This window comes from Pseudomonas sp. LARHCG127, from assembly GCF_052871455.1.
Map to the genome: position 1 here is coordinate 54598 of NZ_JBIXJT010000012.1, position 55321 is coordinate 109918.

The following is a 55321-nucleotide window of genomic DNA, read 5'->3' on the forward strand; positions in this document are numbered from 1 at the left end:
TGTACATCGTCGTCAACGGACTTGGACACCAATCGTCGCTGACAGGTACTCATGATTAGCCAGTTCCTCAAGTCATGCACCGCAGCGGACAATCACAGCTCACGGCCAATCAACAAGCACCGCTTTCGGATCCCCCTGGCGCATCTGGGCCAGTTCGGCATCCGCCTTGGATTGCGTCGCGTGGCAGAACTCGAAGGCGTTCTGGGTCTTGCCGGTCGGCCCCTTGGCTTCGGCCATGCACACCACGGCGCCCGGTGTGCAAACGGCGCTGTTGAGTTTGAAATCACCCCAAACGCCGGGCTGTTCCTGCTTCACCTTGGCGATGTAGCTTTTGAGCGAGGGTTGCATGTCGCTCGCGGCACCGGCGATCAATTTGACCGGGCTGACCGCAGCGCCGTACGTATGCTGAGTGGACAGTACGGCGGTGCAATACATGGCTGCAGCCGGGACCACAGCCGTGGCACCGTTGGCCATCACCGTAGGCGTCATCGCGACTTGCGTCCCACCAGGCCCCACCAGAACCGGAACGATGCTAAACGCGTTGTTTCGCCAGACCTTCAGGTTCACCCGCGAGCCGATTGGCGCTTTGGCAACGGCCACCCTGAAATCGATTGAATCGGCGATAAGCCCGTTATCCACGGCCACGATCACGTCTTGAGGCAAGATCCCGGCCTGTTGCGCACCGCTGCCCGGAACAGTCCCCTGCACCACAACCCCGGCGGGGGGCGCTGACAGCGCCATCGCCCGCTTCGGATCGATGGTCTCGATGCTGGCGCCGATCCTGCCGCGAGGTAAATTGGCCGGCTGGCAGCCTTTTTCAAGCCAGACCTGGCTGGCCGCTTCTTTTCGAGCCGTGGCGACCTGCTTCAGGATGGGCTCCACGCTCGCTTGGTACATCGGCACCTCGCTGAGGGACATTTCGATGTATTCACAGGATTTGGAGCGATACCCGTCAGGCGTTTCCCGGGTCACCAACTGCTGCAGGTCAATGGGTGGCAAGCCTAGGGGGGCGGCAACGGTGGAGGTTGCGGGGGAGACGCTGGCAGAGTCCGCACTGGCGACCGATGAGACCACGTAGGCGCCGGCCGCAAGGCCTGCTGCACTGGTCATCATGCTGGTGTCGACGCCTCCCATGGGCAGCAGCATCGCACCGACTACCGCCGCCTCACCGAGACCGCCATCAGAGGCACAGCCAGCCAAGGCAGTGAGCGAAAGTGCAACGGCAAGCCTGGTGCTTGATTGGAAGGCAGATGCGGACATTTCGCTTCTCAGTGATTGATTCCAGTGGATCGTGCCGCATCATGGCAAAGTGCCTTTCAGTTGTATATCGAATGCACATTTGGCCGGATGCCATCCGTCTCAATCACCACGACAGCGAAGTGCCTGGTTGAGGTTGGACAGGATGATGGCCAAATAGTACCTTGCCTGGACCTGCCTGAACGCCACGACCTCAGAGAAGCCCATGTCGACAAAATGCCTTGCCGCAATACTGGTGCTCTCCCCTCTCCTGGCGTCTTGCGTCAACCCGATGTACAGCTCTGCCGAGCGAGCCGAAACGGCGGAATACCTGCGCAAGGTCAAGGATCCGGCGACCTACTACGCCATGGATTGTGAAACGTTCCTGGCGACCAAGCGGGGCTGGGAAACGCATCCGAGCATGGCGGACGATCCCGTTAACCTGGTGATCCAACAAGTCGCCAGACAACGCGATTGTTCAGCCGGTAGCGCTCCAGCACCAGTTGCCGCTGCGGTGTCACCGACGCCCGGGATGTCCGCGGCAATGCCCGCATCGGAACCTAATCAGTCTGGGGGCTTGGGCCTGCACATCACCAGCGTTACACCGGCGGTGGCTCAGCAATTTGGCTTAGCCGCTACCAGCGGCGTATTGGTCGTGAGGCCAATGCCAGGAAGTGGCGCGGAAAAAGCGGGCATGTTGGCCGGCGATATCGTTTTGCAAATTGCCGGGACCCCGGTCAACAGCCCGGCCGAGCTGACCGCTGTCGCCAGTCGTATTCGACCTGGCTTCGCGGCGCCGTTGAAGGTGTGGCGCAACCGGGCCCCCATCGACGCGTTGGTGGAAATGGGCGACTCATCGGGCTTGGCACCCTTGGTAGCGCTTGCACCTGCGGCAGCCGCCGCGCCGACGCGCCCCCTGGCCGCTCCCGTGACATCGCCAGCAAGCAATAGCGCGGCCAATACTTCGTTCTGTTTTGCCCTGTTCGAGGCCAGGCAAGTCCAGGGGCTGAGCGACTATCCATCAAGGGGCCTCATCACCGCCGTCTGGCAAGGCCCGGCACTGAGCGGCACACCGGCTCGCCTCGCCATGCCGGAGTTCCAGGCATTCACTCGGTCCCAAGGCTACGACGTAAAAATGCAACCGATGTTCTGCCAGCCAATCGGTACCAGCGAACAGTGCCAGGCGCTGGGGTCGGAGAGTTTCATGCTGACCGAGCGCAGCTTTACCGCGATGGTCAATTGCACCGAAACCTTGCAGGGCGTGGAAACAACGCGGGGTCTACTGTTTAAACAGTGGCCTTATCTGCAGACCACCCCGTGGCGTCCGTTGGCGAGTCAGTAACTGTCTCGATGGGTGGCTCTGGCCGGCGTGGGAATCAGGTGCTCGATGTAGCTTTCGCTTTAAGCCACGCCTCACGCGTCATTTCCCAGACGTCTTTAAGCAACGGCCCACAGACAAATTCCCCCTGCTGCGTCCCGATCATGCGCATGCCTTCGCGCTCCGACACCCTGCGCGAAGCCAGGTTGCCCACGGCCTTGGGCACCTGCATGACGGGGCGTTCCAGGGTTTCAAACCAATAGGCATTGATCGCCTCGCACGCCTCGCGCATATAGCCTTTCCCCTGCCACTGCGGTGCCAGCCAGAAACCGCGGTTGTTGCCTGGCTGATCGTAGAGGCTGATGCTGCCGATGCTCTGTGCCGAGTCCTCGGCAATACCGATCATCCAGTGCCACTCGCGCCCGGCGGCGACAGCGGGGAGCGCATGGTCGCGCACGTAGGTCAGCGCGCCGTCATCCGGGTACGGCCAGGGCACGCGGCTGTCCAGGTAACGAACCACTTCCCAGTGTGGGAATAATCGTTGAATCGCCGGTGCATCCGCCAGTTCAAGGGGCGTGAGGATTAGGCGGCGGGTTTGGAAGGTGGGGATGGGGTCCATGATGAAGATTCCTTTTCAAACGTTATGGCGTCCTTGAAAAGTTTTCACGCTACAAGTTATCCGTGATCCTGCACAGCTTGCTGTCCTCCAAGGATAAAGGGGGAAGCTCGGCCGTTTTCACGGACAGTTGCTTGAGGGTGACCGTGCACTTGAAGCGCCCCGCGGCCTCCAGTTGGTAATCCGCCCCTGCTTTAGGGACAAAGCGGAACATGTTGTAGCATTGAGCACCGATGTAATGAAAAGCGATGGGCTGTCCGGCAGGCACCAGCAGCTCAGTCATTACCGTGGAAGATGAATGTTTGTCGTCGTCTGGCATGCCCAGTCGTTCGCCGTTGCGATTGGCGTAGCCATCCCGGAACGCCACCATGACGCCCGCGCCCGGCAGGCGGAAATCCACACAATCGGACTTGGGTACGGCCCTGACCATGCCATCGCTGATCACCCGCAAGCGTGCGGTCTCGCCACCGTCAGGCGTTGAATAAGGGGTGGAGAAAGAGCGGACATCCGACAGCGCTCCGCAGCCGGTGAGCAGCGTCAATAAGGTGAAGTTCAAGGCATGTCGCAGGACGCGGTAGGTAGTGCCCGGGCAAATATCAGTCTGGGAAATGAGGGGGTGTGGCGATTGGCTCACGATGATGCTCCATGCGGGTCAGATATCCAGGGCCAACGACGGTCAAGAGGAACGCGATGTCAGCGCGAGATTTTATAGAGGGTTCAGGGATTGGCTGCAATAGCCGACGTACCGGGGCGCACGCCTGATGATCCAGGCCCACTCAAGCCTCTTCATCGGATTGGCCCTCGCGGTGGTCGCGACGCTGAGCTGGGCGTTGAACTTCATTGCGCCCTACGTCACCGGCGCCTACACGATCTATGACTTGATGATCGTACGGTTCCTGATCGCCGGTGCCCTGGGCCTGGCTGTCGTGCTGCTCTATCGGGCCGAGCTTCGGCGGCTGCGTCGCAATCAGGTGCTGCTGGCCGCAGGCCTGGGCGTGATTGGCTACCTCGGCTATAGCGCCTGCATCGCCGCCGGCATCATCTTCGGCGGGCCGGTGCTGACACCGGCCTTTATTGGCATGGTGCCGGTCTTGCTGGCATTGCTGGGCAACGCCACGACCAAAATCCTCCAGTGACGCAAACTGACGATCCCACTGATGTTCTTGACGGTTGGGCTTCTGCTGTCGAATCTCGGCGCGGTCCATCAACCCGTTGCAAGCGACGGTTCCTGGCTGATGGGCTTGTTGTTTTCAATCGGTGCCGTGATCTTGTGGCTCGCATTCAGTTGGGTGAACCAGCGCGCCCTGCTAACACTGCCACCCCAGGCGTCCGGCGCCTGGACTGGCCTGATGATGACTGGCGCCGGCATCGGCACTTTGTGTTTGTTACCGGCAGTACAAGCACTCGACCTGCTCAAACTGCCGAGCCTGGGTTTTGCTGTTTCCGTCGCAGGGCCTTTATATCTCTGGGGGTTCGTGATTGCGCTGATGTCATCCGTTGTCGGGGCCTGGGCCTGGAACGCCGCGTCCCGGCGTTTGCCCATGGTGCTTTCCGGGCAGCTGATCGCCTTGGAGTCGCTGTTCGCAACGCTACTGGGCTTGTGGTTTCATCATCGGCTGCCGACACTCCTGGAGATGTCAGGTCTTGCGGCTGTGCTGGTTGGGGTGGTCATGGGGGTGCGGATCATCCTCAACTCGCGTGGATCGACAACCAACGCTGCCCCTTGATCAGCAGATGATTGCCCTACCCCTTGTCCAGCCCTTTGGCTGTCTTTCTGCGACCCTTCGAAGTCACCACTTTGTATTCACCGGCACCGGCCTCTTCCACTGAATATGCGGTCAGGGAGTCCTCGTGCAAAACGTAATGGGTGGAAGTTTTACTGACAGGAAGAGGGACAGTTTCGATATGAGCGGCCACCTTTGCAGAGGCCGCTGGCAAGAAAGCGCTCGGCTCCAGCGCAAACCGCTCTGCCAGCGCGTACGCCATCTTGTGACTGATAGGCCGATCTCCATTGAGCACCTTGGACACCGCCGTTTTATCACCGATTTCAGGGAGGTCTGAACCGGTGAGCCCGAGCGTCTCCATCAAGTCCTTGATCAACTGCACAGGTGTGCAGCTCGCCTCAAAGGCAGCATTCGATTCGCTAAACTGGTCGGAGTCGCGCTGATAGGCCAGGATTTCGTCCTCGAGTTCAACGAGAATCCTCTCCTCGGTCCTGCTCAGCTCGCGCCCGTCGGTAAGCGCATCGAGCAGGTCCGTCGCACGCGCATAGTCGGCAGGGGTCTTGATGCCATGCACAAACTCACCGCGCAGGCGATCCAGTACGGCGTGTAGCTCGCCAAGCGTCGCGATCACGGTTTGAAAGTCGTTCCGGGCTGCGCTCATCGTCTTACCCCTTTGTTTCTTGCATACCAGCTGTTGGCAACGTCGTAATCGGCATGCGTGTAGATGTGTTTGACGTAGAACTTCTGCCGGGCATAGTTGACGCCGCCTATCACCCTGAGATTATTGCCGCCTACGTCGATCACCACCCAATTCATCGCCGCTCTGGGCTTGAACAAGTCGACACCGTGCGTACCGAATAGCTTTTGCAGGTCGGCGAACGCCTTGGGACGCGCCATCCTCAGAATGCGCAGGCATCGATCAAGCCCGGCCTTGTCGTTGGGGTACAAAATCGCAGCGTCGTCAAAACGTGATGGCGTGAGTATATCCATGGGCTTCCTTGTCTTTGAGCCGATGGTACTCTGGTTGTGTTTTTTCACAACTCCATTTTATTGGCGATGGCGGGACTCATGCTGTGGCGAGCCGGCGACTTGGCCGGAAGCATTGGGCCAGATGAGCCAGGACATAAGCCGACGATCACGGAGACCGATCACCGTAAGATCAACACCGCCGCCACCGCAATCACGGCCACCACGCCAAAGACCATCCGCGCAACCCACGGCGCGGTGAGCCAGACGCCGGTCACCCCGGCAATCTGCCCCACGTTCTTCTCGGTCAGACGGAAACTCGGCTCCCGGAACGGATTGCCGCAATGTGGACAGGCGTAGGCCTTGTCGGAAATTCGGGATGCGCATTCAGGACAATCGATCAGACTCATTTGTGCGACCTCAGGATGAGTGGAATTTCGGCTCTTCAAAGACTGCTTATATGCAGTTTTTGTTCGGGATCAAGCTTAGCCCTTGATTAGCGCTATGCGAAAACGAACGGCTTCACAAAAAATCACAACCGTGGACACGCGGACACCAATCGAACCCCTCGCAATACCATGGGTCTGCTCCTGTATGACCTCTTCGGAATCTGCTCCTATGTCCCCACACCAAAGCCTCGTTTTACTGGCACGAGGCGGCTATGCCGCTCGGGGCGTTATTTATCTGATCATTGGCATCTTCGCTTTGCTGGCGGCTCAAGACTCAAGCAAATCGAAAGATAGCCACAGCAGCCTGGAAGCATTGTTAAGCCAGCCCTTCGGCCATGCTTTAGTCGGCCTGGTGGTGATGGGACTGCTCGCCTTCGCCGGATGGCGCGTGCTGCAAGCAACGCGCGATGTAGACCATCACGGTAAAGAGCTTAAAGGCTTGGTCATTCGGGCAGGTTTGCTGGCAGGCGGCTTGGTCAACGGCGCACTGGCGTTTTTTGCATTGGGCTTGCTACTCAGCAGTCTTAAAGGCTCAGGCGATTCCGGAGGGGAGCAGACTCAGGATTTACTTGCGCGCCTATTGTCCTGGGATCATTCAAATGTGTTGGTTTACGTCATCGCGCTGATACCGCTTGGCGTGGGCATCGCTCACATCATCAAGGGTTGGAAAGCCTCGTTCGAGAAATACTTTGAAGCTGACGAAGACGTCATGCAGTATGTGCGCCCGATGTCGCGGATCGGTCTGATCGCCAGAGGCATCGTCTTCATTGAAATAGCCCTGCTGCTGATCATCAGTGGCTCGACTTATAAAGCCATGGATCCACCCGGCATGAAAGACGCCCTCGATGCACTGCAAAACCTGCCGGCCGGTGGCGTGGTTTTAATGGTGATGGCGTTGGGGCTGATCGCGTTTTCGGCCTACAGCTTTTCCGAAGCGGCCTGGCGCAAGATCAACATGGATGTGCCTGGAATGTCGGATACATAGCGCTTACTGATTACTGCACAGGTTGTACGCGACGCATAAGATCGTTCAGCACGTAGGTGTCCAGAAAGGCTGTTACCTGAGTGATCTGGCCACTCTTGAAGGTCATGTGCCAGAGATAAGTATTTTTATAAGGCTTGCGATCAAGGGCGGTGGCTTCGCCATTCCACAGGACGACCACTACATCATTTTCGGCAACGATGCTTTGGACGGCGGGAATAATAGGTGTCGCCAGCCGGGAGCTGACCAGTCGTACGGCTTGCTCAAGAAAAGCCGCCTTGCTGTTGTACACCCCGGAAACAGGACTTGAACCGGCCACGGTCCATGTGGCGTCGGGTGCCAGCAAATCAAAAACGCCGCCTTTGCCTTGTTTCCAGTTTGCGAAGGCCTGACGGACCAGCTCCGTATTGGCGTGTTGGGTGTTTTCCGAAGCCCAGACGTTGTTCGTTGAAAACACTAGAAACAGCGCAAGCGCCTGGAGGCGCCAAGCAAAACTTATCCATGGGGTCATGATGTTTTCTCTCAGCAGTGCCGTCGATCAAAGGTTCTTTAAGGAGAACCTTAACGGCATGTGCCCGGAAGCTTTTGCCTGATACTGCTGCGAGGTTGCCCGATGCTGCTCAATATATCGGATGCATGTGGCGAGGCTTCAATACATCGAAAGCATTGAGTTCGAAAATTACTATGTTCGACAGTGCGTTTGTGTGACGTCCCCGGCCAACGCTAATTCTCTATTCCAAAAGGATCATTGAAATATAAATCCAAGGGATCAAAAAACCAGTTGGTGTTTTGTCCTGCTGTCATTTCAGTATTGTGATGCGCATTAATATCAGTCGCACTTACCCAAATCACTTCATCAAACGGCTCGTCCAACGGATTAGCCGGTCGTTTTATCGATCTCATAAGCCTCGCTCTCTGACCATAATTTGCATCTATGGCCGTGTGGTGCTGAGTAAGCATCAAAGTGAAGAAAGTCCGATTATGGAGGGGGTTATGCTGATCGTAATAGGATGCAAGCTGCACGGGTTGATTCACATGGGCTTTGGGAAGAGTTTTAATGGGATATCCGGTTTCTTCCGCGCATTCGCGCAAGGCAGCATCACGGGCATTCTCACCTACGTTGAGGGTTCCTCCAGGCAAGTGCCAACCTTGACGTTGGCCTCCATTGCACGCCCCTCCCCTTCCAATCATCACATTCTGGTTGCTATCCAAAACAATCAAATAAGCTTTCATGTCATCATAAACTCAAGGAAGATCAAGACAACCGCCTCCTGGGATAGAAGGACGCGAATGAGCGGAACATGGGGCAAGCTCAAGATTAAAATAAAAATGTAGTACATCCCAAGCAATATACAAATCCGGAACATCGCAGCCGCCAACCGAGTGCTAATTGCCCTTACGGCCCGCCCCTCAAATCTACCTTGCTGTTCTGACGCCAGAAACCGAACCCACTTCGACAGCGATCAATTACGATTCTCAGACGCCAGCAGATCAAGCATTGTGCCGTTGCCTTGTTACCCGTCCAACAGTGAATAGCTCGTCAAAAATACCGTTCATCAGAAAAAATAGAACAAAAATGAACTTTTTAAATCAGGCACTAAACTCCGCTTCAGGTAAATGGCATGAAGCGCTCAATAGAGGGAAACTTAATGAAAACTGCCTTTTTCATTTGTCTCTGTTTTTTCTTGGCTGGTTGTACCACCGCTCGCCTTTCAACCCGAAGCCTTGAAGCAGAAGAGCGCATCGTTACGGGCATAGAAAAAGAATTATTGCTCGATGGTCGCCTTCAGAAAGTACGCATCATCTGTCCTGAACCTAGTCCTGATGCATTAAAAACGATAGCGGCCTCGGGGAGCGCCTCGAAAGCGGATATCGCTAATATTTCTGCCGCCTATCAAGAGTCAGGGGCGAATATAGGATTGCGAACTCAATCCATTCAACTGCTGCGCGACCAGCTCTTTTCCATCTGTCAAGCTTATGCAAATGGGGCAATCTCGAACGAAATGTATCAAATGTATCTCACTCGAAACCAACGCAACACTGTCGCGATTCTAGCCATAGAACAGTTAACTGGCGCGGTGAGAGGTCCTAATGTGGTGCTGAACAGCAGCAGCTCGACCGCAGACAGCCATTACCTTATGGAACAAGCATCAATTATAAAGGAAGCTAAGACTAAGCTAGCCGCTATGAAAGCAGACAGCGACGAAGCCAAAACTATGCAAAGCAATATCAAAGCAATGGAAGAACAACTAAAGCAAACACAGGAAAAAATGGTTCAAACAACTAGCACAGGCTCTTCAAATACCATTATTCAGACACCTGACACGAAAAATAGCGTAATTGCGATAGCAGGGGCTGTTGAGCGGATAACTGAGATGACGACTTGGACAAATGATTTATTTTATATATGTCTGAATTCCTACGCTAACCTCCCCCCTAACCGACGTCCGCCCGAACTAAATAGTGCCTGCGGTGAGGTTTATAAAAACTTAGCCCAAGCCAGTCTTTATCAATTAAACAACATGATTAATGCCCCTGCCCAATCCGCCCCTAACAGTGCAGCCCCCACAGACCCGAGAGACAAGCCGAAAATTTCATTTCCACTTGGTTTCCCCCTCAACCATAAAAGTCGTATTCGCATGCAGGTAGATCCGGGCACATGAAGAGAGGGTAATCAGCCCGACAACATCGTTTGACGGAATGTATCCGAGCTGGTTGACGCAGATCCGCCGTCGGTCCCCGCTTCAACGACCCTCCCTTTGGAGAGCCCTCTGTCGCGCGGGTCCCTCCAGCACAAATCCCAAGCAACAAAAAAAACCCTGAGCCTCACGCCTCAGGGTTTTTTTGTATATCGAATTTGGCGGTGAAGGAGAGATTCGAACTCTCGATACAGTTTCCTGTATACACACTTTCCAGGCGTGCTCCTTAAGCCACTCGGACACTTCACCGTATCTCGCCAAACTGTTCAGTCTGTCGAGGCGCGCTAATGTAGTCGAAAGCTTTTCCGATGGCAAAGGTTTTTTTCAGAATTTTCATGCGGTTAAGCTTCGTCGGGCATTCAAACGCGCTTGGGCAGGGCAAACCGGCCAATCTTCGGGGTTGCGTGGGTACTGCTCTATAGATGAAGGCGTGGCGGGATGGGCGGGCCAGGCTGTTTGTCGAGCTTGGGGCTGACCGGTGAGTCAGTCACGGCGCTTTACCTGGCCTGCGGCGGTGGGTAACGTCTGCGACACTTCTCTTACAAGGAATAGCGTCATGAGCGACTTGATTGCCTACCATCTCGAAGACGGTATCGCGACCCTGACCTTGAACAACGGCAAGGTCAATGCCATCTCGCCGGATGTGATTGCCGCGTTCAACGCAGCGCTGGACCAGGCGACGGCGGATCGGGCGGTGGTGATCATTACCGGGCAGCCGGGGATTTTGTCGGGTGGTTACGATTTGAAGGTGATGACTGCCGGTCCCAAGGAAGCGGTAAGCCTGGTCACGGCTGGCTCGACACTGGCCCGTCGCCTGCTGTCGCACCCCTTCCCTGTCGTTGTCGCGTGCCCTGGGCATGCGGTAGCCAAGGGTGCGTTCCTGCTGTTGTCGGCGGATTACCGCATTGGTGTCGAAGGCCCGTTCAGCATTGGCCTGAACGAAGTGCAGATTGGCATGACCATGCACCATGCCGGTATTGAGCTGGCCCGTGATCGCCTGCGCAAGTCGGCGTTCCACCGTTCGGTGATCAATGCCGAGATGTTCAATCCCCAGGGCGCCGTGGATGCCGGTTTCCTCGACAAGGTGGTGTCGGCCGACGAACTGCAGGGCGCTGCCCTGGAAGCAGCGCGTCAGCTGAAAAAAATCAACATGTCGGCCCACAAGAACACCAAGCTGAAAGTTCGCAAGGCGCTGCTGGAAACGCTGGACAGTGCGATTCTGCTGGATCAGGAGCATATGGGCTGACGCTCACAAATCACCCAAACATCATTGTGGCGAGGGAGCTTGCTCCCGCTCGGCTGCGCAGCAGTCGTAAACACTGCCAGCCGTTTTTCTGATGCTCCGTGTTGAATGGTTTTGGGGCTGCTGCGCAGCCCAGCGGGAGCAAGCTCCCTCGCCACAGATGAGCCTTTCCTTGGTGCTGGGCTTTTTCCTACATGGGCCGTTTAAAAATCCGCAACCGCTCTAGGACGCTTCTGGCGCACTATTTAGAAACATGTGCTTAAACATCGTCCATTTTCTACCTCTATAGGGGCAATTGCTGAAAACAGTGCACGTCCGTACACTGCGCCACCTTTTGTCCCGACGGGGCCCTGTAGATGCTGTTTGTATTGCGTATGTTGTTGATGGGCCTGCACTTTGTCCTGGCGGGTGTGCTTGGGGTGATTCTGGGCCTGTGCCGCCCCTTCAATCCGGACAACAGTCGTTTGTGCGCCAGGCTCTACGCGTTGCCGGCCATGTGCATTTTGCGCCTGCGGGTCCGGACGCAGGTCGACACGCTGGTGAATAAGCCCAACGGCTGCGTGATCATCGCCAATCACCAATCCAACTATGACCTATTCATGTTCGGCAACGTGGTGCCGCGCCGTACCGTGTGCATTGGCAAGAAGAGCCTGAAATGGGTGCCGCTGTTCGGGCAGTTGTTCTGGCTGGCGGGCAATGTGTTGATCGACCGCGGCAACGCGATCAAGGCGCGACAATCGATGCTGACCACCACTCATACGTTGCAGCATGAGGACACCTCGATCTGGGTCTTCCCGGAAGGCACGCGCAACCTGGGCGAGGACCTGCTGCCCTTCAAGAAAGGCGCATTCCAGATGGCCATCGCCGCCGGGGTCCCGATTATTCCGGTGTGCGTCAGCAGCTACATCAAGCACATGCGCCTCAATCGCTGGCGCAGTGGCGACATTCTCATACGCTCGTTGCCGGCAATTCCTACGGCCGGACTGAGCATGGATGACATGCCCCGGCTCATCGCCGAATGCCGCGAGCAGATGCGCGAATGCATCGCGACCATGGACCGGCAGTTGCAAGCCGCGTGAATGGAAAACCCGCCCTACGGCGGGTTTTCTTTTACCGCCGAACTCCGCAGATTTCACTGACTCTCAAGCAACAGGGCGCGTTAAGCTGAACGCTGCCTGCCACTGCCATTTTCCAATAAGAAGTGAACCACCATTATGGGTAGAGTCGTTGCCGCTGCGGTTTACAGCGCCGGTAAGAAAGTCACCAATATCACCCTCGACGAAGGCAGCGCCTGGGCTGCCAAACCGGGTCACTTTGTATGGATCGGTCTCGAAGAGCCCAGCACGCTGGAGCTGACCAACCTGCAGCGTCAATTCAACCTGCACGAACTGGCGATCGAAGACGCCATGGAGAAACACAGCCGCCCCAAGCTGGAGACCTTTGGTGATGCGCTGTTCATCGTCACGTATTCGCCGATACGCAAGGACGGCAAGCTGGAGTTCATCGAGACCCATATCTTTGCCGGCAAGGGCTACGTCATCACCGCTCGCAACGGCCATTCAGCGTCCTACGCCCACGTCCGACAGCGTTGTGAGGCACGTCCCCTCTTGCTGAAGCATGGGGAAGATTTCGTCCTCTACGCCATCCTTGATTTCGTGATTGAAAACTACCAGCCGGTAGGTGAAGCCATTCACGCCGAAATCGACGAGCTGGAACGTAACGTGTTGTGCAGCTCCCTGAACGAGCGGGATATCCAGAACCTGCACAGCTTGCGCCGCGACGTGTTGCGCCTGCGTCGCTATGCAGCACCCATGGTGGAAATCAGCGAAGAGCTGCAGCGACTCGACTTCCCCTTCATCGACAAGAACATGGGCCCGTACTTTCGCGATGTGCAGATTCATGTAACGCGGCAAATGGAAGACCTGGCGACTCTGGCCGACATCGCCAGCCAGACTATCGAAGTCGGCGTGCTGCTCGAAGCGTCGCGCCAGAGCGTGGTGCAACGCAAGTTCGCCGCTTGGGCGGCAATCCTGGCGTTTCCCACAGCCGTGGCCGGGATCTATGGGATGAACTTCGAAAATATGCCGGAGTTGGCCTGGCACTATGGGTATTTTCTGGTGCTTGGATTCATCGGAGTGGGGTGCACCGCTTTGTGGGCGAGTTTCAAGCGGTCGGGGTGGTTGTAGGCAAACATCATTCAGTGGGATTTGTGTGGCGTCCATCGCGAGCAAGCTCGCTCCCACATTAGACCGGGTGTGACCTTTAGGCTTGGCTGGTTTCAACCTGCGGCTTGTGCGCCACAAAACGCATCATCCACTCCGCCACTGTGGTGCCGTGGTGCTCATGGGCCAGGCTTGCCACGCCCTGGCTGTAGATTTGCTCGCCGAGGTGTTGCTGGCGAATCTCCAGCAAGGCCCGGGAGTAATCGTGGATAAACTCCGGGTGGCCCTGGAAGCACAGCACCTGGTCGTTGATGTGGTAGGCGGCGAACGGGCAGAAATCGCTGGAGGCGATGACGGTCGCGCTTTCGGGCAGTTCGGTGACCTGGTCCTGATGGCTGATCAGCAAGGTCAGTTCTTCCATCACCGGGCTCATCCACGGCGCCTTGGCGGCGAGTTTGTAGCGATGGGTGCCAACGCCCCAGCCTTGGGTAGCGCGTTCGGTCTTACCGCCCAGCAACAACGCCAACAGTTGATGACCGAAGCACACACCGAGCAATTTGTCGCCGCGCTGGTAGCGCTCCAGCAGGTAGGTCTTGAGGGTTTGAATCCAAGGGTCGGTGCCAAAGGAGTCCGCTTTGCTGCCGGTTACCAAGTAAGCGTCGAACGCCTCGTCATCGCTGGGGTAATGCCCCTCCATCACGTTGTACACGATGAATTCGGCCGCGATGGGCTGCTGTGAAAAAAGGCGCTGGAACATCTGCCCGTAACCCTGATATTGGTCGACCAGTTCCGGACGCAGGATATCGGTTTCCAGAATGCAGATGCGTAGCGACATAAAAAATACCTGACACGTGATGGGAATATTGCACACCCAGAGCCTGCCCTGAAACACGGTCCCAAGGCAAGCCCCTTCCCTGGTTTGTCAGAACAGTTCGTGCCGGGCGGCTTTCTCCAACAACAAGGCCGGCGGTGAGAAGCGTTCGCCGTATTGCTCGGCCAGGTACTGGGCACGACCGATAAAGTCCTGCAGGCCGTATTGGTTGATGAATTGCAGCACACCACCGGTCCAGGCCGCAAAGCCGATGCCAAGGATCGAGCCGACGTTGGCGTCGGCCGTCGAGGTCAGTACGCCCTCCTCCACGCAGCGCACGGTTTCCAGGGCCTGGATGAACAGCAGGCGATCCCGGATATCCTGCGGGGAAATCTGCCCATCGACTTTCTCGAAGCGGCTCTTTAGCTGTGGCCAAAGATACTTTTGTCCATTGGCCGGGTATTCGTAGAAGCCGGCGCCAGCGGCCTTGCCCGGACGCTTGTATTCGTTGAGCAGCAAATCAATCACGGCGAACGCAGGGTGCTCAGTCGGCGTTTTCCCTTCTGCACGCAGGTCCTTGGCGGTTTGCGTGCGGATATGGCTCATCAGGCCGAGGGAAACTTCGTCAGAGATCGCCAAAGGCCCGACCGGCATCCCGGCCTTGCGCGCTTCGGTCTCGATCATCGGCGCGCTCACGCCCTCGCCGAGCATGGCGATGCCTTCACTGGTAAAGGTGCCGAATACCCGCGACGTGAAGAAACCGCGACTGTCGTTGACCACAATCGGCGTCTTGTTGATCTGCAGGACAAAATCGAAACCCCGGGCCAGGGTCGTGTCACTGGTACGCGCGCCCCTGATGATCTCCACCAGGGGCATTTTTTCCACCGGGCTGAAGAAGTGCAGGCCAATGAACTTCGTCGGGTCCGGCACGGCCATGGCCAGGCCGGTGATAGGTAAAGTCGAGGTGTTGGAGGCGATCACCGCATCCTCTCCCGTCACTGCCTGGGCGGCGGCCGACACGCTGGCTTTCAGGGCTCGATCTTCAAATACCGCTTCGATGATCAGGTCGCAACCGGCCAGGTCCGCGTTGCTGTCGGTGGGGTGAATCCGCGCCAGTGTGGCTTCGCGCTGCTCGGCAGTGAGTTGTCCGCGGGCGACCTTTTTATCTAGCAACGCCGCGGAACGGGCCTTGCCCTTCTCGGCTGCCGCCAGATCGACATCCTTCAGCACCACCGCAATGCCGGCCACGGCGCCAGCGTAAGCAATACCAGCCCCCATCATGCCCGCACCGAGCACGCCGACTTTTTTCGTCAGATACGGCGCCAAACCTTGTGGGCGAGAGCCGCCAGCCTTGATCTCGTTGAGCTGGAACCAGAAGGTGCCGATCAGGTTCTTCGCCACCTGGCCGGTGGTCAGTTCGGTGAAGTAGCGGGTTTCGATCAGGTGGGCAGTGTCGAAATCCACCTGGGCGCCCTCTACGGCCGCGCAGAGGATCTTCTCCGGTGCCGGCAAGCAGCCCTGGGTCTTGTTGCGCAGGATCGAGGGGGCGATTGCCAACATTTGCGCGACCTTCGGGTCGGACGGCGTGCCGCCCGGCAGTCGATAGCCCTTTGCGTCCCAGGGTTGCACGACGCTGGGGTTGGCGAGAATCCAGGCCCGGGCCTTGGCCAGCAGTTCGTCACGATCCTTCGCCAGCTCATCGATCAAACCCGCCTGCAGTGCTTGTTGCGCATTGACCTTCTTGCCCTCGAGCAGGTAGGGCAAGGCCTTTTCCAAGCCGAGCAGGCGCACCATCCGCACCACCCCGCCGCCGCCCGGCAACAGGCCGAGGGTAACTTCCGGCAAGCCGAGCTGCACTGATGGCAGGTCCAGCGCCACACGATGATGGCAGGCCAGGCAGATCTCCCAACCCCCGCCAAGGGCTGCGCCATTGATGGCCGCCACCACGGGCTTGCCCAGGGTTTCCAAGGCACGCAGTTGCGCCTTGAGCAGCAGGACCCTGTCATAAAAAGCCTTGGCCTCGGGCTTGCCGACCTTGACCAGCTCGTTGAGGTCACCACCGGCAAAAAACGTGTGCTTGGCCGAGGTGATGATCACACCGGCAATCGAGTCCTTTTCAGCCTTCAAACGGGCGACGCAAGCGGCCATGGCCTCGCGGTAACGCGCATTCATGGTGTTGGCGCTCTGGCCCGGCATGTCCAGGGTCAGGACGACGATCCGGTCCTGGCCGGTTTCGTAACGGATGGCATCGGTCATGAAAGGTGTTCCTTGAAGTCGGGCTCAGAGGCGTTCGATGACGGTGGCAATGCCCATGCCGCCGCCGACACAGAGGGTCGCCAGGCCATAGCGCAGGCGACGCGCTTCCAACTCGTCGAGCAACGTGCCCAGGATTGCGCAGCCGGTGGCTCCCAAGGGATGTCCCAGGGCGATGGAACCACCATTGACGTTGACCTTGGCGGGATCGATGGCCAGGTCCCGGATGAATTTGAGCACCACCGAGGCGAAGGCTTCGTTGACTTCGAACAGGTCGATGTCCTCCACCCGCAGCCCAGCCTTGGCCAGGGCCTTGCGGGTGGCCGGTGCCGGGCCGGTGAGCATGATGGTCGGGTCGGTGCTGGTGACGGCCGTGGCGACGATTCGCGCCCGGGGTTGCAAGCCCATGGCGCGCCCCTTGGCTTCGGAACCGATCAACATCAGCGCCGCACCGTCGACGATGCCGGAACTGTTGCCCGGCGTGTGCACATGATTGATTCGCTCGACATGGCTATACACCCGTAGCGCCGTGCCATCGAAGCCCATCTGGCCCATGGCTTCGAAACTCGGCTTGAGCTTGCCCAGGCCGTCGAGCGTGGAGTCGGCGCGGATGAATTCGTCGTGGTCCAGCAGCACGATGCCATTCTGGTCCCGCACGGCCACCAGGGATTTATCGAACGAACCGTCGGCCCGGGCGCGCGCGGCTTTTTGCTGGGAATGCAGTGCGTAACCGTCGACATCCTCGCGGCTGAAGCCTTCCAGGGTGGCGATCAGGTCGGCGCCGATGCCCTGGGGTATGAAATGGCCGTGCAGGTTGGATTGCGGGTCCAGCGCCCACGCACCGCCATCGCTGCCCATGGGCACCCGGGACATGGATTCGACGCCGCCGGCCACCACCAGGTCTTCGAACCCGGAACGCACTTTCATGGCCGCCAGGTTCACCGCTTCCAGGCCCGAGGCGCAAAACCGATTGAGTTGCACGCCGGCCACACTGACATCCCAATCGGCTACCAGCGCAGCCGTCTTGGCGATATCGGCGCCCTGCTCGCCCACCGGCGTCACGCACCCGAGCACGATGTCGTCGACCTGGCTGGTGTCCAGGTCCATACGCTGCTGCAAGGCCCTGAGCAGGCCGCCCATCAGGTTCACCGGCTTGACGCTGTGCAAGGCACCATCGGCCTTGCCCTTGCCGCGAGGCGTGCGTAATGCGTCGAAAATCAAAGCTTGGGTCATGACCATCCTCGAAACCACGGGCGTAATGCGATGCCTCAACCATAAGCCCAGCGGCGCTGGATTCAATGACCACAGCGCTCAATGACGTTGACGACCACGCTCAGACGAACGGTAGCGAGCTATCGGGTTAACCGTTTCAGGAGGGCAAGCTGTCTAGCAAAAGGGCCAGCAGGAAGGTGGCAATACGCCTCATATCATTTTTATCGCTACTTGCTCAAAGCTGATACGAATTGGATCTAAGCCAAGGCGGCCGCGGCCCCTAATGTAATCCTTGTACAAGTAAGTCGTCGGGTTTTGCCGAGGCGCTTGTCGGAACAGGAAGTGCACCGCCAGCCATCATGGATATGCAGGCTGGTTTTTAGGAAATAACAAAAAGGCGGGTCAGCCATGTTCAAACAATCGAAAGTTCGCCAAGCCGGACTCATTCTCTTTGCCACGACGCTGCTGTTGATTTTGCCGAATATCACCAAGGTGATTGGCTAAACCCTGCGCGTGGGCACCTGCATCATCCAATGCGTTGTATCGCCAAAAAATGTGATGGGTTCACTGTTCGGGCTGCGATGGCTGTGCCAACCTTTGCGGCTCCCCTCGACATGGAAGGCGATCGACTTGAAAGCTCTCATTGTGTTCGGGGCGTTGCTGCTCAGCACGCCCCTTTATGCCGCGCAACTGGTGCTGGAGTTGGGCGCGAGCACGCGCACCTGGCAAACCGAAGAACTGCTCAAGCACCCGGATGTGCGAACGGTCCAGATTGCCGAGGACGTTTCCTACAAGAAACCCATGAGTTATCGAGCCGTGCCGCTGACTTCACTCCTGACGGGTATCCAGCCGGACGACCATCTGCAAGCCGTTGCCCTGGACGGATTCGCTGCCGAAATGCCCGCGGCGCCACTCCTCGACAAGAGCGGAGCCCGGGCCTGGCTGGCGATCGAGGACCCGGCCAAGCCTTGGCCGTCGCTGGGAGAAGGCAAGTCCAGTGCCGGGCCTTTTTATCTGGTCTGGACCGACCCGCAGGCGGGTCGGATCAGCCCGGAACAATGGCCCTACGCGGTGGCGAGCATCAAGCGTCTGTCGGCCGTGGCTGAGCGCTTCCCGGCCCTGCTGCCGGCGTCCGGGCTGGCCAAGGATGACCCGATCAACAAGGGTTTCGCACTGTTCCAGAAAAACTGCCTGGCGTGTCATCGGCTCAATGGCGCCGGCGATGCGCAGTTCGGTCCTGACTTGAACATTCCGTTCAATCCCACCGAATACTTCTCCGGGGATTTCCTCAAGCGCTACATCCGCGACCCGCAAGGCCTGCGACGCTGGCCACAGGGAAAAATGCCCGGGTTCTCCACAACAGTTCTGCCGGACCCAGAGCTGGAGTTGCTGGTGGGTTATTTGAAGCATATGGCGGGACGCAAGCAGCCATTGGCCCCGTGAGATCGCTTTTTTGTGGCGAGGGAGCTTGCTCCCGCTGGGCAGCGTAGCAGCCCCTTATAAAGCTTGCGAGCGCTTCGCACTCGAGCGGGAGCAAGCTCCCTCGCCACAAAAGCTCGCTCACTAAATGATCATTGTTGTTGCACCGTGATCACCGGCGCCGCTGTCACGACCAGCTTGGCGTGCATCTGCTCGCAACCGCCGCCGCGGCGCATGCCTCGCACCGGGCAGGCGTCCAGGTAATCCAGGCCCACGGCCAGTTTCAGGTGCCGCTCCGGACGGGCCAGTTGGTTGGTCACGTCAAAGCTGTACCAGGCGTCGTCCAACCAGGCTTCTGCCCAGGCATGACTCGCCAGGTGTTCGCTTTCTTCGTTGAACAGATACCCCGACACATAACGCGCCGGCACGCCCAGGCTACGGGCGCACGCCAGGAAGGCGTGGGTATGGTCCTGGCACACCCCGCTACGACCGGCAAAAGCCTGGGCCGCACTGGTCTCGATCGCCGTCGTGCCAGGGGTATAGATCATGTGCTGGTTCAGCCCCTGCATCAGGTCGATCAGCGCCGTACGATCGCGACGCTGCTGGCATTGCTGCGCGGCGAAGGTTCGAAGAGCCTCGTCCGCCTCGGTCAGCCGGGTGAAGCGCAGGAACGGCAGCGCCGACTGGCTTTCATGTTCGGCTTCGCGCGACGGATCGATATCCACCTGCCCGCGGGCGCCGATGATCACCGTTTCGTGGGGCTCATCCAGGGTCAGTACGTGCAGGATGTTTCCGAACGGATCCAGTTGCGCCCGCACAGGCCGTGGCAAATCAAGCTGCCAGCTCAGCACGTGCTGGCGTTCGCTGTCGTGGGGCGTCAGGCGCAGATATTGGATGCTGGCGCGAACCTGGTCTTCATAGTGGTAGGCCGTTTCGTGGCTGATCGAGAGTCTCATATGACCTCCAGGTAGGAACTGTGAATGGCATTGCCCAGTTCACGGACCAGTGGAATGAATTCGGTGAGCCAGGCATGCAGGCCCCCGTCGAGGATTTCGTTGATACCGGTGTAGCGCAGGCGTGCGTCCATTTCCGCCGCCAGCCGTTGTGCCTGCCGGCCGTTAGTGCCCGGCAGGCTGGCGAGGATCTGGTTGATTTCTTCAGTGCAGGCGCGCAGCGAGCGCGGCACGTCGGCGCGCAACAGCAGCAACTCCGCCACATGGCGAGCGCCCGGGGCTTCACGGTAGATCTCGGTGTAGGCCTCGAAGGACGACAAGGCCCGCAACAAGGCGCTCCATTGGTAGTACGCATGGGCCGTGCCGTCGCTGACCGCGTCGGCTTGGTCACCGGCCATTTCGTAACGGGCATCGAGCAAACGCAGGGTGTTGTCGGCCCTTTCGATAAAGGTCCCCAGGCGAATGAACCGGAACGCGTCGTTACGCATGATGGTGCCGTAGGTTGCGCCGCGAAACAGGTGCGAGCGCTCCTTGATCCACTCGCAGAAACGGCTCATGCCGTAGCGATTCAAACCTTGCTCGGCGATACCGCGAATTTCCAACCAGGTGGCATTGATGTTTTCCCACATGTCGGCGGTGATTCGCCCACGTACCGCGTGGGCACTGGCTCGCGCGGAGCCCAGGCAACTGTAGATGCTGGCTGGATTGGCCGCTTCCAGGGCAAAGAAATGCAGCAGGCGCTCGGCGTGCAGATCGCCGTGTCGCTCCCGGTAATCGTCCAGCGTGCCGGTGATCAGCAATGGCATGGCCAGCTCGTGCAGGCCGTCGCCACGCCCGTCCTGGGGCATCAACGACAATGAATAGCTCACGTCGAGCATCCGCGCGAGGTTCTCCGCCCGCTCCAGGTAGCGCGACATCCAGTACAGGTCCGAGGCGGTTCTACTCAGCATGGCAGTTCCTCAATCCTCGACCACCCAAGTGTCCTTGGTACCACCGCCCTGGGATGAATTCACCACCAGGGAGCCCTCGCGCAGCGCCACCCGTGTCAGCCCGCCAGGGACCACGCGGGTCTCGCGGCCGGCCAGCACGAACGGACGCAAGTCGATGTGGCGCGGGGCGATGCCGTTTTCGACAAAGGTCGGGCAGGTCGAGAGCGACAACGTCGGCTGGGCGATGTAGGCGTGCGGCTTGGCCTTGATCCGCTCGCGAAAGGCATCGATCTGCGCCGTGGTCGCGGCTGGCCCCACCAGCATTCCATAACCGCCGGAACCCTGGGTTTCCTTGACCACCAGGTCGGGAAGATTCGCCAGTACGTGGGAAAGCTCAGCGGGATTACGGCACTGCCAGGTAGGAACGTTCTTCAGGATCGGCTCTTCGTCCAGGTAAAAACGGATCATGTCGGTGACGAACGGGTACACCGATTTGTCATCCGCTACACCTGTGCCGATGGCATTGGCCAGCACCACATTGCCGGAGCGATAGGAGGACAACAGCCCCGGCACGCCGAGCATTGAATCTGGATTGAAGGCCAGGGGATCGAGGAACGCATCGTCGAGGCGACGGTAGATTACATCCACCGCTTTCGGGCCGTCGGTGGTGCGCATGAACACTTTGTCATCCCGGACGAACAGGTCGGCGCCTTCCACCAATTCCACGCCCATTTCCCGGGCGAGGAACGCGTGCTCGAAGAACGCGCTGTTGAAACGCCCCGGCGTCAGCACCACGACGCTGGGGTCGTCCAGTGGGCTGGAGCTTTTCAGGGTGTCGAGCAGCAGGTTCGGATAATGGTCAATGGGAGCGATGCGCTGGGCGGCGAACAGTTCGGGAAACAGGCGCATCATCATCTTGCGGTCTTCGAGCATGTAGCTGACACCGCTAGGCGTACGAAGATTGTCTTCGAGCACGTAGTACGTACCGTCACCGTCGCGCACCAGATCGACACCGCAAATGTGCGCATAGATGTCACGGTGCAGGTCCAGCCCCTGCATCGCCAGTTGATATTGCTCGTTGGCCAGCACCTGCTCGGCGGGAATGATGCCGGCGCGGATGATCCGTTGTTCGTGGTAGAGGTCGGCCAGGAACATGTTCAGCGCCTTGACCCGCTGGATGCAGCCGCGCTCCACCTCCCGCCATTCGCTGGCCGGAATGCTGCGCGGGATCGTGTCGAACGGAATCAGGCGCTCGGTCCCCTGTTCGTCACCGTAGAGCGTGAACGTAATGCCGGCACGATGAAACAACAGGTCGGCTTCGCGCCTGCGTTGCGCCAGCAGTTCGTCAGGCGTGTCGGCCAACCAGCGGGCAAACGCCTGGTAGTGCGGCCGGACCTGGCCGTCGGCGTCGTACATTTCATCAAAACCGCTGCGGATCATGCCGTACTCCTTGTCACCCTGGCAGCAAGCTTCGCAAGCCCCGTGCCATCGGCATAAACGCTTTATGATCAACGGGTTGGATTCTCCATTCTCAGGCCGCGCACTTTTATGGTGCGGCAAATCCCCCCAACCCGCTGCCCCCCGCTTCATTGCGACGCAGGGGCGTCGCTTTCATGAGCATAGTCACGGAAAAACGACGCGGCTTGGTCTCGATACAGTTAGGTACAAAACCTGGAGGAGAGGATGGTGGTGAGTCAGCGGGAAAGTGATGTTGGTTTGCGGCCGCCATCGCGAGCAAGCTCGCTCCCACAATGGATTATCGGTGAGCTCCCCTGTGGGAGCCGAGCTTGCTCGCGATGGCGTCGGCACATTCAACATTGATGCAAGCTGGCCCACCGTCATCGCGAGCAAGCTCGGCTCCCACAAAGGTCCCGGCTAGTCGCAGACATGAAAACGGCCGACACAAAGGTCAGCCGTTGCTGTGGTTGCGGTAACTGATTGTCAGGCCTGCAGGCGCCGGATCTCTTGCTTGACGCCCCACCCTTCGATCACGCCACCCAAAGGTTCGACGACGGCCTCGAAGTCTTGCTCGAAGTCGCCAATATCATCGTAAGTGGCGTACATCACCCGGCTCAGTTCCAATGACCAAGCCCCGTCGTCCCGTGCACTGATCTGCGCGTTCAACGATTCTCCCCGAAAATGACCTGCCGCCCTGCGCGCCCGCTCCTCGTCCGGGAAAATGGCGTAGAACTCAATGGGATGGAATCGGGAAAAATCGAAACCGCCTTCTTTCATGCGGCGCAATACGCTGGTGCTGATGTCTTCTTGATAGGCTGTGCTCATGAAACGTCCTCCTAAAACCGATGGATAGACTTTCCGTCTTCCCGTGCGTGAAGCCCGCAGGCTGCAAGCGATACGGCATCAAATGACCGTCGGGACACAAGCATGTAGCTGACAAGACCGGACCTTGGCGATCCTTTCGCTGATCTCAATTGCAGAGTAGCCGCAAGTGATGGCCACTGCCAAGCGAGACCAGGCAAGGTTTCATGAAATTGGTGTAATGCTGACGATTTCGATACTGTTCTGGGACTTGAGATTCTTGACCGTCGGGTCTTCGGTGCGGTTCTCCAAGTCGTTCATATCCAGCTTGTTGAGCACTGGAAGCAACCTTTCGCGAATCAGTTGGGCAGCCTGCTCCATGGTGGGCTTCTGGTCATAGTCGAACTGCTCGACGGTGGTTTCACCGTGATCGTCAATGAAAGTGATTTCCCACTTTTGCATCAGTGTCTCCTTGATCAATTCAGGACCTGGCTTACCTCTATCTCGACATTGGCGGCGGGACAATCGTTCCGCTGGAAGTTCGGACGGCACACATGAAAAGACCGCCTCGGGGGCGGTCTCTTCATCAGCGAATACTGTTTATTTTTCAGCGCGCTCTTTCAACGCTTTCAATGTATTAAACGGCGCATCCACCACGAACTTGTTGGCCACCATGGACGGTACGCTACCACCCGGCTCGGTATGGACCTGATAGATCACTTCGACCTGGTCTGCGCCCTTGGGGGTGAACTTCCAGAAACCGTCGACCTTGGTCACACGCACAAAACCCTTCTCCTCAGGCAAGTACTCAGGTAAGCCCTTGAGCTTGCGGGTCAGGCTGCCATCGGTGCCCTCCTCGGTCGTGACTTCCAGCACCGAGTCCCGGGGCGTCACCGGCCATGGCGTGTTGAACTGGGTGTAGGTCCAGCTCTGATTGCCTTCGTGCTTGAGCAGTTTCTGGCTCTTGCACTCATGAATCCAGGCGCAGGCGCCCGCTACGTCCTCTTGCAAGCTGCGCAGCTTGGCCATGGAGGTTTTCATCACTGTCACGCCACGATAAGCCTTGTACTCGGAGCCCGCTACTTCACTGAGGGAAACCTTGATGCCGTCCTTCTCCTTGGCAACCTGCCAGTCTTCTGCCTGAGCGGTGGCCGTTGCCAGCAATACGGTCAACCCACACAACACAGCCATACGATGCAGCGAACCCATAGTGTTTTCCTTATTGTCCAAGTTCGTTTATTTCGGATCCGTTCATTGACCCATCACGCTGCCGTGACTTGCTCCCACCAACCGATCAAGCGGATGGCCTCTTCACTGCTGTCGCCGCACACCTCGATGTCGGCTTCGAACGCCGAGCATACCGCCGGACGCTCCGACTGGCCGAAGATCTGGCACAGGTTATCGACGGACAATTGCACGCACCGTTCTCCCGCAGGCTTGCCTAGGGGCATCCCAGGGATAGGCGAACTGATAGAGGGGGCGATGCAACAGGCACCACAGCCTTCACGGCATTTCACGACAACCACATCCTCGCGACAGTAATGATGAGTAACAGAACACAGAGTAACGGCTAAAACACCCGTTTTAAATTCCCGCCTGCGTGTTTTTTTGCCCTTGGCGAGATGACCGAACGGTCAGTGACGAGCGGCACGCCTGTGAGAGGCCTACTGCTTGAATTCAAACTCCAGCGCCGCACCTTCCACCTCATTACGCTCCTGATTGCGCAGCGGCAGTTGCATTTCATTGCTCAACAGCCGGCCATTGAGCTGGAACGGTCCGGGCTTATCTCCAAACATTGACGGCAAGAGCGGTTCACGCTTGGGCGGCTGCACTTTACCCGGTGGCTGCAGTTCCTCGACCATGTCATGGGGCAGGCTCAAGTCCAGCTTGGCCGGCGGCAATGGGGTCTTGGCGACTTCACGGGCGGATTTGCTCTTGGAGGCGATGGGCGCGCGCTTTTTCTTCGCCGCAGTCGCCTTTTTAGGGGAAGGCTTCTTGGCCGCTGTGTTTTTTTTCGGCCCGTCTTTCGTGGCACTGGCGGCCGGTTTTTCCTGCGTCGAAGCCGCCACGGCAATGCCTCCCATTTGGAAGGCACTCAACAGGCCGATCAAAACCCAGGCAACAGGAACAATGGCTTTCATAGACACAACGGCACTGACGGCAGAGATCCCCATGCTCGCCTGATAATCAGGCGCTGACAAGCACATCAAGCTAAGCCGCTGATTTCTATAGGAACCCGTTAGCCGTCTCTTGGCACAATTGCGTCGCCAACAACCCCAGCGTCATCAGGGCCCGCTCTGCCTCGCGGTTCCAGGGTGTGCCGCAGTTCAAGCGAATGCAGTGGTTGAACTGCTCGGTGTTGCTGAAAATAAGCCCTGGGGCGATGCTGATGCCTTGTTGCAACGCCCGCACATGCAATTCCTGGGTATTGACCCGCCCCGGTAGACTGACCCACAGGATGAACCCGCCAGTGGGACGGCTCATTTGCGTGCCTTCGGGGAAATACTGTTGCACCGCCAGCTGGAAAGCGCTGAGGTTCTTGCGGTACTCCTGGCGGATATAGCGCAAATGTCGGTCATAGCCGCCGTTTTCCAGGTACGCGGCAATGCCCATTTGCGTGACGCTGCACGCCGAGTGAGTGCTGAAGGTCTGGAGCCGCTGTATTTCCTGCTGGAATTTCCCCGCGATCATCCAGCCGATGCGCACGCCCGGTGACAATGTCTTGGAAAAACTCGAACAATAGATGACCCGATCCAGCCGGTCGTAGGCCTTGAGGGCCTTGGTGCGGCCCTGCTCGAACATCAGCTCGCCATAGATATCGTCCTCGACGATCTGGATATCGAAGTCCGACGCCAGGCGCAGCAACTGCTTTTGTCGCTCTTCGGGCATGGTGCCGCCGAGGGGATTGCTCAGGCGCGTGGTCAGCACCAAGGCCTTGATCGACCACTGGTTGGCCGCCAACTGCAAGGCCTCCAGGCTCATACCGGTAACCGGGTCGCTGGGAATCTCGATGACCTTGAGCCCCAACAGATCCGCCAGTTGCAGCAAGCCGTAGTAGGTCGGCGACTCGGCGGCGATCAAGTCCCCCGGCCGCGTCAGCACCCGCAAGGACATCTGCAACGCATCGACACAGCCATGGGTAATCACGACTTCGGAAGGGTCCACCACGACACCGGCATCGCGCATGCGAATCGCCACTTGACGCCGCAACGGCTCGAAGCCCGGGCTGAACATGTAGCTGAACGCCCGCGGGCTGTGGAAACGCGTGACCTTGGCCAATTGCTGATGCAGGGCCCGAACCGGCAGATAGTCGACGCTCGGCACCGCCGCGCCCAGGGGGAATACCCCTTCGCGGCGCGACTCGACCAATACCTGCTGGATGATGCTGCTGCGCGTCACCAGCCCCGGACGCTCAACCCGGGCAATGTCCGGCGTCGGTGCAGTCAGGGCCGGCGTCTGGTGAACGTAGTAGCCCGATTGCGGCCGTGCGCGAATCAGCCCCTGGTCTTCAAGGTTCGCATAGGCCTGCAGCACCGTGGCGTGGCTGACGTTGAGCTGCGAGCTCATCTTGCGCACCGAAGGCACACGTTCACCAGGCTGATACACACCGCGCCGGATGTCTTCAGCCAGCTGTTGAGCAATACGTTGATAGAGCAGGAGGTTGGTCATGACGCAGCACTCGATTTCACGGGCATTTTATTCTTGTCGGAAACGATACCGGAACAGTTTAGAAGTGTACTGGGACAGTTGCCAGATTACTCGACAGTACAGTGGAGTGACAGCTCTAACTGTACTCATCCCGCATCGATTGCAGGGCCAAAAAAACCCGGCGCCTTTTACAGGGGCCGGGTTTTCCAGTGACGCAGCCCTTAGCGGGCGGCGCCGAGCTGGCCTTTTTCGTCGGAGAACACAATTTCAACGCGACGGTTCTGTGCCCGGCCACGCTCGGAAGCGTTGACGTCCACCGGATACTCATCACCGTAGCCTTCGACCTGGATGCGTTTTTCATCAATCCCCAAGTCCACCAGCACATCCGCCACCGACTGTGCGCGGTCGCGGGACAGCTTGAGGTTTTCCTGCTTGCCGCCGGTGCTGTCGGTGTACCCCTCGATACGCACCACGCGCTTGGGATTGAGCTGCAAGAACTGCACGATCTTGAGCACGACCCGGTTGGCCGAGTTTTTCAGTTCCGCTTCGCCGGTGTCGAACAGCACGTCACCCAAGGTCATCACCAAGCCGCGATCAGTCTGGGTGGTCGCCATCGCCATGATCTGTTCTTCGAGCCATTTGCCCTGCTGCTGCACGCTCAACAATTTGGACTCACGCAAGGCCAATTGCAGGCGCTGGCGCTCCAGTTCGAGCTTCGCCGCACGCTCTTCGTTGAGCACCTGGTTGCTGTGCTCTCGGGCGATCGCACTGTAGCGCTGGCTCAGGTAGGCGTAATGCTGCACATCCTCACCGCTGCCCCAGTAGCTGGACAGGCGATCGGCACGGGCCAGGGACTCGCCAGCGCGGATCACATCCCGGGGCGCGGCACGCAATACGTTGGCGTCTTCCTTGACCTTCTGGAAATCGGTGCTGGCCTGTTCGAGCGCCGCTTCGCTGCGCTGGCCGGCGCAGCCATACAAGCTGGCAAGGCTGGCGAGGACCAGGCCGCCCAATACGTGGGAGTGCTTCATTGGGCATCCTCCCTCAATTGTTTGCGCAAGCGCTTGATGCGGGTGTCGAGCACGTTCAGTTGCTCCTGGCTCTTGAGGGTCAGCACCTTCGCTTCGGCCAGTCGAGCGTCGAGTTCAGCCTGTTCGGCCCGCATGCGCGCCTTCTTGTAGGATTCGTCTGCCATGTTGGATTTGGCGCGGGCGAATTTTTCTTCAGCCAGTTTCAATTCGGGCACTTCGTCGACGGTGGCGCCAACGGCCCGGGCTTGCTTCAATGCCTGTTCGGTCAGGCGGATCTGTTCATTCGGCGCCGGATCGGCTGCGCAGCCCGCCAGAGCCAGAACGGCCAGGGCAGCGAAAAGAGGTCGAATAGTCACTAATGTTCCCTACTGTTTGGGGGCACTGACAGGTGGCTGCAACTGTGTGTTCCAACGCTCGAGATTGCGCTGCAACACAGCCTCCGTCAGACCGGACGCGGCCAATTCTGTCATCTTTTGCGCCAGCTGTCCGCGTAACCATGGGTCATTGCAGGCGGAGTTATGGGAAACCGCGAGGAACAGCCCGGGCTTGTCCACCGGTTGCGATGCGGCTTGCAGGTCGCTGGCCATCCCCAGTGTCTGCGCCATCGCCAGGCCCGAATAGCGCCCTGCCAGGACATATTCCACCTCTCCCAACAGCAATTTCTGAAAGGCCTGGGTCAGGTTGGGCGTGCGCACCAGGGATAGTTTCTGCTCGGCAAAGACGCCAAATTCCTGGGTCATGCGAGACTTTTCCGACAAGGCGCCGGAGTGACCGTGAAGATCTTCGGGCTGGTTGATGTCCAGGCTCGAGTCCTTGCGTGTCCAGACCAGGTAATCGTTTTCCAGCAAGGGCGGATGAACGTAATCCAGCGCATCAAGCCCGGTGGTGGTCAGCGGAGCGTCGGTGAGCAGGTCCATGCGCCCACTGCGCACTTCGTCCAGCGCCTGGGCGCGCTTGCCGGCATACAGCAGTTCGATTTTGATCCCCAGCTCCGCCGCGACGTGCGCCAGCAGATCGGCACCGGCACCGATCAGGTGCTTGGGGTCTTGAGGGTCTTGCCAGAGGTAAGGCGGTGCGTCCGGGCTGCCGGTGGCGATCAGTCGTTCACATTTGCCGGCGGCGAAAGACAGGCCCGGCACGAACGCCAACGCCCACAACAACGACCAGCCGGTCAAGCGGCGCAGATCCATGGCGATAAGCTCCTCTGATGCGGAAAATAAAAAGCCCGGCCAAAGGGCCGGGCTCTTTATAAGTGAAGACGCCGGATTAGACCAGCTTCTCCAGCTCAGGGATGGCTTCGAACAAGTCCGCTACCAAGCCGTAGTCAGCCACCTGGAAGATCGGCGCTTCTTCATCCTTGTTGATCGCAACGATCACCTTGGAATCTTTCATGCCGGCCAGGTGCTGGATCGCGCCAGAGATACCGACGGCGATGTACAGCTGTGGTGCAACGATCTTGCCGGTCTGGCCGACCTGCATGTCGTTCGGCACAAAACCGGCGTCGACCGCGGCGCGGGAAGCACCGACAGCGGCGCCCAGCTTGTCGGCCAGGGCGTACAGGTGCTTGAAGTTGTCACCGTTCTGCATGCCGCGACCGCCGGAAACGACGATCTTGGCAGCGGTCAGTTCAGGACGGTCGGACTTGGCCAGTTCTTCGTTGACGAAGCTGGAGATGCCGGCGTCGTGAGCAGCGCCTACGGCTTCAACCGCAGCCGAGCCACCTTCGGCGGCAACCGGGTCGAAACCGGTGGCACGGACGGTGATGACCTTGATCGCAGCGGTCGATTGCACGGTGGCAATGGCGTTGCCGGCGTAGATCGGACGCTTGAAGGTGTCAGCGCTTTCTACCGAGATGATCTCGGAGATCTGGTCGACGTCCAGTGCGGCAGCAACGCGCGGCAGGATGTTCTTGCCGTTCGAGGTGGCGGCAGCCAGGATGTGGCTGTAGCCCTTGCCTAGCTCAGCTACCAGCGGCGCAACGTTTTCCGGCAACTGGTGAGCGTAGGCGGCGTTGTCGGCCGACAGCACTTTTGCCACGCCAGCGATTTTCGCAGCGGCTTCGGCAACGGCGCTTGCGCCCTGCCCGGCCACCAGGACGTGCACGTCACCACCGATTTTGGCAGCGGCTGCAACGGTGTTCAGCGTGGCCGGAGCCAGCGCCTTGTTATCGTGTTCGGCGATTACCAAGATAGTCATAGTCAGATTACCTTCGCTTCGTTTTTCAGTTTCTCGACCAGTTCAGCCACCGACTTGACCTTGATGCCCGCGCTGCGTGCAGCCGGCGCTTCGACTTTGACGGTCTTGTTGGTAGAGGCGGTGGAAACACCCAAAGCATCCGGAGTCAGCACTTCAAGGGGCTTCTTCTTGGCTTTCATGATGTTTGGCAACGACGCATAACGCGGCTCGTTCAAACGCAGGTCGGTGGTGACGATGGCCGGCAGTTTCAGGGAAACGGTCTGCGCGCCGCCGTCGATCTCGCGGGTCACGGCAACGCTGTCGCCGGACACTTCGACTTTCGAAGCGAAGGTGCCCTGACCGTAGCCGCTCAATGCCGCGAGCATCTGGCCGGTCTGGTTGTTGTCGCTGTCGATGGCCTGTTTGCCGAGGATTACCAGCGATGGCTGTTCCTTGTCAACGACGGCCTTGAGCAGCTTGGCCACGGCCAGGGAGGTCAGGTCTTCGGCGGATTCGACGAGGATGGCGCGATCGGCACCCAGGGCCAGCGCGGTGCGCAGTTGTTCCTGGGCGGTGGTCGGGCCGATGGAGACGACGACGATTTCCGTTGCCACGCCTTTCTCTTTCAGGCGGACGGCTTCTTCCACGGCGATTTCGCAGAAGGGGTTCATCGACATCTTGACGTTGGCGAGGTCGACGCCGGAGTTGTCCGCCTTGACGCGAACCTTGACGTTATAGTCGACCACTCGTTTGACAGCTACAAGAACCTTCATGGATTCCTCGTTACTCTCCGGTGAAAAAAAGTCGCCTAGGCGAACCTGGCGGTTGATGCTCATGGGCGCAAGGGCACCTCTAAAAACGCCGGCATGAACCACACATGACCCAGCTCACGGGAGTGAAGACCATTCGTCAGTGATGACCGATGAGTCATTCATTATCGCGGCGTGTAAACTGCGCCTGGGAACCGCGCAATACGTCACTTTGTGCTGCCTTCGCCCTGTCTTTAGAGGTGCTCTTGGAACCAACAGTCAGCCTACGGCGAGCGCAAAACCGCCCGTATCTTGACCGGAACGCCTATTCCGGTCAATACGGCAAAATGGTCAGTCATAAGCCGTACGTCAGTGATTTATCTGGGCTGCGGCAATTTCAAACAAACGTTTGTATTGGACCCTGAGAGTGGTGTAGATATAATGCGCCGCTTAAGAGAGACCCGCGTTTCATCCATTGCCGCTTTCGTCGCTTTTCGCGAAGGAAACAACGGATGCAACGCCAAACCTCCAATTAGAAAAACTGTGAGCCTTGAGTAGGAGATAGCCTGTGGAACGCGAATACATGGAATTCGACGTGGTCATCGTCGGTGCCGGCCCCGCTGGCCTGTCTGCCGCTTGCCGACTGAAACAGAAGGCCGCCGAAGCCGGTAAGGAAATCAGCGTCTGCGTGGTCGAAAAAGGTTCCGAAGTCGGCGCGCACATCCTCTCCGGCGCGGTGTTCGAACCCCGCGCCTTGAATGAGCTGTTCCCGGACTGGAAAGAACTGGGCGCACCGTTGAACACGCCCGTCGTACGCGATGACATTTATGTCCTGAGAAACGCCGAGGCCGCGAGCAAAATCCCTGACTTCTTTGTGCCCAAGACCATGCACAACGAAGGCAACTATATTATTTCCCTGGGCAACCTGTGCCGCTGGCTGGCCCAGCAAGCCGAGAATCTGGGCGTGGAAATCTACCCGGGCTTCGCCGCCCAGGAAGCGCTGTTCGACGAAAACGGCGTGGTTCGCGGAATCATCACCGGCGACCTGGGTGTCGACCGCGAAGGCAATCCGAAGGAAGGCCTCTACACCCCCGGCATGGAATTGCGTGGCAAATACACGCTATTCGCCGAAGGCTGCCGTGGTCACATCGGCAAGCAACTGATCAAGCGCTTCAACCTGGACAGCGAGGCCGACGCCCAGCACTACGGCATCGGCCTGAAGGAAATCTGGGAAATCGACCCGGCCAAACATCAACCCGGCCTGGTGGTGCACACTGCTGGCTGGCCGCTGGACATCATGGGCACCGAGAACACCGGCGGATCCTTCCTCTATCACCTGGAAAACAACCAGGTGGTGGTCGGCCTGATTATCGACCTGTCCTACAGCAACACCTTCCTGTCGCCGTTCGACGAGTTCCAGCGCCTCAAGCACCACCCGGTGCTCAAGCAGTACCTGGAAGGCGGCAAACGCGTCAGCTACGGCGCCCGTGCCATCTGCAAGGGCGGCCTGAACTCGCTGCCGAAAATGGTCTTCAAGGGCGGCGCACTGATCGGTTGCGACCTCGGCACCCTGAACTTCGCCAAGATCAAGGGCAGCCACACCGCCATGAAATCCGGCATGCTCGCCGCCGAGGCCGTGGCCGATCGCCTGTTCGTCGAATCCGAAGGCGGCGATGAACTGACCGCCTACGTCGACAGCTTCAAGAACAGCTGGCTGTACGAAGAACTGTTCGCCAGCCGCAACTTCGGTGCGGCGATCCACAAATACGGCGCAATCATCGGTGGCGGCTTCAACTGGCTCGACCAGAACATCTTCGGCGGCAAGATTCCGTTCACTCTGCATGACAACAAGCCCGACTACGCGTGCCTGAAACTGGCGGCCGATTGCAAGAAGATCGACTACCCGAAACCGGACGGCAAGATCAGCTTCGACAAACTCAGCTCGGTGTTCATCTCCGGTACCAACCACGAAGAAGAACAACCCTGCCACCTGAAGCTGACCGACCCGAGCATCCCGATCAGCAAGAACCTACCGCTGTACGATGAACCGGCCCAGCGCTACTGCCCGGCTGGCGTGTACGAAGTGGTGACCAAGGAAGACGGCGAGAAGCGCTTCCAGATCAACGCCCAGAACTGCGTCCACTGCAAGACCTGCGACATCAAGGACCCTGCGCAGAACATCACCTGGGTATCGCCGGAAGGCGCTGGCGGGCCGACTTACCCGAACATGTAAGCCGACACGCCGAACATCGAGGCTCCCGCAATGGGGGCCTTTTTGTTGCCCCCGATTCAAAAAACACCGCAACCCCATGTGGGAGCGAGCTTGCTCGCGATAGCTATTGTTCATTCAACAAAGATGTCGACTGATACACCGCTATCGCGAGAAAGCTCGCTCCCACAAGGGACATTCAAAAGGTCAGGCCGCGCGCTCTTCCCCGGGATTGCGCTCGAAGTAGCGCTTGTATTCGCGACTGAATTGCGACGGGCTCTGATACCCCACCTGGTGCGCGACGTGGGCCACACTCATGCCCTCGCACATCAGCAGGCGCTGAGCCTTGAGCAGGCGCAACCGCTTGAGGTACTGCACCGGCGACAGCAAGGTGCTGCGCTTGAAATGCTCATGGAAGGTCGAAGCGCTCATGTTCGCGCAACTGGCCAAGGTCTCGACGTTCAGTGGCTCGGTGAAATGCGCATGCAGATGGCTCAGGGCCGCGGCAATCCGGGCAAACTGGCCTTGCTGCTCCACCAGCGCCCGCAGCACATCAGCCTGGGGACCGCGCAACGCGACGAACAGCAACTCCCGCAATCGTGCCTGGCCCATGACCTGGCATTCCAGCGGATCGTGCAGGCAGCGCAACAAGCGCTCGACACACCCACGCATGGCGTCATCGAGCACTGCGCAGGTCATGGATTCCGGTGTCTGGGGCGGTAGATTCCGCCCTGGCATCAATCCCATGGAAAGCACCAACTCCCCCAACATCGCCCGGTCGATCGCAACGGAAACGCCATACAGCGGAGCATTGGGCATGGCGTAGGTTTCGCATTCGAACGGCACCGGCAAGGCCTGGATCAGATAATGCCCGGCGCCATATTCCATTGTGCGTGGCCCCAGGTAGGCCAGTTTGCTGCCCTGGGCAATGATCACCAGGCTCGGTTCGTAGAGCTGTGGGCCACGAGCGACGTCCTGGCTGGCGCGCAAAGCATGCACGCCGGGCAGCGGTGTAGGGACAAAACCGTCGCGGGTCGCCAAGGGTTCGATCAGTGAAACCAGCGTGGCGTTGGCATCAAGATGGCGGGTCAACAACATGGTCGAAAACTTCACGGAAAATGGGATGAAACCATCATCGCAGGTCTGGCGTCACATGGAATCAAATCCTGGCCAATGCCGGAGGATTAGGCATGACAGGCGGAGGAATCGCCATCGCCGCCTGCCGCCATGACTCCCAGAATGGATTCCCTCACCGTTCACTGCTTAGCGAGGTCCATCATGTACACAGCCATCGGCTATGCCGCCCAATCAGCCACCACTCCCCTCGCCCCCATGAAGTTCGAACGTCGCAGCCCGCGAGCCGACGATGTGGCGATCGATATTCTCTACTGCGGGGTCTGCCACTCCGACATCCACCAGGCCCGCAATGAATGGGGCATTGCCGTCTACCCGCTGATGCCCGGCCACGAAATCATCGGAAAAGTCACCGCCGTCGGTGCGAATGTTACCGCTCACAAAGTCGGCGACTTGGTCGGTGTGGGCTGCATGGTCGACTCCTGCCGCGAGTGCGAAGCGTGCCGGGCTGACTTGGAGCAATACTGCTTCGAAGGCATGACCCAGACCTACGCCAGCCCGGACCGCGTCAGTGGTGGCCACACCATGGGCGGTTATTCCGACAGCATCGTGGTCAGCGAGCACTTTGTGCTGCGCATCCCGCAAACACTCGACCCGGCCAGCGCCGCACCGCTGCTGTGCGCCGGCATCACCACTTATTCGCCCCTCAAACACTACGGCGTGAAGGCTGGCGACAAGGTCGGCGTGCTGGGCATGGGCGGCCTGGGCCACATGGGCATCAAGTTCGCCAAGGCCATGGGCGCAGAAGTGACGCTGTTCACCCGCTCGGCGAGCAAGGCTGAAGAAGCCCGTCGTCAGGGCGCGGACCATGTGATCGTGTCCACCGACGCCGAACAGATGGCGGCTGCCGCCGGACGTTTCAATTTCCTGCTGGACACCATTCCGGTGCAGCACGACCTCAATCCCTACCTCGACACGCTGCATTTCGACGGTGTACACATCATCGTGGGCCTGGTCGAGCCGGTCGACCCACCGGTACACGCGGCAAAACTGATCATGGGTCGCCGAGTGCTGGCCGGCTCGCTGATCGGCGGTATCGCAGAAACCCAGGAAATGCTGGATTTCTGCGCCGAGCACGACATCAGTTGCGACATTGAAATGCTCGACATCCGCCAGATCAACGAGGCCTACAGCCGCATGATCGCCGGGGATGTGAAGTACCGCTTCGTCATCGACATGGCGACGCTCAAGGCCTGACGCTCGTCAGACCTTGGCGCCCAGCTCCGCCGACAGCCGGGCTGTGACCCCTTTGACCAGGGGAATCAGCTCGGCCATCTTTTCCAGCGGCATGTACGGCACGGTGCTGGCGATGCTGATACCGGCGACGATGCGCTTGCCAGCGTCTCGAATCGGCGCCGCCACACAACGAATCGACGGCTCGTTGTCTTCCAGGTCGAAGGCATAGCCCCCCGCCACGTATTCCACCATCCGTTGCTGGAACTGCTCCCAGGATTGCTCCTGATGCTGGGGCCAGAACTGATTTTTCCCTCCCGCCGGCAGGCTGATTTCATACAGCCGCTTCCATTGTTCCTGCGAATCATCGAGCATCAGCGCCTTGCCGATCCCGGTGCGCGCCAACGGCATGCGATGGCCTACGCGCGAGCGCATTTCCGGGCCGTTGCGCCCCGGATTCTTCAGCAGGTACAAGACTTCGTCGCCCTCGCGAATCGCCAGGTGAACGGTGTCCCCGGTCAGCGCCGACAGCTCGTCCAGGTACGGCCCCGCCAGGCTCACCAGGGGCAGCTCTTCCCGGGCCTGGAAACCCAGTTCGATCAACTTCGGACCCAGCAGGTAACCCACTTGCGGCACCACGCGCAGGTAACGTTCGTCCACCAGGCAACTGGCCAGGCGATGGGTGGTGCTGCGGGTGGTGCCGATCAGCCGGGCGATTTCCTTCAAGTCGCGGGCGCCACTGGCGACCGCCTGGACCACGCCCAGGCCACGCAGCAATGTCTGCGTGCCGGTAGGCGCGGCGTCCTTGGTGATTTTTGGATCGTCTTGCTGCATAGCCGACCTTCAACAGTGAGCGGGGAACGGGCGGCATTATGGTCGCCCGCCCCGTCGGACTACAACTCGATGCGCTCGACCTTCCCGACCAGCAGGATGTAGGACAGCGCGCCAGCCAATGCCAGGACAGCGATATAGGTAATGGCCGGGGCAAACGAATCGCCGCTGGCGAGGAAGCCAATGACAATCGGCGTGGCGATGGCCGCCAGGTTACCGATGAAGTTGAACACCCCGCCGGTCAACCCGAGCAATCGCGCCGGTGCCAAGGTGGAAACCAGCGACCACGTGATCGACGCCAGGCCATTGCCGAAGAACGCCAGGGCCAGGAAGGCGATCACCAGCGGCGTCGATTCGACATAGTTGGCACCAATGATCGCCGTGGAAATCAAAAGCCCACCAATGATCGGCAGTTTGCGGGCAAAGCCCACCGTGGCGCCGCGGCGAATCAGCCAATCGGAGAAGAACCCGGAGCACAGCACGCCGACAAACGCCGCGAGGAACGGCAACGACGCCAGCAAGCCAGACTTGATGAAGTCCATGCCGCGATATTTCACCAGGTAGGTTGGAAACCACGTCAGGAAAAACCACAGCGTGGAGTTGAGGCAGAACTGCCCCAGGTAAATGCCCCACAACTTGCGTTGGGTCAGGACGATCCGCAGGTCGGCCCAGCTGAACTTGGCCTTGACCTTGGCAGCCTCGGCCTGGATGTCCACCAGCCCGCCGCCTTCGCGGATCAGCTCGATTTCGGCGGCGTTGGCGCCTTTGAAATCCCGCGGCTCGCGATACACCGCGTACCAGATCACTGCCCAGAGAATGCCCACCGCGCCTGTGGCGACAAACACCATGTGCCAACCGAAGGCGTGCTGCAGCCAGGCCAATACCGGGGTCAGGAAAGCCAGCCCGACGAATTGCCCGGACGTGTAGAAACCGATGGCCGTGGCCCGCTCGCGCTCGGGAAACCAGGTCGTCACCACGCGGCTGTTGATTGGATAGGCCGGCGCTTCCAGGGCTCCGACTGCCATGCGCAGCACGAACAACGCGATGAAGCTGGAGACGAACCCCAGCATCACCGTCGCCACCGACCACAGCAGCAACGCCACGCTGTAGAGGATGCGCGGCGGCACCCGGTCCACCAGCCAGCCGCCGGGAATCTGCATGGCGGCGTAGGTCCAGCCGAACGCAGAGAAAATCAGCCCGACGTGGATCGGGTCGATGCCCAGGTCACTGGTCAGCGCGGGGGCGGCAATCGAGAGGTTACTGCGGTCCAGGTAATTGATCACCACGGTGATGAACAGCAGGACCATGATGAAAAAACGCTTGCGGCTAGGCGTCACCAACGACGCCTGCGCGCTCAGGGTGTGCGCTTGCATGTGAGGTGCCTCTTTTTATGTTTATTGAGGAACGGGCGTACCGAAGAAGATCTCCCTGCCTGCGAAGATCAAACTGTGGGAGCGAGCTTGCTCGCGATGACGGTGTGTCAGTTGGCGCATGTGTGACTGATACATTGCCATCGCGAGCAAGCTCGCTCCCACAGGGGCTCTGGGGCGCTCATGGGCTTTTGCATTCACCACAGGCCCACAGGGATCTTGGGTCAGGCGTGACTCACCACTCGGCAAAACTGCCATCGGCATGGCGCCAGATCGGGTTGCGCCAGCGGTGGCCGATGGCCGCGCGTTCGATGACGTATTCCTCGTTGATCTCGATGCCCAGGCCCGGGCCATTCGGGATCTTCACGAAGCCCTTGTCGTAGTCGAACACCTGCGGATCCTTGATGTAATCCAGCAGGTCGTTGCTCTCGTTGTAGTGGATGCCCAGGCTCTGCTCCTGGATGAACGCGTTGTAGCAGACCGCGTCCAGTTGCAGGCACGCTGCCAGGGCGATGGGACCCAGCGGGCAGTGCAGCGCCAGCGCCACGTCGTAGGCCTCGGCCATGTTGGCGATCTTGCGGGTTTCGGTGATGCCGCCGGCGTGGGACGCATCCGGCTGGATGATGTCCACGTAGCCTTCGCTGAGTACGCGCTTGAAGTCCCAGCGCGAGAACAACCGTTCGCCGAGGGCAATCGGGGTGCTGGTCAGCGGCGCCAGCTCCTTGAGGGCTTCGTAGTTTTCGCTGAGCACCGGCTCTTCGATGAACATCAGTTTGTAAGGATCGAGTTCCTTCATCAGCACCTTGGCCATCGGCTTGTGCACGCGGCCGTGGAAGTCCACGCCAATGCCGACGTTCGGCCCGACCGCATCGCGCACCGCCGCCACGTTGGCCAGGGCCAGGTCGACTTTTTCGAAGGTGTCGAGAAACTGCAACTCTTCGGTGCCATTCATTTTCACCGCGGTGAAGCCCCGCCCTACGGCCTCTTTCGCCGCGCGGGCGGTGTCCGCTGGCCGGTCGCCGCCGATCCACGAATACACACGGATCTTGTCCCGCACCTGGCCGCCCAGCAAATCGCTGACCGACACGCCCAGGGCCTTGCCCTTGATGTCCCACAACGCCTGGTCGATGCCGGCCAGGGCGCTCATGTGAATGGCGCCGCCGCGGTAGAAGCCGCCGCGATAGAGCACGGTCCAGATGTCTTCGATGTTGCGTGGGTCTTTGCCGATCAGGTAGTCGGACAATTCCTCGACAGCCGCCGCCACCGTGTGGGCACGGCCCTCGACCACGGGCTCGCCCCAACCGGTCACGCCCTCGTCGGTCTCGACCTTGAGGAAGCACCAGCGCGGCGGAACGATAAACGTGGTCAGCTTGGTAATTTTCATCTTGTTGTCTCTCTTGTCAGATGCAGCGCGCGGGGCGCTGGAAAAGTCTTCAGTTCAAGGCATTCCATGCGGCTACGTAGGCCTTGGCGCGTACCGCCACTTCATCCGCTGTCAGGCCCGGCTTGAACAGCCCGGATCCGAGGCCGAAACCCTTGACGCCGGCTTCGACGAACACCGCCATGTTGTCCGGCGTAATCCCGCCCACCGGCACCAGCACGGTCCCGGCCGGCAACACCGCGAGCCAGGCCTTGACCACCGCCGGGCCCATTTGCTCGGCGGGGAACATCTTCAATACATGGGCGCCTTCGGCCAGCGCGGCAAAGGCTTCGGTGGGCGTGGCGACGCCAGGCGACAGGTACAATCCCGCCGCTTTCGCCGCACGCAGCACCTTCGGGTCGCTGTGGGGCATGACGATCACTTGGCCGCCAGCGGCTTTCACCTGCCCGACCTGTTCCGGCGTGAGCACGGTGCCGGCACCGATCAGGCAATCGGCGGGCAAGGTACTGCGCAGGATGCGGATACTTTCGTACGGTTCGGGGGAATTGAGCGGCACTTCGATGACACGAAATCCGGCGCTGTACAGGACCTCGCCGATGGCCGCCGCCTCTTCGGGACGCAAGCCACGCAGGATCGCGATCAACCCGTTGTGCGCCAGTGCTTGTGTGAGCATGTCAGACCTCCAGTCAGGTTCAGGGGGCGGTGGAATCGAGCAACCCGGCCGCCACGGCCAGTTGCCACAAACCGCGTTCGGTGGCCTGTTCGGCCAGGACCACCCGGGCGAAGCCGCAGGCGTCGAGGGCCCGTTGATAACGGACACAGAGTTGGGAGTTGCCGATCAGCACCACCGTCGGCAGGTGCAGGCTGTCGCGGCGACGGCGCTGCACCTCGGCCAGCGCCGCCAGCTCATGGCCGATCAACAGGCCCGAGAGGTAATCCGCCTGGGCACTGGCCACCAGCTCGCCGGTCAAGCCCAGGCTGCGGGCGCTGAACACGGTGGACAACGGGCCGATCTGGCCGTCCACCGACAGCGCCACTTGCACGCCACGGTCAAACGCCACGCCGTCGAAGGTCGTCCCCCGTTGCTGGGTGCGGCCGAGAATGCTGTGGTCACTGAGCACGGCGAAGATCTCGCCAGTCATGAAGGTATCGAAATGCACAATGCAGCCATCGGCCACTTCCACCCATTTCGAATGACTGCCAGGCAGGCCGATCAGCACCGCTTCGTCTGGCAGGCTGTGCAAGGCACCGAGCACTTGGGTTTCTTCGCCGCGCATGACATTGGGTAAACGTGAACGCTGGATCACGCCGGGCACGATGTGCACATCGACGCCGCGAAGGCTGCGAACGGTTTGTAGGGAATGTCCGAGATTGGCGACGTTGGCGGGTGTGTCGCAGTAAGGCGCTTCGCGCCAGCCCTGGGCGCTGCCCACCATGCCGCAGGCAATCACAGGCAAGCCCGGTTGAGCATCGAGCCAGTCGCCGCAGGCCTCGTCGAAGGCCAGCTCGAAACCGTCGATGCAGACCCGGCCGGCCACGGTTCGTGGCCCGGAGGGCAACTGCATGATCCCCGACGACAGCGAACGCTGCTCGAGCACCTCGCCACCGGCTGCGAGTTTGTAAGCCCGTAATGAGGTGGTCCCCCAATCGAGCGCGATCAATTGCGCCTGCATCCGCTTCACCTGTTTTGTTTTTTGGCAGTGAGTGGAACGGACTATAAACCTGGGGACGATAAAATCTCAATATATAAATATCACTCCCATATATTGGGATCTGATAAGCCAACCACAAAGCCAATCGCCATCCGTCCAAGACCCTGCTAGTTTTCTGGTCGGACGCTAAACAACTCAGGGAAAAAGTGATGGAACAATTGCTGAAAATCCTCGGCCGCACTTCCTCGATCAATGTCAGAAAAGTGCTGTGGACCTGCCAGGAACTGGACATCGCCTACGAACGCGAAGACTGGGGTATCGGCTTTGCCTCGACCCATGACCCGGCGTTCCTGGCCTTGAACCCGAATGCCCAAGTGCCGGTGATCATTGATGAGAACGGTGTGCTCTGGGAGTCGAACACTATTTGTCGCTATCTGGTGGGCAAGCAGGGGCGCAGCGATCTGCTGCCCGTCGAACCTGCCGCACGGGCACGCATCGAGCAGTGGATGGACTGGCAGGCCACGGAACTCAATCCTTCCTGGGGCGATGCGTTTTACGGATTGGTGCGCAAACACCCGGACTTCCAAGACCCACAGCTCATCGCCGCGGGCGTCAAAGGCTGGAACGAGAAGATGGGTTTGCTGGAACAGCAGTTGAACCGCACCGGCGCCTACGTGGCCGGTACGGCGTTTTCCCTTGCGGACGTACTTATCGGTCTGTCCGCACACCGCTGGCGCCAGACACCGATGGAACGCCCGGACTATCCGGCGGTGGCCGCCTATTGCAAGCGGCTCGAACAACGCCCCGGATTTGCCGAATACGCGTCCAACGCATACTCATGAGCATCAATTGCCGTTAGCGAAATCCCGTAGCACCTTGCCATCCATTCGGTAGCGCACCCACTCTTCCTGGGGTTGCGCGCCGAGGGATTTGTAGAAATCGATGGCCGGCGTGTTCCAGTCCAGCACGCTCCATTCGAAGCGGCCGCAATCGTTGTCGCAGGCGATCTTCGCCAGGTGGCGCAACAGCGTCTTCCCCGCCCCGCCACCGCGCTGCTCCGGCGTGATGTACAGGTCTTCGAGGTACAGGCAGTTGCTGCCCAGCCAGGTGGAATAGCTGAAGAAAAACACCGCGAAACCGATCGGCACGCCGTCACGCAGGCAGATCAGCCCGTGGGCGGTTGCGCCTTCGCTGAACAGGCTGCGCTCGATGTCGGCCACACTGGCGATGACTTCGTGGCGGGCTTTTTCGTAATCGGCCAACTCGGTAATGAAGGCAAGGATTTGAGGCGCATCGCTGGGTTGCGCAGGACGGATCTCGATCGACATGAACAGGCCTTGTAGCCAATTGAAAGCGCCATACTAAGCCGCTGCGCGGCGCTCGTCACATACCGATCCAACTATTTGATCTCGGACGCACGCCTCTTCCCAAAACTGCCATTCGTCGCGCCCAAGGCACCAACGCCAAGCCACCAAGGCCCAAGATCAGGTAAGCATTCTGAAAAATGGAGGCGACACCCATGATCACTTCAAGGCTGACCGCATTCACCTTCGCCGCGCTGCTGTCCTCGGCGGCCTTCGCGGCCTCTACCGACGGCACTGGGCCGACCGATCCCGTACAAGCGCCAAACTCCCCTGCCACGCAAGGCCTGCCCAAGTTGAACACCGACGGCACCGGTGGCGGTAGCCTGAACAATGGCCAGCCACCGGCCACCGGCACCGATCCACGCGTGCAGGGGAATGACACCGGGCGCCAGGGCGGCATGAATACGCCGGACTCCACCGCACCGGATAACGCCGAGACCGGAGTGGGCTCGAAAACCACGACCGGTGGCTCGGGTTCCGAAGGTGGCGCCGCCAGCCAGTAGCCTTTGCCCGGACATTTGAGGAGGAACATCCCATGCCTCGTGGAAGCAAAGACAAATACACCGACAAGCAAAAACGCAAGGCCGAGCACATCGAAGAAAGTTATGAGCAAAAAGGTGTGTCGGAGGGCGAGGCCGAAGCTCGGGCCTGGGCGACGGTGAACAAGCAGTCCGGTGGCGGCGAACGCTCCGGTGGTTCAGGCAAGGAAAAACCGGCGGCGGCCAAGAAAACCGACCGCAAGGAATCAGCCCGCCGCGCCGCCAAGACCCGCGAGGGTCACCCACGCACCAGCAAAGCCTCCCATGGGACCCAGACCGTGGACAGCTTGATGAAGGAAGCCCGGGCGAAAAACATTCCCGGACGTTCGAAGATGCGCAAGCAGGAGCTGGTCGAAGCGTTGCGCAAGGCCGGGTGATGGTTGGCGTCAGGGAGGACGCCTTCGCGAGCAAGCTCGCTCCCACATGGAGTCTGTGCTGTGCCGAGGTCCTGCGCCTGACACTAAAACCCTGTGGGAGCGGGCTTGCTCGCGAAAGCGGTGGGTCAGCTAAGGAAGTGTTGGATGTGTCGACGCCTTCGCGAGCAAGCTCGCTCCCACATGGGGTCTGTGCTGTGCCGAGGTCCTGCGCCTGACACTAAAACCCTGTGGGAGCGAGCTTGCTCGCGATGGCGGCAGATCAGTCGCCAGTAATCCCTACTGCCTAGCGCTGCTTCAACCGGTCAATCACTACCGCCAGCAACAGGATCGAGCCGCGGATGACGTATTGGTAGAAGGTGTCGATGTTCTTCAGGTTCATCGCGTTTTCAATGATCGCCAGAATCAGCACGCCGGCGATGACGTGGCGAATCATGCCGATGCCGCCGCTCAACGACACCCCGCCCAGCACGCAGGCCGAGATCACCGTCAACTCGAAGCCCTGGCCGATCATCGGCTGGCCCGAGGTCATGCGCGACGCCAGGATCACCCCGGCCAAGGCGCCGATCAAACCATGCACGGCGAAGATGATGATCTTGGTGCGATCAACGTTCACCCCCGCCAGCAACGCCGCTTCCTGGTTGCCACCGATGGCCATGGTGTTGCGCCCGTAAGTGGTGTAGTTCAACAGCCAGCCGAAAAACAGGAAGCAGACGATGGTGATCAGGATCGGCACCGGCACGCCGAACAATTGGCCATTGCCGAACACGAAGAACGATTCCTGGGAGACACCCACCGCCTTGCCGTTGGCAAAGATGTAGGCCAGGCCGCGGACGATCTGCATCGTCGCCAAGGTGGTGATCAAGGCGTTGACCCGCAGCTTGGCGATCACGATGCCGTTGATCAGGCCGACGATCAGCCCCATCGCCAGCGCCGCGCTGACGCCGAGGAACACGCTGTTGGTGTCGCGCATCACCACCGCCGCGACGACGCCGGCACAGGCAATCACCGAACCGACCGACAAGTCGAAGTGCCCGGACGCCAGGCAATACAACATGGTGCAGGCCGCGATGCCAGTGGTGGAAATAGCCAGGCCCAGGCCGCGCATGTTCAGAGGCGACAGGAAGTTGTCGATCATCAGGGTGCAAAGCACGAAGATCCCGATGGCCGCCAGCAGCATGACCCAGTCGTCGAGGAAACGACGCAGGTCCAGGGGTTTGCGTGCCGTTGGCAGTGCATTGTTTTGAATGGTCATGATTTACCTCTCAGTTCGCCGCGTCGGCAACGCGTTGGCGCGGCAGCGCCAGTTGCAGCAGGTTGGATTCGTTGGCCTGGTCGCGCGGCAGTTCGCCACGCATGGCCCCTTCGCAGAGCACCAGAATTCGGTCGGAAATGCCCATCACTTCCATCAGGTCGCTGGACACCACGATCACCGCGATGCCGTCGGCCGCCAGGTTGTGGATAATCTGATAGATCTCCGCCTTGGCGCCGATATCGATGCCACGGGTCGGTTCGTCCAGCAGCAGGACTTTCATCGGCATCGACAGCCAGCGACCGAGAATTGCCTTCTGCTGATTGCCGCCAGACAGGTACATGATTTTCTGGCTGGCCGCCGGCGTCTTCACCTTCAGCGACTTGATCTGCTTGTCGGCATTGCCCCGTTCCCAATCACCGCGCAACAGGCAGCCGAGGGTCGAGTGGGACGGTCGGGCGCTGATGTTGATGTTCTCGCCCACGCTGCCCAACGGGATGATGCCTTCCTTCTTGCGATCTTCCGGGCACAGCAGCACGCCAGCGGCAATGGCATCCCGTGGCGAACGCAGTTTCAGTTCCTGGCCGTGCAGGACCAGGCTGCCCTCGCTCTGGCGCTCCAGGCCACTGAGCAAGCGAAACAGCTCGGTGCGGCCGGCGCCGACCAACCCGAACAAGCCGAGGATCTCGCCCTTGTGCACCTGGAAACTCACCGGTTCGCGCAAGCCCGGCCCCAGCAGGCCCTTCACTTGCAGCGCCACATCGCCGCGTTCCCGAGGACGGTAATCATAGATGTCCTGGATATCGCGGCCGACCATGCAGGTGACCAACTGATCGTGGGTCAGCTCCCTCATGTTCTCGAAGGTCCGGACATAACGACCGTCCTTGAACACGGTCACCGCATCACAGATGCGGAACACCTCTTCCATGCGGTGGCTGACGTACAGCACCACTTTGCCCTCGTCTCGCAAGCGGGCGATGATCGCCATCAAACGGTCGATTTCCCGGGCCGACAGGCTACTGGTGGGTTCGTCAAAGGCAATGACGTGGGCGCCACGGGACAAGGCCTTGGCGATTTCCACCAATTGCCGTTGGCCGAGGGACAGGCGACCGACTTTTTCCTGCGGGTCGATTTCGTCGGCCAGGCCTTTGAGCAGCGCCAGCGCCTGCTGGCGCAGCACACCACGGTTGACCAGGCCGAAACGCGCCGGCAAATGGCCGAGAAACAGGTTTTCCGCGACGGTCATTTCCGGCACCAGGTGCAACTCCTGGTGAATCACCGCCACCCCGCTGGCGATGCTGTCGGCGGTGCCTTTGAAGGCCATCGTCTGTTTGCCGATCTGCAGGTCGCCACTGCTTGGGATGTAGGCGCCACCGAGGATCTTCAGCAACGTGGACTTGCCCGCGCCGTTCTCGCCCATCAAGGCATGCACCTGCCCCGGATGCGCGACGAAACTGATATTGGCCAGCGCCTGCACGCCGGGAAAGGATTTGCCGATCCCGTTGAACCGCAAGCTGCCGCCGATGTTGTGTTGCCGTGTCGCTGTTTGCGCTTGCATAACCACCTCGAACTTACAAAGATCAAGCGACCCCGCCACTCATGTGGCCAGGGCCGCTTTTGAATCAACCGACCGTCAGTTCCACAGGCCGATCTTTTCCAGCTCCTGCTTGAAGTTCTCCCGGGTGATCAGGGTCACCTCGTCCATGGCGGTGTACTTCGGCGGTTCCTTGCCGGTGGTGATCCACTCGTACATCATTTCGGCGGTCTTGTAGCCTTCGATGTGCGGGCTTGGCAGCATCGAACCGAAGAAGCCGCTGTCAGGCTTTTTCAGCTCACCGATGGCGTCGGTACCGTTGATGCCGACGCCGATCACGTTGGCTGCCTTGAACCCGGCCGCTTCAGTGGCGCGCACGCCGCCCAGCACGGTGTTGTCGTTCATGCCACCAATGATCAGGTTTTTCGCGGCGCTAGGCAGCTTCACCAACGCCGAGTTGGTGGAGTCCATGCTGCCGGGTACGTCGAGGGTCTTGAGCGCCGTAAACAGGATATGGTCTTCCGGCATCCCGGCTTTCTTCAGGGCATCGACCGAACCGTCGGTGCGCTTCTTGCCGGTGTCCAGCTCGTTGAAGGTGTTGATCACCGCGTAGGTATCTTTCCACTCCCAATTACGCTTCTTCGCTTCAGCGGCCATGGCAGCGCCCTGCTTCTGGCCCACTTCAAAAGCGGCCATGCCCAGGTATGGCACGTCTTCCATGAACTTGCCGTTGGCGTCGACGAAACGGTCGTCCACGGCAATTACCTTGAGATCGTTGAGCTTGGCCTTGGCCATGATGGCTGGGCCGAGGGACACGTCCGGCGGGCAGATCACGAAGCCCTTGGCACCGTTGGCGGCCAGGCTGTCGATGGCCGAGAGGGTTTTCTCGCCGTCGGGCACGGCGATCTTGATCAATTGGAATCCTTTATCCTTGGCCGCCTTCTCGGCAAACGCCCACTCGGTCTGGAACCAAGGCTCCTCGGCCTGCTTGACCAGGAAACCAATTTTTACCGCATCGGCCGCCAGCAAGTGGCTGCTGAGGCTGACTGCGGTAACCGCCAAGGCGGCGCGACACAGGGAACGGATCCCACGACGATGTTTCATAGTTGACTCCTTGTTTTTTTTATTGAAAGCCAAACGTCCAGGGTCTGCTCCACCGTCGGTGGAAATGCGCAGGCTGGGCGGTTACATCAAGTTGCTACACAGCATAGGCCTAAATAGTCATATCGTATGATGATTGGATTACAGGCGAAGTTTCCCACTGCAATCCAGGAATATTCAGTCGTGGTACATGACTGAACGTCCTCCATCGATGGTGATGCATGAGGCATTGATAAACGGTGCTTCGTCACTGGCCAGGAACACGGCCGTCATTGCCACTTCGATCGGTTGCCCGACACGCCGTGGCGGGTGCATATCCAGCGCACGTTGGCGTTCGGCGTGGGGATCGGCAAAGCCGTTCCAGTAGTCGACGTTCAGCTGGGTCTCGATGTACCCCGGAGCGATGGCATTGACGCGTACCCCTTTGGGCGCGTATTCGATGCCCAGGGCGCGAGTCAGGCCGAGCAGGCCGTGCTTGGCCACCGGGTAAGGGAAACAGCCGGGAATGATGTGGGACGAATGGACGGAGGCAATGTTGATAATGCTGCCCACGCCCTGTTCGATCATTTGTGGCAGCACCGCCTTGCAACCGTACCAGGCGCCATCCAGGTCGATGGCGAAGCAGCGGCGCCAGTCCTCTTCGGTCATTTCCAGCGGGTCGCGGAAGACGTTGACGCCGGCGCAGTTGACCAGCACATCGATGCGACCGTGCAGCTCGACGGCGCGACGGGCCATGGCCTGCAAGTCTTGCTGCTTCGACACATCGGCCTGCAACGCTTGCACATCGGCACCGCGTTCACGCCAGTGGGCGGCCACCGCCTCGACTTTCTGCGCCTGGATGTCACTGATCACCAGTCGGGCCTGCTGCGAGGCGAACGCCGCGACGATGGCTTCGCCAATGCCTTGGGCGGCGCCGGTCAACAGCACGACCTTGTCTTTCAGGCGTTCGCCCTTCGGTGGCTCCGGCACGGGCGGCAAGACCAAGGGCTCAGCCATGGCTCAAGGCTCCTGCGTGCGGGCACGACGAAAACCGGGCATCCACGGATGACCGGCGCAAAGGCGCTTGGAAGAACAGTGGCCGGCGTACGCCGCCGGGGCGTACGGGGAAAGATCGTTGCATCACTTCACCTGTTTTGTTTTTTTAGTGTGAGTGCGTATTGCCGATGGAGCCGACTATAAACCCGGCCGCCAAATAATCTCAATATATATATTTACATCCCATATTTTGGGATTACCCCGCAAACCTTGTACAGGCCACGCCAGGCACATCGACACGCATCGACAGCACCGCACCGTCCAGCGGATGACCCAAGGGGCTCGCCGCGCTGGTGATGTACAACGTCTTGAGGTCTTCGCCGCCGAACACACAACTGGTCGGTCGGCTGACGGGCAATTCGATCACCCGGTCGACCTGCCCGTCCGGCGTCAGCCGCAACAGGCAACTGCCGTCCCAGCGGGCGTTCCAGATATAGCCCCTGGCATCCATCGCCGAGCCATCCGGGCCGCCACGCGGGTGTGGGCCGAACCAGACCTCGGCCGGCGCGAGATTGCCTTCCGGATAGATAAAGTGCCGATACACCGTGCCGTCCAGGCTGTCGCCGAAATACACCGTGGTGCCATCGGGGCTCCAGAGCAGGGTGTTGGGGATGCCCAGCCCGCGCAACAAGGGCATGACCCGACCGTCGCCACCGACGCGAAACAGGCCACCGGACCGTTGTTCGATCGGCAAGTCCTCGCCGTCGGCACCGATGTTGTTCTGCATGGTGCCGAGCCAGAGTTGGCCCAGGGCATCGCAACGGGCTTCGTTGGCGCGATTACCCAGTTGGGGGTCGGCCATGCACAGCAGCGTCAGGCGCGGCTCCAGGCCCGGCGAATCAAGATCGAGGCGATAGACGCCACTGCTCAGGGTCACCAGTGCGTCGCCACTTTGGGTCGGTATGAAGGCGGACACATGCTCGGGCATCTGCCAGATCTCCACGTTGGCGCCGATCAGCCGCAGTGCCTGCTTACCAGCGATATCGACCCAATACAACGCTTGGGTCGGCGCATCCCAGAAGGGCCCCTCGCCCAACTTCGCCCGGTGTTCCGTCACAGCCGTCCACTTCATTGAAACCTCCCGTTCCCGACTTGCCCGGCGGCGTCTGTTCGACCGGCCATGACATTGGGGTAAAAGCGTTTGATCGCCAGGTCAGCGTTATCGATCAGGGTCATGCAGGCCCAGACACCCCGGGCCGCGTCACGGGCGGCGATGGCGTCGGCGATGTCCTTGTGGATGGGCAAGGTGCGGCGCAACTCATCCGGGTCGGCCGCCGACACCTCGAACGACACCGCCAGCAACGCCCCCAGGGCCGGGACCATCTGTTCGATGAATTGATTATGGCTGGCGGCCAGGATGCACTCATGAAAAAACTGGTCGGCGCGGTTGTAGTCTGCGCCGCTGTCCACTGCCCGTTCCAAGGCATGGTAGGCCAGGCGGATCGCCTGCACCTGATCGGCCGTGGCCCGCTCACAGGCCCAGCGCACCGCCATCGGCTCGATGGTACGGCGCAGGTCCAGCAAGTCGTCGACGAAGTTTTCCGGCAGGCCGCTGCGTGACAGCCAGCCCACCACTTGAGGGTCGAACAGGTTCCAGCGGCGCACCGGCAATACCCGCGTGCCGACTTTCGGCCCGACTTCCAGCATGCCTTTGGCCACCAGGGTCTTGATCGCCTCGCGAATCACTGTGCGACTGACGCCCAGTTGCTCGCCCAAGTCCGCTTCGACCTTGATGGTTTGCCCAGGCTTGACCTGGCCAGCGGCGATCCAGCCCCCCAGCCAATCGACGGTCGATGCGTGAAAACTGCTGGACATGAAAACCCCGCGGGCCACTCTTATTGGTGGCCCACGCTAATCATCATATGATTGGGTGTCAATTTGAATTTTGCAAAACCAGTGTGGGAGCGGGGTTGCTCGCGAAAGCGGTGGGTCAGTTGAGGAGATGTCGATGATGCCGCCGTCATCGCGAGCAAGCTCGCTATAGCGGTGGGTCAGTTGAGAAGGTGTTGGATGTACCGGCGCCTTCGCGAGCAAGCTCGCTCCCACAGGGTTTGGTGGCGTACGCAGATAGTGCAGGCACCCCAAATCCACTGTGGGAGCGAGCTTGCTCGCGAAAGCGATCCTTCAGCCGACGTGGATGTTGGATCGACACTCACTCCCACAAGGGATCAGGGTTCCAGGCCGATGGGGAAAAACTCGCCGCCGCTCCACACACCCAGCCAGCGCTGCCCATCGATCTCGCGACTGACTGCCAGTTCCACCAGTTGATAGAACACATTGCGATGGATCAGCGCTTCGAGGTTGCTGCGCACATGCACGTAAGGCGTCGGTTCCTGGGTCTGGGGATCGATCTCCACCCGCAGCGGGTGCGCGGCGCCGGCCTCGGTGGTTTCCTCGACATTGGTGGTGAAGCGCAACAATTGTCCTTCCCCCTGCCCTTCCACCTCCAGGGTCACGGCCACGAACGGCGCGTCATCGACCTTGATGCCGACTTTTTCCACAGGGGTGATCAGGAAATAATCATCGCCGTCGCGGCGGATGATGGTGGAGAACAGCTTGACCATCGGTTTTCGTCCGATGGGCGTACCCAAGTAGTACCAGGTGCCGTCCCGGGCGATGCGCATGTCGATGTCGCCGCAGAAGTCGGGGTTCCACAAGTGGACCGGCGGCAGGCCTTTGGTCTTGGGGATCTGCCCCAGCAAGTCATTGGCTTTTTGCGGTCCGCTCATGGTGACTCCTCGTAGTTACTGGTCGCTCATCCCCAACAGGCTGCGGGCATATTCACGCAGAGGCGCGGCGATGAGGTCTTGGGGCTGCTTGTCGTGGAACGTCAGTAAACCGCCACGACTCTTGATCCGTGCAGTATCAATCAAATACTGCGTGCTGGTCTCGATCAACATGATTTGAATCACGCCGGTATCGACACCCAGGCGATCCACGGCTTCCTCATCCAGCCATTCGTCGGAGTTGCCGATGCGGTTATCGGCCTTGGCGAACCGGGTGTACAACAGGTAATGGGCACCGGCGGCACGGGCTTCGCCCATCGCCTGATCAAGGCCTTCGGGAACACGGGCACGACGGACCATGGGGAAATATTCGATGAAGCCATTGAAGGCTTCTTCGGCCACGACATTGGGACGTGGATAGGCACTGCCCGGCGGAGCGAAGGCGCCCTGGGCGATGTAGATGAACGAGTCGGGCTGAATTCGCAGGTTGTTCACACGACGGCTTTCGCTATGGTCCAGCAGGCCGGCATCACTCATGTGATAACGAACACCCTCCCCCATGTCGCTGACATTCATGCAACCGCCAAGCACCAAAACGGCCAGCAGCAAAACCAGGCTACGCATCCTATCCCTCCAAAGACCGGTGTCGGAAAACCGGCGAATGGTCGTGGGATGCAGCTTTTGCGCCAGCTCGCAGGATGGTTAGGGTTGCGCCTTGGAATACCTGTGGCGAGGGAGCTTGCTCCCGCTGGGCTGCGCCCGTAGGAGCTGTCGAGTGCAACGAGGCTGCGATCTTTCCCCAGACACTTGAATCCCAAGCGAAAGATCAAAAGTCAAAAGATCGCAGGCTTCGCCAGCTCCTACAGACTCAAGCCAGGAAAGGTCCGATCAGCCGCCAATGATTTTCATGATGGTCGCACCGCCGGAGAACGCCACTTCCTGCTTGTCCCCCAGCGCCTTGACCAACAAGCGCTGAAGCGCCGGCAAGGCCTGATGGCGTGGCTTGTCCAGAAGATCGCCGACGAAGTGACGGTTACTCGACGACAGGCAGCCGTGCAGCCAGCCCGTGGAGGACAGCCGCAGTCGCGAACAGGTACGGCAAAAAGGCACGCTTTCGTTGGCGATCACGCCAAAGTGCCCCAGCCCCGGTATCTCATAACGCACCGCCGTGGCGTCCACCGGCGCGTCGGCCTGCAGGTATTCGTACTGGTCGCCGATCAGGCTGAGCAGTTGTTGAAGGCTGACGAATTGCTGCAGGAAGGCGTTGGAATCGCTGGCCAGGTGGCCCATGCGCATCAACTCGATGAAACGCAACTCATAACCACGTTCCAGGCAGTACTCGAGCAACGGCATCACCTGGTCGAGGTTTTGCCCGCGCAACGGCACCATGTTGACCTTGATCTTCATCCCGGCGGCCCGGGCCTGTTCCATGCCATCGAGCACGGTCGCCAGGTCGCCGCCACGGGCGATACTGCGAAACGCGGCGGGGTCCAGGGTGTCGAGGGAAACGTTGATGCGACGGATACCGGCATCCACCAGCAACGGCAGTTTTTTCGCGAGCAACTGGCCATTGGTGGTCAGGCTGATGTCCTCCAGCCCCATCTGCCCCACCGCCGTCATGAAACGCTCGAGCTTGGGGCTGACCAGCGGCTCGCCGCCCGTGATGCGCAGCCGCTCGATACCGGCGGCCTCGATCAAATACGCCACGCCGCGCGCCATGGCTTCGGCTGACAGTTCATCCTGCGCAGCCACCAACCGCTTGCCGTCAGGCACGCAGTAGGTACAAGCGTAATTGCAGGCTGAGGTCAGGCTGATCCGCAGATTGCGGAAACGCCTGCCTTGACGGTCAACGATCATGGATCACTCCGGCACGAGAAAAATCGGACTCGCAAAAATTGACCTAGAAATCAAGATTTCGCAAGACCCAAGCCTGAGTATATTACTGGGGCACTGCGCCATGTAAGCGGACATGGCGCAATAAGGCAGCTGAATGTCTTGGCTCGTGCGGCCAGTCAGGTGCTCGGGTGGTCGGTATCGCGCTTGCGCTTGTTGCCCATGCGCACGCCAATGTCCATCAGGAACTGGAAGAAACCTTCCTGGTCTTCCAGCACGTTGCTCCAGAACGGCGAGTGATACAGCGCCACCGCGCCGTGCACCAACGCCCAGGCGGCGCAGTAATGGAAATAAGGCGGCACGTCCTCAAGCTTGCCTTCGCTGATCCGGCCCTTGATCAACAGGGTCAGGCGTTCGAAGTTGGAGGCGCGGATCTTGTGCAGCTCCTCGACCATCTCCGGCACCTGGTTGCCCTTGACCACCTTCTCTTCCAAGCGGTCGAACAAGCGGTAGCGCTGCGGGTCGCGCATGCGGAACTCGAAGTAGGCCCGGGACAGGGCCTCCTTGTCCTTGTCCACATCGGCCGAATGCAGCAGCTCGTTCAAATCGCGCTCGTAGTCGAGCATCAGGCGCAGGTAGATCTCCGCCTTGGATTTGAAATGTTTATAAATCGTGCCTTTGCCGATACCCACGGCATCCGCAATCATCTCGACGGTGACACTGTCTTCACCCTGGTCGAGGAACAACTTGAGCGCGGTGTCGAGAATTTCCTGCTCGCGGCGGCGAAACTCACGGACCTTACGGGGTTCTTTGTGCATAAGAAAAAGGTCTGAAGGGTCAAAATTCGAAGCCGGGTATTATGCCTAACTTACGCAAAAATGCACGGATCATCCATTCTCGGCCACCGTTCTTCACAAAACCGTGCACACCCGGCTCGCCGTTTCCCTTGCCAACGGGCCGTACTGGCGAGTTTTGACGACAGTGAGAACTTATCCGAAGCGAGCGTATTCCAAATTTGTTTAAAAACCGCCCCGGCCAGACTGGACGGGCGGGCATACTGATCAATACTTGAACTGTCGGCGCGACATCTCCCCCAAGTGACGCGCTGATAAAGGTGCCAACGGACCGCGTGCCTTTGTTTTACTCCTAATGGTCTTAACCCGGATTCACCCCCCAGAACCCGGGTTTTTTTTGCATGAAATTCAGGCGTGCGCCGATCGAACGTGAGCCAACGGAAACAATTGCTTAAAATTTTCCGTCGTCTGCTCGGCAAATCCCTCGTAGGACTCGCCACGCAACATCGCCAGGAACTCTGCCACTTCCCGTACGTATTGCGGAAGGTTCGGCTTGCCGCGATAGGGGATCGGCGCCAGGTAAGGCGAGTCGGTTTCCACCAGCAGCCGATCAGCCGGCACTTTGCTGGCAACGTCGCGCAGGGCATCGGCATTGCGGAACGTGACAATCCCGGACAAGGAAATGTAATAGCCCATGTCCAGGGCAGCCTTGGCCATGTCCCAGTCTTCGGTGAAGCAATGCAGCACACCGGCCTGGGGCAGCGCGGCGTCACGCAGCAAGGCCAGGGTGTCGGCCCGGGCGCCGCGGGTGTGGATGATCACCGGCTTGCCGGTCTGCCGGGCGGCCTCCAGGTGCAGCCGGAATGACGCCTGCTGCACGTCGGCGGCTTCTGGCTCGTAGTGATAGTCCAGGCCGGTTTCGCCAATGGCGACCACCCGTGGATGATCGAGCTCACGCAACAGCCAGTCGAGCGCCGGCGCGGCGCCGGGCTGGACGTCCAATGGGTGGATGCCGACCGAACAATCGACGTCGGCATAACGCTCTGCCAGCGCCTTCACATCGGCGGCGTTGTCGGCGCTGACGCCGATGCACAGGAAGTGACCGACGCCCCGCTCCCGGGCCGCGTCCAGCGCGGCATCCAGGGAACCGCCATGGGCAGCGAGGTCGAGACGATCAAGGTGACAATGGGAATCTACAAGCATAAAAGGCCAGGCTACATCGTATGGGTGGGACGGTCGGACTTCAGGGAGCCGGCCAAGTGGGTTTCGATCTGATTGCGGGCCGAATTGTCGCCGTCGCTGAACTGCACGCCCACGCCGGCGGCCCGATTGCCCTGGGCGCCCTTGGGGGTCAGCCAGATCACCTTGCCGGCGACCGGAATTTTCTCCGACTCATCCATCAGGCTCAAGAGCATGAACACCTCGTCGCCCAAGCGATAATTCTTGTTGGTCGGAATGAACAGGCCGCCGTTCTTGATGAAGGGCATGTAGGCGGCATAAAGCACCGACTTGTCCTTGATGGTCAGGGACAAGATGCCGTTGCGTGGACCGGGACTGACAGGTTCGTTCATGCTGATCTCCGCTGCGATTGAGCTGAGTCTAGGCGGTACCTGTCAACTTCGACCAGGCAAACTCGCCCACTGCACCAACAGCGCCTCGAGCAACAGCACTCGATTGAGGTTCGCCTTGCTCAGCACCTTCTGACGTTGGGCAAGAATCCAGTCCTGGATGTTCAAGATTTTATCCTGGCTGCTTTTCTGCGCCAGGTACTGGATCACCTTGCGCATGTCGGCCAGCCCCAGGCCGGTCTCGTCTTCGGTCAACTGGTAACGCAGGATCAGGCTCGACCAGTCGCAGAACCAGTCAAACAGCAGCAGTAGCGGGATGGCGTTCCAGCCCTCGGCCAGTTGCGTGGGGGATTGCTGCTGCTTGAGCAGCTTCTTGACCCCGTCCACCACCAAGGCCCGCTGTTCACGCACGCCCTGGGCCTGAAGGCTGACGGCCGCCAGGGGCGAGCCAGCCGCGAGGGTCAGCAGCTCGACACGCTCTTCGTCGCTGCTGTCGGGCAGGGCCTGGGCCAACCATTGCAAGCTCATCGCCTCGCTCGGCAGCGGGCAGGCCTGTTGCACGCAACGACTCTTGATGGTCGGCAGCAAGCGACTCGGCTGGTGGCTGACCAGCAGCA

At 59.8% G+C, this 55321-nt stretch carries 58 protein-coding genes, 1 tRNA gene and 1 pseudogene (2 of these 60 running past the window's edge); 14 read left to right on the plus strand and 46 right to left on the minus strand.

Going from position 1 to position 55321, the window contains the following annotated elements; genetic code table 11:
- A protein-coding gene (locus ACIPQ1_RS20295; RefSeq protein WP_446534696.1) for a DUF2834 domain-containing protein crosses the window boundary here: on the plus strand, window positions 1-59 show its 3' portion. The gene continues 271 nt to the left of window position 1, outside the view; 59 of the gene's 330 nt are visible here — the last part of the coding sequence; the start codon falls outside the window, past its left edge; the stop codon is at window positions 57-59.
- 40 nt (window positions 60-99) lie between these two features.
- Here the strand turns inward: ACIPQ1_RS20295 and ACIPQ1_RS20300 are convergent, their stop codons facing one another.
- Entirely contained in the window at window positions 100-1260 is a 1161-nt protein-coding gene (locus tag ACIPQ1_RS20300) for a PDZ domain-containing protein (protein WP_446534697.1), read from the minus strand.
- A gap of 268 nt (window positions 1261-1528) precedes the next feature.
- Here ACIPQ1_RS20300 and ACIPQ1_RS20305 point away from each other — a divergent pair, with 268 nt between their 5' ends.
- Window positions 1529-2578, plus strand: a complete 1050-nt coding sequence (locus ACIPQ1_RS20305) for a S1C family serine protease (RefSeq protein WP_446534698.1) — start codon at window positions 1529-1531, stop codon at window positions 2576-2578.
- A gap of 34 nt (window positions 2579-2612) precedes the next feature.
- Here ACIPQ1_RS20305 and ACIPQ1_RS20310 read toward each other — a convergent pair whose 3' ends face one another.
- Window positions 2613-3173 carry a GNAT family N-acetyltransferase gene (locus tag ACIPQ1_RS20310; protein ID WP_411385260.1) on the minus strand — a complete coding sequence of 187 codons (561 nt, stop codon included), beginning with the start codon at window positions 3171-3173 and terminating at the stop codon, window positions 2613-2615.
- A gap of 49 nt (window positions 3174-3222) precedes the next feature.
- A complete protein-coding gene (locus ACIPQ1_RS20315) occupies window positions 3223-3804 on the minus strand; it encodes a hypothetical protein (protein ID WP_446534699.1) in 582 nt (193 codons plus the stop codon).
- Between the two features lie 127 nt (window positions 3805-3931).
- On the opposite strand from ACIPQ1_RS20315, the pseudogene ACIPQ1_RS20320 reads away from it, so the two are divergent.
- Window positions 3932-4897 (plus strand): annotated as a pseudogene (locus ACIPQ1_RS20320) (DMT family transporter).
- A 16-nt stretch (window positions 4898-4913) separates the two neighbouring features.
- On the opposite strand, the gene ACIPQ1_RS20325 reads toward ACIPQ1_RS20320, so the two are convergent.
- The 3 genes from ACIPQ1_RS20325 to ACIPQ1_RS20335 form a co-directional block, all read right to left on the minus strand.
- Window positions 4914-5555: a helix-turn-helix domain-containing protein gene (locus tag ACIPQ1_RS20325; protein ID WP_446534700.1), complete on the minus strand. Its 642-nt coding sequence runs from the start codon at window positions 5553-5555 to the stop codon at window positions 4914-4916.
- Window positions 5552-5884, minus strand: a complete 333-nt coding sequence (locus ACIPQ1_RS20330) for a type II toxin-antitoxin system HigB family toxin (protein ID WP_434574816.1) — start codon at window positions 5882-5884, stop codon at window positions 5552-5554. Before ACIPQ1_RS20330 ends, ACIPQ1_RS20325 begins: the two co-directional genes overlap by 4 nt.
- A 158-nt stretch (window positions 5885-6042) precedes the next feature.
- A complete protein-coding gene (locus tag ACIPQ1_RS20335) occupies window positions 6043-6270 on the minus strand; it encodes a zinc ribbon domain-containing protein (protein ID WP_186707235.1) in 228 nt (75 codons plus the stop codon).
- A 208-nt stretch (window positions 6271-6478) separates the two neighbouring features.
- On the opposite strand from ACIPQ1_RS20335, the gene ACIPQ1_RS20340 reads away from it, so the two are divergent.
- Complete coding sequence (locus tag ACIPQ1_RS20340) at window positions 6479-7294, plus strand: DUF1206 domain-containing protein (RefSeq protein WP_446534701.1); 816 nt, start codon at window positions 6479-6481, stop codon at window positions 7292-7294.
- 10 nt (window positions 7295-7304) lie between these two features.
- Here ACIPQ1_RS20340 and ACIPQ1_RS20345 read toward each other — a convergent pair whose 3' ends face one another.
- Together ACIPQ1_RS20345 and ACIPQ1_RS20350 are read right to left on the minus strand one after the other, a co-directional pair.
- Window positions 7305-7802: a nuclear transport factor 2 family protein gene (locus ACIPQ1_RS20345; RefSeq protein WP_446534702.1), complete on the minus strand. Its 498-nt coding sequence runs from the start codon at window positions 7800-7802 to the stop codon at window positions 7305-7307.
- Window positions 7803-8014: 212 nt separating this feature from the next.
- Entirely contained in the window at window positions 8015-8524 is a 510-nt protein-coding gene (locus tag ACIPQ1_RS20350) for an NUDIX hydrolase (RefSeq protein ID WP_446534703.1), read from the minus strand.
- 416 nt (window positions 8525-8940) lie between these two features.
- Here ACIPQ1_RS20350 and ACIPQ1_RS20355 point away from each other — a divergent pair, with 416 nt between their 5' ends.
- The gene (locus ACIPQ1_RS20355) at window positions 8941-9954 is read left to right on the plus strand and encodes a hypothetical protein (protein ID WP_446534704.1); all 1014 of its coding nucleotides are present in this window, start codon (window positions 8941-8943) and stop codon (window positions 9952-9954) included.
- A 195-nt stretch (window positions 9955-10149) separates the two neighbouring features.
- On the opposite strand, the gene ACIPQ1_RS20360 is transcribed toward ACIPQ1_RS20355, so the two are convergent.
- Window positions 10150-10239: transfer RNA gene (locus tag ACIPQ1_RS20360), tRNA-Ser, on the minus strand.
- A 307-nt stretch (window positions 10240-10546) separates the two neighbouring features.
- Here ACIPQ1_RS20360 and ACIPQ1_RS20365 point away from each other — a divergent pair.
- The 3 genes from ACIPQ1_RS20365 to ACIPQ1_RS20375 all read left to right on the plus strand — a co-directional run bounded on the left by ACIPQ1_RS20365 (window position 10547) and on the right by ACIPQ1_RS20375 (window position 13419).
- On the plus strand, window positions 10547-11236 hold the full coding sequence (locus ACIPQ1_RS20365; RefSeq protein ID WP_250962581.1) for a crotonase/enoyl-CoA hydratase family protein: 690 nt from the start codon (window positions 10547-10549) through the stop codon (window positions 11234-11236).
- Between the two features lie 353 nt (window positions 11237-11589).
- Window positions 11590-12312: a 1-acylglycerol-3-phosphate O-acyltransferase gene (locus ACIPQ1_RS20370; protein ID WP_186707232.1), complete on the plus strand. Its 723-nt coding sequence runs from the start codon at window positions 11590-11592 to the stop codon at window positions 12310-12312.
- A gap of 135 nt (window positions 12313-12447) precedes the next feature.
- The gene (locus ACIPQ1_RS20375; protein ID WP_186707231.1) at window positions 12448-13419 is read left to right on the plus strand and encodes a magnesium and cobalt transport protein CorA; all 972 of its coding nucleotides are present in this window, start codon (window positions 12448-12450) and stop codon (window positions 13417-13419) included.
- A gap of 76 nt (window positions 13420-13495) precedes the next feature.
- On the opposite strand, the gene ACIPQ1_RS20380 is transcribed toward ACIPQ1_RS20375, so the two are convergent.
- The 3 genes from ACIPQ1_RS20380 to ACIPQ1_RS20390 form a co-directional block, all read right to left on the minus strand.
- The gene (locus ACIPQ1_RS20380; RefSeq protein ID WP_186707230.1) at window positions 13496-14230 is read right to left on the minus strand and encodes an amidotransferase; all 735 of its coding nucleotides are present in this window, start codon (window positions 14228-14230) and stop codon (window positions 13496-13498) included.
- A gap of 87 nt (window positions 14231-14317) precedes the next feature.
- On the minus strand, window positions 14318-16462 hold the full coding sequence (locus ACIPQ1_RS20385; protein WP_446534705.1) for a 3-hydroxyacyl-CoA dehydrogenase NAD-binding domain-containing protein: 2145 nt from the start codon (window positions 16460-16462) through the stop codon (window positions 14318-14320).
- Window positions 16463-16486: 24 nt separating this feature from the next.
- Window positions 16487-17692 (minus strand): acetyl-CoA C-acetyltransferase, encoded by a 1206-nt coding sequence (locus ACIPQ1_RS20390; protein WP_446534706.1) that lies wholly within the window; start codon window positions 17690-17692, stop codon window positions 16487-16489.
- A gap of 609 nt (window positions 17693-18301) precedes the next feature.
- Here ACIPQ1_RS20390 and ACIPQ1_RS20395 point away from each other — a divergent pair.
- Window positions 18302-19114, plus strand: coding sequence for a c-type cytochrome (locus ACIPQ1_RS20395; protein ID WP_411385270.1), 813 nt, complete (start codon window positions 18302-18304; stop codon window positions 19112-19114).
- Window positions 19115-19242: 128 nt separating this feature from the next.
- Here the strand turns inward: ACIPQ1_RS20395 and ACIPQ1_RS20400 are convergent, their stop codons facing one another.
- The 14 genes from ACIPQ1_RS20400 to ACIPQ1_RS20465 form a co-directional block, all read right to left on the minus strand.
- A complete protein-coding gene (locus tag ACIPQ1_RS20400) occupies window positions 19243-20046 on the minus strand; it encodes a transglutaminase family protein (RefSeq protein ID WP_250962574.1) in 804 nt (267 codons plus the stop codon).
- Window positions 20043-20993 (minus strand): alpha-E domain-containing protein, encoded by a 951-nt coding sequence (locus ACIPQ1_RS20405; protein WP_186707225.1) that lies wholly within the window; start codon window positions 20991-20993, stop codon window positions 20043-20045. The genes ACIPQ1_RS20400 and ACIPQ1_RS20405 overlap by 4 nt, the downstream gene beginning before the upstream one ends.
- 9 nt (window positions 20994-21002) lie before the next feature.
- Window positions 21003-22412 carry a circularly permuted type 2 ATP-grasp protein gene (locus ACIPQ1_RS20410; RefSeq protein ID WP_411385271.1) on the minus strand — a complete coding sequence of 470 codons (1410 nt, stop codon included), beginning with the start codon at window positions 22410-22412 and terminating at the stop codon, window positions 21003-21005.
- A 501-nt stretch (window positions 22413-22913) separates the two neighbouring features.
- Entirely contained in the window at window positions 22914-23255 is a 342-nt protein-coding gene (locus tag ACIPQ1_RS20415; protein WP_003179463.1) for a ribonuclease E inhibitor RraB, read from the minus strand.
- Window positions 23256-23456: 201 nt separating this feature from the next.
- Window positions 23457-23693, minus strand: a complete 237-nt coding sequence (locus tag ACIPQ1_RS20420) for a hypothetical protein (RefSeq protein ID WP_186730199.1) — start codon at window positions 23691-23693, stop codon at window positions 23457-23459.
- Window positions 23694-23831: 138 nt separating this feature from the next.
- Window positions 23832-24440, minus strand: a complete 609-nt coding sequence (locus tag ACIPQ1_RS20425; RefSeq protein WP_250962570.1) for an START domain-containing protein — start codon at window positions 24438-24440, stop codon at window positions 23832-23834.
- Between the two features lie 53 nt (window positions 24441-24493).
- Complete coding sequence (locus ACIPQ1_RS20430) at window positions 24494-24748, minus strand: YkgJ family cysteine cluster protein (protein ID WP_250962569.1); 255 nt, start codon at window positions 24746-24748, stop codon at window positions 24494-24496.
- Window positions 24749-24895: 147 nt separating this feature from the next.
- Window positions 24896-25372 (minus strand): translation initiation factor 2, encoded by a 477-nt coding sequence (locus ACIPQ1_RS20435; protein ID WP_411387540.1) that lies wholly within the window; start codon window positions 25370-25372, stop codon window positions 24896-24898.
- Window positions 25373-25457: 85 nt separating this feature from the next.
- Window positions 25458-26900 carry an aminotransferase-like domain-containing protein gene (locus ACIPQ1_RS20440; RefSeq protein ID WP_014339472.1) on the minus strand — a complete coding sequence of 481 codons (1443 nt, stop codon included), beginning with the start codon at window positions 26898-26900 and terminating at the stop codon, window positions 25458-25460.
- A gap of 200 nt (window positions 26901-27100) precedes the next feature.
- Window positions 27101-27910: an OmpA family protein gene (locus ACIPQ1_RS20445; RefSeq protein WP_250962567.1), complete on the minus strand. Its 810-nt coding sequence runs from the start codon at window positions 27908-27910 to the stop codon at window positions 27101-27103.
- On the minus strand, window positions 27907-28266 hold the full coding sequence (locus ACIPQ1_RS20450) for a DUF4398 domain-containing protein (RefSeq protein WP_186707219.1): 360 nt from the start codon (window positions 28264-28266) through the stop codon (window positions 27907-27909). The genes ACIPQ1_RS20445 and ACIPQ1_RS20450 overlap by 4 nt, the downstream gene beginning before the upstream one ends.
- 9 nt (window positions 28267-28275) lie before the next feature.
- A complete protein-coding gene (locus ACIPQ1_RS20455) occupies window positions 28276-29100 on the minus strand; it encodes a substrate-binding periplasmic protein (protein ID WP_446534707.1) in 825 nt (274 codons plus the stop codon).
- 76 nt (window positions 29101-29176) lie between these two features.
- Window positions 29177-30106, minus strand: coding sequence for an electron transfer flavoprotein subunit alpha/FixB family protein (locus ACIPQ1_RS20460; RefSeq protein WP_053123770.1), 930 nt, complete (start codon window positions 30104-30106; stop codon window positions 29177-29179).
- Window positions 30107-30108: 2 nt separating this feature from the next.
- The gene (locus ACIPQ1_RS20465; RefSeq protein ID WP_003179445.1) at window positions 30109-30858 is read right to left on the minus strand and encodes an electron transfer flavoprotein subunit beta/FixA family protein; all 750 of its coding nucleotides are present in this window, start codon (window positions 30856-30858) and stop codon (window positions 30109-30111) included.
- Window positions 30859-31402: 544 nt separating this feature from the next.
- Here ACIPQ1_RS20465 and ACIPQ1_RS20470 point away from each other — a divergent pair.
- Window positions 31403-33067: an electron transfer flavoprotein-ubiquinone oxidoreductase gene (locus ACIPQ1_RS20470; RefSeq protein ID WP_411385274.1), complete on the plus strand. Its 1665-nt coding sequence runs from the start codon at window positions 31403-31405 to the stop codon at window positions 33065-33067.
- A 183-nt stretch (window positions 33068-33250) separates the two neighbouring features.
- Here ACIPQ1_RS20470 and ACIPQ1_RS20475 read toward each other — a convergent pair whose 3' ends face one another.
- A complete protein-coding gene (locus tag ACIPQ1_RS20475; protein ID WP_250962564.1) occupies window positions 33251-34141 on the minus strand; it encodes an AraC family transcriptional regulator in 891 nt (296 codons plus the stop codon).
- Between the two features lie 180 nt (window positions 34142-34321).
- On the opposite strand from ACIPQ1_RS20475, the gene ACIPQ1_RS20480 reads away from it, so the two are divergent.
- Window positions 34322-35374, plus strand: coding sequence for an NAD(P)-dependent alcohol dehydrogenase (locus ACIPQ1_RS20480; RefSeq protein ID WP_434574791.1), 1053 nt, complete (start codon window positions 34322-34324; stop codon window positions 35372-35374).
- 6 nt (window positions 35375-35380) lie between these two features.
- Here the strand turns inward: ACIPQ1_RS20480 and ACIPQ1_RS20485 are convergent, their stop codons facing one another.
- The 5 genes from ACIPQ1_RS20485 to ACIPQ1_RS20505 all read right to left on the minus strand — a co-directional run bounded on the left by ACIPQ1_RS20485 (window position 35381) and on the right by ACIPQ1_RS20505 (window position 40605).
- A complete protein-coding gene (locus ACIPQ1_RS20485) occupies window positions 35381-36184 on the minus strand; it encodes an IclR family transcriptional regulator (RefSeq protein ID WP_013693986.1) in 804 nt (267 codons plus the stop codon).
- Between the two features lie 59 nt (window positions 36185-36243).
- Complete coding sequence (locus ACIPQ1_RS20490; protein WP_411385276.1) at window positions 36244-37554, minus strand: MFS transporter; 1311 nt, start codon at window positions 37552-37554, stop codon at window positions 36244-36246.
- Window positions 37555-37786: 232 nt separating this feature from the next.
- Complete coding sequence (gene dgoD, locus ACIPQ1_RS20495; RefSeq protein ID WP_186707213.1) at window positions 37787-38935, minus strand: galactonate dehydratase; 1149 nt, start codon at window positions 38933-38935, stop codon at window positions 37787-37789.
- Between the two features lie 49 nt (window positions 38936-38984).
- The gene (locus tag ACIPQ1_RS20500) at window positions 38985-39605 is read right to left on the minus strand and encodes a 2-dehydro-3-deoxy-6-phosphogalactonate aldolase (RefSeq protein ID WP_250962561.1); all 621 of its coding nucleotides are present in this window, start codon (window positions 39603-39605) and stop codon (window positions 38985-38987) included.
- A gap of 19 nt (window positions 39606-39624) precedes the next feature.
- A complete protein-coding gene (locus tag ACIPQ1_RS20505; protein WP_186707211.1) occupies window positions 39625-40605 on the minus strand; it encodes a 2-dehydro-3-deoxygalactonokinase in 981 nt (326 codons plus the stop codon).
- A gap of 188 nt (window positions 40606-40793) precedes the next feature.
- On the opposite strand from ACIPQ1_RS20505, the gene ACIPQ1_RS20510 reads away from it, so the two are divergent.
- Entirely contained in the window at window positions 40794-41426 is a 633-nt protein-coding gene (locus ACIPQ1_RS20510; RefSeq protein ID WP_411385278.1) for a glutathione S-transferase family protein, read from the plus strand.
- Window positions 41427-41429: 3 nt separating this feature from the next.
- Here ACIPQ1_RS20510 and ACIPQ1_RS20515 read toward each other — a convergent pair whose 3' ends face one another.
- Window positions 41430-41912 (minus strand): GNAT family N-acetyltransferase, encoded by a 483-nt coding sequence (locus tag ACIPQ1_RS20515; protein ID WP_030137727.1) that lies wholly within the window; start codon window positions 41910-41912, stop codon window positions 41430-41432.
- A gap of 191 nt (window positions 41913-42103) precedes the next feature.
- On the opposite strand from ACIPQ1_RS20515, the gene ACIPQ1_RS20520 reads away from it, so the two are divergent.
- Together ACIPQ1_RS20520 and ACIPQ1_RS20525 are read left to right on the plus strand one after the other, a co-directional pair.
- Window positions 42104-42451, plus strand: a complete 348-nt coding sequence (locus ACIPQ1_RS20520) for a hypothetical protein (RefSeq protein WP_446534708.1) — start codon at window positions 42104-42106, stop codon at window positions 42449-42451.
- 32 nt (window positions 42452-42483) lie between these two features.
- A complete protein-coding gene (locus ACIPQ1_RS20525) occupies window positions 42484-42864 on the plus strand; it encodes a Rho termination factor N-terminal domain-containing protein (RefSeq protein ID WP_411385280.1) in 381 nt (126 codons plus the stop codon).
- Window positions 42865-43147: 283 nt separating this feature from the next.
- Here the strand turns inward: ACIPQ1_RS20525 and araH are convergent, their stop codons facing one another.
- The 13 genes from araH to ACIPQ1_RS20590 all read right to left on the minus strand — a co-directional run.
- A complete protein-coding gene (gene araH / locus ACIPQ1_RS20530; protein WP_025214842.1) occupies window positions 43148-44116 on the minus strand; it encodes an L-arabinose ABC transporter permease AraH in 969 nt (322 codons plus the stop codon).
- 10 nt (window positions 44117-44126) lie between these two features.
- A complete protein-coding gene (gene araG / locus ACIPQ1_RS20535) occupies window positions 44127-45671 on the minus strand; it encodes an L-arabinose ABC transporter ATP-binding protein AraG (RefSeq protein ID WP_446534709.1) in 1545 nt (514 codons plus the stop codon).
- Window positions 45672-45746: 75 nt separating this feature from the next.
- Window positions 45747-46751 (minus strand): substrate-binding domain-containing protein, encoded by a 1005-nt coding sequence (locus ACIPQ1_RS20540; RefSeq protein ID WP_446534710.1) that lies wholly within the window; start codon window positions 46749-46751, stop codon window positions 45747-45749.
- Between the two features lie 174 nt (window positions 46752-46925).
- Window positions 46926-47744: an SDR family oxidoreductase gene (locus tag ACIPQ1_RS20545; RefSeq protein ID WP_186707205.1), complete on the minus strand. Its 819-nt coding sequence runs from the start codon at window positions 47742-47744 to the stop codon at window positions 46926-46928.
- A 235-nt stretch (window positions 47745-47979) separates the two neighbouring features.
- The gene (locus ACIPQ1_RS20550) at window positions 47980-48855 is read right to left on the minus strand and encodes an SMP-30/gluconolactonase/LRE family protein (RefSeq protein ID WP_186707204.1); all 876 of its coding nucleotides are present in this window, start codon (window positions 48853-48855) and stop codon (window positions 47980-47982) included.
- Window positions 48852-49598, minus strand: a complete 747-nt coding sequence (locus tag ACIPQ1_RS20555; RefSeq protein WP_060741242.1) for a FadR/GntR family transcriptional regulator — start codon at window positions 49596-49598, stop codon at window positions 48852-48854. Before ACIPQ1_RS20555 ends, ACIPQ1_RS20550 begins: the two co-directional genes overlap by 4 nt.
- 353 nt (window positions 49599-49951) lie before the next feature.
- Window positions 49952-50512: a DUF1285 domain-containing protein gene (locus ACIPQ1_RS20560; protein ID WP_250962551.1), complete on the minus strand. Its 561-nt coding sequence runs from the start codon at window positions 50510-50512 to the stop codon at window positions 49952-49954.
- A gap of 15 nt (window positions 50513-50527) precedes the next feature.
- Window positions 50528-51133, minus strand: coding sequence for a DUF4823 domain-containing protein (locus ACIPQ1_RS20565; RefSeq protein WP_411385282.1), 606 nt, complete (start codon window positions 51131-51133; stop codon window positions 50528-50530).
- A gap of 264 nt (window positions 51134-51397) precedes the next feature.
- The gene (locus ACIPQ1_RS20570) at window positions 51398-52366 is read right to left on the minus strand and encodes a GTP 3',8-cyclase MoaA (RefSeq protein WP_003204238.1); all 969 of its coding nucleotides are present in this window, start codon (window positions 52364-52366) and stop codon (window positions 51398-51400) included.
- A 155-nt stretch (window positions 52367-52521) separates the two neighbouring features.
- The gene (locus ACIPQ1_RS20575) at window positions 52522-53160 is read right to left on the minus strand and encodes a TetR/AcrR family transcriptional regulator (RefSeq protein WP_186707201.1); all 639 of its coding nucleotides are present in this window, start codon (window positions 53158-53160) and stop codon (window positions 52522-52524) included.
- Window positions 53161-53544: 384 nt separating this feature from the next.
- The gene (locus ACIPQ1_RS20580) at window positions 53545-54339 is read right to left on the minus strand and encodes a TatD family hydrolase (RefSeq protein WP_411385283.1); all 795 of its coding nucleotides are present in this window, start codon (window positions 54337-54339) and stop codon (window positions 53545-53547) included.
- 11 nt (window positions 54340-54350) lie between these two features.
- A complete protein-coding gene (locus ACIPQ1_RS20585; protein ID WP_186707199.1) occupies window positions 54351-54707 on the minus strand; it encodes a PilZ domain-containing protein in 357 nt (118 codons plus the stop codon).
- Window positions 54708-54749: 42 nt separating this feature from the next.
- Window positions 54750-55321 carry the 3' portion of a DNA polymerase III subunit delta' gene (locus ACIPQ1_RS20590; RefSeq protein ID WP_411385284.1) on the minus strand. The gene runs 415 nt beyond the window's last position, so 572 of the gene's 987 nt are visible here — the last part of the coding sequence; the start codon falls outside the window, past its right edge; it ends in the stop codon at window positions 54750-54752.

Bases quoted from the DNA above. Each gene is read 5' to 3' on its own strand.
- ACIPQ1_RS20305 (WP_446534698.1), top strand. From the start codon at position 1,529: ATGTACAGCTCTGCCGAGCGAGCCGAAACGGCGGAATACCTGCGCAAG.
- ACIPQ1_RS20415 (WP_003179463.1), bottom strand. From the start codon at position 23,255: ATGAGCACAGCCTATCAAGAAGACATCAGCACCAGCGTATTGCGCCGC.
- ACIPQ1_RS20410 (WP_411385271.1), bottom strand. From the start codon at position 22,412: ATGATCCGCAGCGGTTTTGATGAAATGTACGACGCCGACGGCCAGGTC.
- ACIPQ1_RS20480 (WP_434574791.1), top strand. From the start codon at position 34,322: ATGTACACAGCCATCGGCTATGCCGCCCAATCAGCCACCACTCCCCTC.
- ACIPQ1_RS20345 (WP_446534702.1), bottom strand. From the start codon at position 7,802: ATGACCCCATGGATAAGTTTTGCTTGGCGCCTCCAGGCGCTTGCGCTG.
- ACIPQ1_RS20525 (WP_411385280.1), top strand. From the start codon at position 42,484: ATGCCTCGTGGAAGCAAAGACAAATACACCGACAAGCAAAAACGCAAG.
- ACIPQ1_RS20370 (WP_186707232.1), top strand. From the start codon at position 11,590: ATGCTGTTTGTATTGCGTATGTTGTTGATGGGCCTGCACTTTGTCCTG.
- dgoD (WP_186707213.1), bottom strand. From the start codon at position 38,935: ATGAAAATTACCAAGCTGACCACGTTTATCGTTCCGCCGCGCTGGTGC.
- ACIPQ1_RS20490 (WP_411385276.1), bottom strand. From the start codon at position 37,554: ATGCAAGCGCACACCCTGAGCGCGCAGGCGTCGTTGGTGACGCCTAGC.
- ACIPQ1_RS20565 (WP_411385282.1), bottom strand. From the start codon at position 51,133: ATGCGTAGCCTGGTTTTGCTGCTGGCCGTTTTGGTGCTTGGCGGTTGC.
- ACIPQ1_RS20475 (WP_250962564.1), bottom strand. From the start codon at position 34,141: ATGTTGTTGACCCGCCATCTTGATGCCAACGCCACGCTGGTTTCACTG.
- ACIPQ1_RS20580 (WP_411385283.1), bottom strand. From the start codon at position 54,339: ATGCTTGTAGATTCCCATTGTCACCTTGATCGTCTCGACCTCGCTGCC.
- ACIPQ1_RS20405 (WP_186707225.1), bottom strand. From the start codon at position 20,993: ATGCTGAGTAGAACCGCCTCGGACCTGTACTGGATGTCGCGCTACCTG.
- ACIPQ1_RS20435 (WP_411387540.1), bottom strand. From the start codon at position 25,372: ATGAAAGCCATTGTTCCTGTTGCCTGGGTTTTGATCGGCCTGTTGAGT.
- ACIPQ1_RS20545 (WP_186707205.1), bottom strand. From the start codon at position 47,744: ATGGCTGAGCCCTTGGTCTTGCCGCCCGTGCCGGAGCCACCGAAGGGC.
- ACIPQ1_RS20460 (WP_053123770.1), bottom strand. From the start codon at position 30,106: ATGACTATCTTGGTAATCGCCGAACACGATAACAAGGCGCTGGCTCCG.
- araH (WP_025214842.1), bottom strand. From the start codon at position 44,116: ATGACCATTCAAAACAATGCACTGCCAACGGCACGCAAACCCCTGGAC.
- ACIPQ1_RS20550 (WP_186707204.1), bottom strand. From the start codon at position 48,855: ATGAAGTGGACGGCTGTGACGGAACACCGGGCGAAGTTGGGCGAGGGG.
- ACIPQ1_RS20510 (WP_411385278.1), top strand. From the start codon at position 40,794: ATGGAACAATTGCTGAAAATCCTCGGCCGCACTTCCTCGATCAATGTC.
- ACIPQ1_RS20340 (WP_446534701.1), top strand. From the start codon at position 6,479: ATGTCCCCACACCAAAGCCTCGTTTTACTGGCACGAGGCGGCTATGCC.
- ACIPQ1_RS20380 (WP_186707230.1), bottom strand. From the start codon at position 14,230: ATGTCGCTACGCATCTGCATTCTGGAAACCGATATCCTGCGTCCGGAA.
- ACIPQ1_RS20570 (WP_003204238.1), bottom strand. From the start codon at position 52,366: ATGATCGTTGACCGTCAAGGCAGGCGTTTCCGCAATCTGCGGATCAGC.
- ACIPQ1_RS20425 (WP_250962570.1), bottom strand. From the start codon at position 24,440: ATGGGTTCGCTGCATCGTATGGCTGTGTTGTGTGGGTTGACCGTATTG.
- ACIPQ1_RS20445 (WP_250962567.1), bottom strand. From the start codon at position 27,910: ATGAAGCACTCCCACGTATTGGGCGGCCTGGTCCTCGCCAGCCTTGCC.
- ACIPQ1_RS20325 (WP_446534700.1), bottom strand. From the start codon at position 5,555: ATGAGCGCAGCCCGGAACGACTTTCAAACCGTGATCGCGACGCTTGGC.
- ACIPQ1_RS20300 (WP_446534697.1), bottom strand. From the start codon at position 1,260: ATGTCCGCATCTGCCTTCCAATCAAGCACCAGGCTTGCCGTTGCACTT.
- ACIPQ1_RS20440 (WP_014339472.1), bottom strand. From the start codon at position 26,900: ATGACCAACCTCCTGCTCTATCAACGTATTGCTCAACAGCTGGCTGAA.
- ACIPQ1_RS20540 (WP_446534710.1), bottom strand. From the start codon at position 46,751: ATGAAACATCGTCGTGGGATCCGTTCCCTGTGTCGCGCCGCCTTGGCG.
- ACIPQ1_RS20310 (WP_411385260.1), bottom strand. From the start codon at position 3,173: ATGGACCCCATCCCCACCTTCCAAACCCGCCGCCTAATCCTCACGCCC.
- ACIPQ1_RS20330 (WP_434574816.1), bottom strand. From the start codon at position 5,884: ATGGATATACTCACGCCATCACGTTTTGACGACGCTGCGATTTTGTAC.
- ACIPQ1_RS20575 (WP_186707201.1), bottom strand. From the start codon at position 53,160: ATGCACAAAGAACCCCGTAAGGTCCGTGAGTTTCGCCGCCGCGAGCAG.
- ACIPQ1_RS20400 (WP_250962574.1), bottom strand. From the start codon at position 20,046: ATGAGACTCTCGATCAGCCACGAAACGGCCTACCACTATGAAGACCAG.
- ACIPQ1_RS20465 (WP_003179445.1), bottom strand. From the start codon at position 30,858: ATGAAGGTTCTTGTAGCTGTCAAACGAGTGGTCGACTATAACGTCAAG.
- ACIPQ1_RS20560 (WP_250962551.1), bottom strand. From the start codon at position 50,512: ATGAGCGGACCGCAAAAAGCCAATGACTTGCTGGGGCAGATCCCCAAG.
- ACIPQ1_RS20500 (WP_250962561.1), bottom strand. From the start codon at position 39,605: ATGCTCACACAAGCACTGGCGCACAACGGGTTGATCGCGATCCTGCGT.
- ACIPQ1_RS20375 (WP_186707231.1), top strand. From the start codon at position 12,448: ATGGGTAGAGTCGTTGCCGCTGCGGTTTACAGCGCCGGTAAGAAAGTC.
- ACIPQ1_RS20420 (WP_186730199.1), bottom strand. From the start codon at position 23,693: ATGCAAAAGTGGGAAATCACTTTCATTGACGATCACGGTGAAACCACC.
- ACIPQ1_RS20385 (WP_446534705.1), bottom strand. From the start codon at position 16,462: ATGACCGATGCCATCCGTTACGAAACCGGCCAGGACCGGATCGTCGTC.
- ACIPQ1_RS20585 (WP_186707199.1), bottom strand. From the start codon at position 54,707: ATGAACGAACCTGTCAGTCCCGGTCCACGCAACGGCATCTTGTCCCTG.
- ACIPQ1_RS20455 (WP_446534707.1), bottom strand. From the start codon at position 29,100: ATGGATCTGCGCCGCTTGACCGGCTGGTCGTTGTTGTGGGCGTTGGCG.
- araG (WP_446534709.1), bottom strand. From the start codon at position 45,671: ATGCAAGCGCAAACAGCGACACGGCAACACAACATCGGCGGCAGCTTG.
- ACIPQ1_RS20515 (WP_030137727.1), bottom strand. From the start codon at position 41,912: ATGTCGATCGAGATCCGTCCTGCGCAACCCAGCGATGCGCCTCAAATC.
- ACIPQ1_RS20505 (WP_186707211.1), bottom strand. From the start codon at position 40,605: ATGCAGGCGCAATTGATCGCGCTCGATTGGGGGACCACCTCATTACGG.
- ACIPQ1_RS20335 (WP_186707235.1), bottom strand. From the start codon at position 6,270: ATGAGTCTGATCGATTGTCCTGAATGCGCATCCCGAATTTCCGACAAG.
- ACIPQ1_RS20355 (WP_446534704.1), top strand. From the start codon at position 8,941: ATGAAAACTGCCTTTTTCATTTGTCTCTGTTTTTTCTTGGCTGGTTGT.
- ACIPQ1_RS20365 (WP_250962581.1), top strand. From the start codon at position 10,547: ATGAGCGACTTGATTGCCTACCATCTCGAAGACGGTATCGCGACCCTG.
- ACIPQ1_RS20350 (WP_446534703.1), bottom strand. From the start codon at position 8,524: ATGAAAGCTTATTTGATTGTTTTGGATAGCAACCAGAATGTGATGATT.
- ACIPQ1_RS20555 (WP_060741242.1), bottom strand. From the start codon at position 49,598: ATGTCCAGCAGTTTTCACGCATCGACCGTCGATTGGCTGGGGGGCTGG.
- ACIPQ1_RS20390 (WP_446534706.1), bottom strand. From the start codon at position 17,692: ATGACCCAAGCTTTGATTTTCGACGCATTACGCACGCCTCGCGGCAAG.
- ACIPQ1_RS20520 (WP_446534708.1), top strand. From the start codon at position 42,104: ATGATCACTTCAAGGCTGACCGCATTCACCTTCGCCGCGCTGCTGTCC.
- ACIPQ1_RS20485 (WP_013693986.1), bottom strand. From the start codon at position 36,184: ATGCAGCAAGACGATCCAAAAATCACCAAGGACGCCGCGCCTACCGGC.